Source organism: Maribacter algicola (genome assembly GCF_003933245.1).
In the GTDB taxonomy this organism is placed as follows: Bacteria; Bacteroidota; Bacteroidia; order Flavobacteriales; family Flavobacteriaceae; genus Maribacter; species Maribacter algicola.
Map to the genome: position 1 here is coordinate 288,358 of NZ_QUSX01000001.1, position 57,403 is coordinate 345,760.

Annotated in this window: 63 protein-coding genes (2 of these 63 running past the window's edge); 14 read left to right on the plus strand and 49 right to left on the minus strand. The window is 41.1% G+C overall.

Features of this window, described 5'->3' with window-relative positions; translation table 11 throughout:
- Window positions 1–117: the end of a TonB-dependent receptor gene (locus tag DZC72_RS01195; protein WP_125221108.1), read on the plus strand. The gene continues 2,412 nt to the left of window position 1, outside the view; 117 of the gene's 2,529 nt are visible here — the last part of the coding sequence; its start codon lies beyond the left edge, outside the window; the stop codon is at window positions 115–117.
- A gap of 2 nt (window positions 118–119) precedes the next feature.
- Here DZC72_RS01195 and argS read toward each other — a convergent pair whose 3' ends face one another.
- Window positions 120–1,901: an arginine--tRNA ligase gene (gene argS, locus DZC72_RS01200; protein ID WP_125221109.1), complete on the minus strand. Its 1,782-nt coding sequence runs from the start codon at window positions 1,899–1,901 to the stop codon at window positions 120–122.
- Window positions 1,902–2,034: 133 nt separating this feature from the next.
- On the opposite strand from argS, the gene DZC72_RS01205 reads away from it, so the two are divergent.
- The 3 genes from DZC72_RS01205 to DZC72_RS01215 are packed head-to-tail and all read left to right on the plus strand — an operon-like array spanning window position 2,035 to window position 5,312.
- The gene (locus tag DZC72_RS01205) at window positions 2,035–2,460 is read left to right on the plus strand and encodes a hypothetical protein (RefSeq protein WP_125221110.1); all 426 of its coding nucleotides are present in this window, start codon (window positions 2,035–2,037) and stop codon (window positions 2,458–2,460) included.
- Between the two features lie 47 nt (window positions 2,461–2,507).
- Window positions 2,508–3,935, plus strand: coding sequence for an SDR family oxidoreductase (locus DZC72_RS01210; protein ID WP_125221111.1), 1,428 nt, complete (start codon window positions 2,508–2,510; stop codon window positions 3,933–3,935).
- Between the two features lie 3 nt (window positions 3,936–3,938).
- Window positions 3,939–5,312 carry an aldehyde dehydrogenase gene (locus DZC72_RS01215; protein ID WP_125221112.1) on the plus strand — a complete coding sequence of 458 codons (1,374 nt, stop codon included), beginning with the start codon at window positions 3,939–3,941 and terminating at the stop codon, window positions 5,310–5,312.
- Window positions 5,313–5,405: 93 nt separating this feature from the next.
- Here the strand turns inward: DZC72_RS01215 and DZC72_RS01220 are convergent, their stop codons facing one another.
- From DZC72_RS01220 to rpsL, 39 genes are all read right to left on the minus strand, one after another.
- Entirely contained in the window at window positions 5,406–5,597 is a 192-nt protein-coding gene (locus DZC72_RS01220; RefSeq protein WP_125221113.1) for a hypothetical protein, read from the minus strand.
- A gap of 122 nt (window positions 5,598–5,719) precedes the next feature.
- A complete protein-coding gene (gene ctlX / locus DZC72_RS01225; RefSeq protein WP_165869245.1) occupies window positions 5,720–6,652 on the minus strand; it encodes a citrulline utilization hydrolase CtlX in 933 nt (310 codons plus the stop codon).
- Window positions 6,653–6,655: 3 nt separating this feature from the next.
- On the minus strand, window positions 6,656–7,567 hold the full coding sequence (locus DZC72_RS01230) for a dimethylarginine dimethylaminohydrolase family protein (protein WP_125221114.1): 912 nt from the start codon (window positions 7,565–7,567) through the stop codon (window positions 6,656–6,658).
- 89 nt (window positions 7,568–7,656) lie between these two features.
- On the minus strand, window positions 7,657–8,943 hold the full coding sequence (locus DZC72_RS01235) for a citrate synthase (RefSeq protein ID WP_125221115.1): 1,287 nt from the start codon (window positions 8,941–8,943) through the stop codon (window positions 7,657–7,659).
- Between the two features lie 116 nt (window positions 8,944–9,059).
- Window positions 9,060–10,595, minus strand: a complete 1,536-nt coding sequence (locus DZC72_RS01240; protein ID WP_125221116.1) for a glycogen synthase — start codon at window positions 10,593–10,595, stop codon at window positions 9,060–9,062.
- Window positions 10,596–10,700: 105 nt separating this feature from the next.
- Window positions 10,701–11,993: a phosphopyruvate hydratase gene (gene eno, locus DZC72_RS01245; protein ID WP_125221117.1), complete on the minus strand. Its 1,293-nt coding sequence runs from the start codon at window positions 11,991–11,993 to the stop codon at window positions 10,701–10,703.
- Window positions 11,994–12,100: 107 nt separating this feature from the next.
- On the minus strand, window positions 12,101–13,228 hold the full coding sequence (carA, locus tag DZC72_RS01250) for a glutamine-hydrolyzing carbamoyl-phosphate synthase small subunit (RefSeq protein WP_125221118.1): 1,128 nt from the start codon (window positions 13,226–13,228) through the stop codon (window positions 12,101–12,103).
- 96 nt (window positions 13,229–13,324) lie between these two features.
- Window positions 13,325–13,912 (minus strand): 50S ribosomal protein L17, encoded by a 588-nt coding sequence (rplQ, locus tag DZC72_RS01255; protein WP_125221119.1) that lies wholly within the window; start codon window positions 13,910–13,912, stop codon window positions 13,325–13,327.
- 74 nt (window positions 13,913–13,986) lie between these two features.
- Window positions 13,987–14,979, minus strand: coding sequence for a DNA-directed RNA polymerase subunit alpha (locus tag DZC72_RS01260; protein ID WP_125221120.1), 993 nt, complete (start codon window positions 14,977–14,979; stop codon window positions 13,987–13,989).
- Between the two features lie 19 nt (window positions 14,980–14,998).
- Entirely contained in the window at window positions 14,999–15,604 is a 606-nt protein-coding gene (rpsD, locus tag DZC72_RS01265) for a 30S ribosomal protein S4 (protein ID WP_099546251.1), read from the minus strand.
- A 93-nt stretch (window positions 15,605–15,697) separates the two neighbouring features.
- The gene (rpsK, locus tag DZC72_RS01270; protein ID WP_099546252.1) at window positions 15,698–16,090 is read right to left on the minus strand and encodes a 30S ribosomal protein S11; all 393 of its coding nucleotides are present in this window, start codon (window positions 16,088–16,090) and stop codon (window positions 15,698–15,700) included.
- 111 nt (window positions 16,091–16,201) lie between these two features.
- Entirely contained in the window at window positions 16,202–16,576 is a 375-nt protein-coding gene (gene rpsM, locus DZC72_RS01275; protein WP_125221121.1) for a 30S ribosomal protein S13, read from the minus strand.
- 2 nt (window positions 16,577–16,578) lie between these two features.
- On the minus strand, window positions 16,579–16,695 hold the full coding sequence (ykgO, locus tag DZC72_RS01280) for a type B 50S ribosomal protein L36 (RefSeq protein WP_013305171.1): 117 nt from the start codon (window positions 16,693–16,695) through the stop codon (window positions 16,579–16,581).
- Window positions 16,696–16,788: 93 nt separating this feature from the next.
- Window positions 16,789–17,004, minus strand: coding sequence for a translation initiation factor IF-1 (gene infA, locus DZC72_RS01285; RefSeq protein WP_013751343.1), 216 nt, complete (start codon window positions 17,002–17,004; stop codon window positions 16,789–16,791).
- A 3-nt stretch (window positions 17,005–17,007) separates the two neighbouring features.
- A complete protein-coding gene (gene secY, locus DZC72_RS01290) occupies window positions 17,008–18,351 on the minus strand; it encodes a preprotein translocase subunit SecY (protein WP_125221122.1) in 1,344 nt (447 codons plus the stop codon).
- Window positions 18,352–18,365: 14 nt separating this feature from the next.
- Complete coding sequence (gene rplO, locus DZC72_RS01295) at window positions 18,366–18,818, minus strand: 50S ribosomal protein L15 (RefSeq protein WP_125221123.1); 453 nt, start codon at window positions 18,816–18,818, stop codon at window positions 18,366–18,368.
- An 11-nt stretch (window positions 18,819–18,829) separates the two neighbouring features.
- Window positions 18,830–19,009 (minus strand): 50S ribosomal protein L30, encoded by a 180-nt coding sequence (gene rpmD, locus DZC72_RS01300; RefSeq protein WP_099546256.1) that lies wholly within the window; start codon window positions 19,007–19,009, stop codon window positions 18,830–18,832.
- Window positions 19,010–19,020: 11 nt separating this feature from the next.
- Entirely contained in the window at window positions 19,021–19,545 is a 525-nt protein-coding gene (gene rpsE, locus DZC72_RS01305) for a 30S ribosomal protein S5 (protein WP_099546257.1), read from the minus strand.
- Between the two features lie 9 nt (window positions 19,546–19,554).
- Window positions 19,555–19,911, minus strand: coding sequence for a 50S ribosomal protein L18 (gene rplR, locus DZC72_RS01310; protein WP_125221124.1), 357 nt, complete (start codon window positions 19,909–19,911; stop codon window positions 19,555–19,557).
- A gap of 10 nt (window positions 19,912–19,921) precedes the next feature.
- Window positions 19,922–20,464: a 50S ribosomal protein L6 gene (gene rplF / locus DZC72_RS01315; protein ID WP_094995998.1), complete on the minus strand. Its 543-nt coding sequence runs from the start codon at window positions 20,462–20,464 to the stop codon at window positions 19,922–19,924.
- A 20-nt stretch (window positions 20,465–20,484) separates the two neighbouring features.
- A complete protein-coding gene (rpsH, locus tag DZC72_RS01320; RefSeq protein ID WP_099546260.1) occupies window positions 20,485–20,883 on the minus strand; it encodes a 30S ribosomal protein S8 in 399 nt (132 codons plus the stop codon).
- A 68-nt stretch (window positions 20,884–20,951) separates the two neighbouring features.
- A complete protein-coding gene (rpsN, locus tag DZC72_RS01325; protein WP_099546261.1) occupies window positions 20,952–21,221 on the minus strand; it encodes a 30S ribosomal protein S14 in 270 nt (89 codons plus the stop codon).
- A gap of 1 nt (window position 21,222) precedes the next feature.
- Entirely contained in the window at window positions 21,223–21,774 is a 552-nt protein-coding gene (rplE, locus tag DZC72_RS01330) for a 50S ribosomal protein L5 (protein WP_099546262.1), read from the minus strand.
- A 2-nt stretch (window positions 21,775–21,776) separates the two neighbouring features.
- Window positions 21,777–22,091, minus strand: coding sequence for a 50S ribosomal protein L24 (gene rplX / locus DZC72_RS01335; protein ID WP_099546263.1), 315 nt, complete (start codon window positions 22,089–22,091; stop codon window positions 21,777–21,779).
- Between the two features lie 12 nt (window positions 22,092–22,103).
- Window positions 22,104–22,472, minus strand: coding sequence for a 50S ribosomal protein L14 (gene rplN, locus DZC72_RS01340; protein WP_027064819.1), 369 nt, complete (start codon window positions 22,470–22,472; stop codon window positions 22,104–22,106).
- Window positions 22,473–22,475: 3 nt separating this feature from the next.
- Window positions 22,476–22,733, minus strand: coding sequence for a 30S ribosomal protein S17 (gene rpsQ / locus DZC72_RS01345; protein WP_094996003.1), 258 nt, complete (start codon window positions 22,731–22,733; stop codon window positions 22,476–22,478).
- Between the two features lie 13 nt (window positions 22,734–22,746).
- A complete protein-coding gene (gene rpmC / locus DZC72_RS01350; RefSeq protein WP_099546264.1) occupies window positions 22,747–22,938 on the minus strand; it encodes a 50S ribosomal protein L29 in 192 nt (63 codons plus the stop codon).
- Window positions 22,939–22,950: 12 nt separating this feature from the next.
- Window positions 22,951–23,376 carry a 50S ribosomal protein L16 gene (gene rplP / locus DZC72_RS01355; protein WP_099546265.1) on the minus strand — a complete coding sequence of 142 codons (426 nt, stop codon included), beginning with the start codon at window positions 23,374–23,376 and terminating at the stop codon, window positions 22,951–22,953.
- A 21-nt stretch (window positions 23,377–23,397) separates the two neighbouring features.
- Window positions 23,398–24,117, minus strand: coding sequence for a 30S ribosomal protein S3 (gene rpsC, locus DZC72_RS01360; RefSeq protein ID WP_125221125.1), 720 nt, complete (start codon window positions 24,115–24,117; stop codon window positions 23,398–23,400).
- Between the two features lies 1 nt (window position 24,118).
- Window positions 24,119–24,526: a 50S ribosomal protein L22 gene (gene rplV / locus DZC72_RS01365; protein WP_125221126.1), complete on the minus strand. Its 408-nt coding sequence runs from the start codon at window positions 24,524–24,526 to the stop codon at window positions 24,119–24,121.
- Window positions 24,527–24,529: 3 nt separating this feature from the next.
- Window positions 24,530–24,808 carry a 30S ribosomal protein S19 gene (rpsS, locus tag DZC72_RS01370; protein WP_099546268.1) on the minus strand — a complete coding sequence of 93 codons (279 nt, stop codon included), beginning with the start codon at window positions 24,806–24,808 and terminating at the stop codon, window positions 24,530–24,532.
- Between the two features lie 13 nt (window positions 24,809–24,821).
- Window positions 24,822–25,646, minus strand: a complete 825-nt coding sequence (gene rplB, locus DZC72_RS01375) for a 50S ribosomal protein L2 (RefSeq protein WP_099546269.1) — start codon at window positions 25,644–25,646, stop codon at window positions 24,822–24,824.
- A 9-nt stretch (window positions 25,647–25,655) separates the two neighbouring features.
- Window positions 25,656–25,946, minus strand: a complete 291-nt coding sequence (gene rplW, locus DZC72_RS01380; protein WP_099546270.1) for a 50S ribosomal protein L23 — start codon at window positions 25,944–25,946, stop codon at window positions 25,656–25,658.
- A 4-nt stretch (window positions 25,947–25,950) separates the two neighbouring features.
- Window positions 25,951–26,583, minus strand: coding sequence for a 50S ribosomal protein L4 (gene rplD / locus DZC72_RS01385; RefSeq protein WP_125221127.1), 633 nt, complete (start codon window positions 26,581–26,583; stop codon window positions 25,951–25,953).
- Complete coding sequence (gene rplC / locus DZC72_RS01390; protein ID WP_099546272.1) at window positions 26,583–27,206, minus strand: 50S ribosomal protein L3; 624 nt, start codon at window positions 27,204–27,206, stop codon at window positions 26,583–26,585. Before rplC ends, rplD begins: the two co-directional genes overlap by 1 nt.
- A gap of 225 nt (window positions 27,207–27,431) precedes the next feature.
- Window positions 27,432–27,737 (minus strand): 30S ribosomal protein S10, encoded by a 306-nt coding sequence (gene rpsJ, locus DZC72_RS01395; RefSeq protein WP_007094989.1) that lies wholly within the window; start codon window positions 27,735–27,737, stop codon window positions 27,432–27,434.
- Window positions 27,738–27,746: 9 nt separating this feature from the next.
- On the minus strand, window positions 27,747–29,876 hold the full coding sequence (gene fusA / locus DZC72_RS01400; protein WP_125221128.1) for an elongation factor G: 2,130 nt from the start codon (window positions 29,874–29,876) through the stop codon (window positions 27,747–27,749).
- 5 nt (window positions 29,877–29,881) lie between these two features.
- The gene (gene rpsG, locus DZC72_RS01405) at window positions 29,882–30,358 is read right to left on the minus strand and encodes a 30S ribosomal protein S7 (protein ID WP_125221129.1); all 477 of its coding nucleotides are present in this window, start codon (window positions 30,356–30,358) and stop codon (window positions 29,882–29,884) included.
- Window positions 30,359–30,381: 23 nt separating this feature from the next.
- Window positions 30,382–30,756: a 30S ribosomal protein S12 gene (gene rpsL, locus DZC72_RS01410; RefSeq protein ID WP_027078345.1), complete on the minus strand. Its 375-nt coding sequence runs from the start codon at window positions 30,754–30,756 to the stop codon at window positions 30,382–30,384.
- Window positions 30,757–31,154: 398 nt separating this feature from the next.
- On the opposite strand from rpsL, the gene DZC72_RS01415 reads away from it, so the two are divergent.
- The 6 genes from DZC72_RS01415 to rlmB all read left to right on the plus strand — a co-directional run bounded on the left by DZC72_RS01415 (window position 31,155) and on the right by rlmB (window position 40,689).
- Window positions 31,155–34,406: a SusC/RagA family TonB-linked outer membrane protein gene (locus DZC72_RS01415; RefSeq protein ID WP_125221130.1), complete on the plus strand. Its 3,252-nt coding sequence runs from the start codon at window positions 31,155–31,157 to the stop codon at window positions 34,404–34,406.
- 17 nt (window positions 34,407–34,423) lie between these two features.
- Window positions 34,424–36,097 (plus strand): SusD/RagB family nutrient-binding outer membrane lipoprotein, encoded by a 1,674-nt coding sequence (locus DZC72_RS01420; RefSeq protein ID WP_125221131.1) that lies wholly within the window; start codon window positions 34,424–34,426, stop codon window positions 36,095–36,097.
- Window positions 36,098–36,115: 18 nt separating this feature from the next.
- Window positions 36,116–37,000, plus strand: coding sequence for a hypothetical protein (locus DZC72_RS01425; protein WP_125221132.1), 885 nt, complete (start codon window positions 36,116–36,118; stop codon window positions 36,998–37,000).
- A 250-nt stretch (window positions 37,001–37,250) separates the two neighbouring features.
- Window positions 37,251–37,997, plus strand: a complete 747-nt coding sequence (locus DZC72_RS01430; protein WP_125221133.1) for a hypothetical protein — start codon at window positions 37,251–37,253, stop codon at window positions 37,995–37,997.
- Between the two features lie 304 nt (window positions 37,998–38,301).
- Window positions 38,302–39,726, plus strand: a complete 1,425-nt coding sequence (locus tag DZC72_RS01435; protein WP_125221134.1) for a PQQ-dependent sugar dehydrogenase — start codon at window positions 38,302–38,304, stop codon at window positions 39,724–39,726.
- Window positions 39,727–39,948: 222 nt separating this feature from the next.
- The gene (gene rlmB, locus DZC72_RS01440) at window positions 39,949–40,689 is read left to right on the plus strand and encodes a 23S rRNA (guanosine(2251)-2'-O)-methyltransferase RlmB (protein ID WP_125221135.1); all 741 of its coding nucleotides are present in this window, start codon (window positions 39,949–39,951) and stop codon (window positions 40,687–40,689) included.
- Here rlmB and DZC72_RS01445 read toward each other — a convergent pair.
- A complete protein-coding gene (locus DZC72_RS01445; RefSeq protein ID WP_125221136.1) occupies window positions 40,686–41,444 on the minus strand; it encodes a rhomboid family intramembrane serine protease in 759 nt (252 codons plus the stop codon). The two genes, rlmB and DZC72_RS01445, sit on opposite strands and share 4 nt — an antisense overlap.
- A 175-nt stretch (window positions 41,445–41,619) precedes the next feature.
- On the opposite strand from DZC72_RS01445, the gene DZC72_RS01450 reads away from it, so the two are divergent.
- Window positions 41,620–42,897: a replication-associated recombination protein A gene (locus DZC72_RS01450; protein WP_125221137.1), complete on the plus strand. Its 1,278-nt coding sequence runs from the start codon at window positions 41,620–41,622 to the stop codon at window positions 42,895–42,897.
- Here DZC72_RS01450 and DZC72_RS01455 read toward each other — a convergent pair.
- The 8 genes from DZC72_RS01455 to DZC72_RS01490 form a co-directional block, all read right to left on the minus strand.
- A complete protein-coding gene (locus DZC72_RS01455; protein ID WP_125221138.1) occupies window positions 42,894–43,784 on the minus strand; it encodes a hypothetical protein in 891 nt (296 codons plus the stop codon). The two genes, DZC72_RS01450 and DZC72_RS01455, sit on opposite strands and share 4 nt — an antisense overlap.
- A 60-nt stretch (window positions 43,785–43,844) precedes the next feature.
- Window positions 43,845–45,278: a DUF5723 family protein gene (locus DZC72_RS01460; protein ID WP_125221139.1), complete on the minus strand. Its 1,434-nt coding sequence runs from the start codon at window positions 45,276–45,278 to the stop codon at window positions 43,845–43,847.
- Window positions 45,275–45,820, minus strand: a complete 546-nt coding sequence (locus DZC72_RS01465) for a hypothetical protein (RefSeq protein WP_125221140.1) — start codon at window positions 45,818–45,820, stop codon at window positions 45,275–45,277. Before DZC72_RS01465 ends, DZC72_RS01460 begins: the two co-directional genes overlap by 4 nt.
- 55 nt (window positions 45,821–45,875) lie before the next feature.
- Window positions 45,876–46,565: a YjjG family noncanonical pyrimidine nucleotidase gene (locus tag DZC72_RS01470; protein WP_125221141.1), complete on the minus strand. Its 690-nt coding sequence runs from the start codon at window positions 46,563–46,565 to the stop codon at window positions 45,876–45,878.
- Complete coding sequence (locus DZC72_RS01475; RefSeq protein ID WP_243641618.1) at window positions 46,558–47,805, minus strand: polysaccharide deacetylase family protein; 1,248 nt, start codon at window positions 47,803–47,805, stop codon at window positions 46,558–46,560. Before DZC72_RS01475 ends, DZC72_RS01470 begins: the two co-directional genes overlap by 8 nt.
- A gap of 48 nt (window positions 47,806–47,853) precedes the next feature.
- Entirely contained in the window at window positions 47,854–48,552 is a 699-nt protein-coding gene (radC, locus tag DZC72_RS01480; RefSeq protein WP_125222558.1) for a RadC family protein, read from the minus strand.
- 70 nt (window positions 48,553–48,622) lie between these two features.
- Window positions 48,623–48,811, minus strand: a complete 189-nt coding sequence (locus DZC72_RS01485; RefSeq protein ID WP_125221143.1) for a hypothetical protein — start codon at window positions 48,809–48,811, stop codon at window positions 48,623–48,625.
- A 69-nt stretch (window positions 48,812–48,880) separates the two neighbouring features.
- Complete coding sequence (locus tag DZC72_RS01490; RefSeq protein WP_125221144.1) at window positions 48,881–50,239, minus strand: UDP-N-acetylmuramate--L-alanine ligase; 1,359 nt, start codon at window positions 50,237–50,239, stop codon at window positions 48,881–48,883.
- Window positions 50,240–50,338: 99 nt separating this feature from the next.
- Between DZC72_RS01490 and DZC72_RS01495 the strand changes: the two genes are divergently transcribed.
- The 3 genes from DZC72_RS01495 to DZC72_RS01505 all read left to right on the plus strand — a co-directional run.
- Window positions 50,339–50,656 carry a cupin domain-containing protein gene (locus DZC72_RS01495; protein ID WP_125221145.1) on the plus strand — a complete coding sequence of 106 codons (318 nt, stop codon included), beginning with the start codon at window positions 50,339–50,341 and terminating at the stop codon, window positions 50,654–50,656.
- A 156-nt stretch (window positions 50,657–50,812) separates the two neighbouring features.
- Window positions 50,813–51,598 carry an SDR family oxidoreductase gene (locus DZC72_RS01500; protein WP_125221146.1) on the plus strand — a complete coding sequence of 262 codons (786 nt, stop codon included), beginning with the start codon at window positions 50,813–50,815 and terminating at the stop codon, window positions 51,596–51,598.
- A 115-nt stretch (window positions 51,599–51,713) separates the two neighbouring features.
- Window positions 51,714–57,403: the 5' portion of an alpha-2-macroglobulin family protein gene (locus DZC72_RS01505; protein ID WP_125221147.1), read on the plus strand. Its footprint extends 376 nt past the window's final position; only the first 5,690 of its 6,066 coding nucleotides appear in the window; it begins with the start codon at window positions 51,714–51,716; its stop codon lies beyond the right edge, outside the window.

A 57,403-nucleotide genomic window follows, 5' to 3' on the forward strand; every position in this document is an offset into this window, starting at 1 on the left:
AACAGAAAGAACCTATTGAACACCTATTATAGACTAAACGAGAGCAATGAAATCGAAACGGTTCAACGGGTATCTCTTGGTGTAACGCCCAATGCAAGTTTTCGAATCAGGTTTTGATGTTACATTCTTGCCGGAACTTCGATTCCCAGCAAACTGAAAGCCACTTTGATGGTATCCCCAACTTTTTTTGACAATTGTACCCTGAAGATTTTTTTTTGCTCATCGGCTTCGCCAAGTATGGATACCTGTTGATAAAAAGAATTGAATTCCTTGACCAAATCGTACGTATAATTTGCAATCAACGCCGGACTATAATTTTCCGCAGCCTGTTGAATGGTTTCGGGAAACAGCTGTATTTGCTTCAGAAGTTCCTTTTCTTTTATATGGAGCTCTGAAATTTGTGTGGTCGCCTCAATATTTACATGGGTCTCTTCCGCCTTTCTTAAAATAGACTGGATGCGGGCGTAGGTATATTGAATAAAGGGACCAGTATTCCCTTGAAAATCGACAGACTCCTCGGGGTCAAACAAAATTCGCTTCTTTGGATCTACCTTTAGTATGTAGTACTTTAGAGCCCCAAGTCCTATCATTTTGTAGAGTTCAGCGCGTTCCTCTTCTGAATAGCCTTCTAGCTTGCCCAGTTCCTTTGAGATCGCCTCAGCTGTTTTGGTCATATCTTCCATAAGGTCATCGGCATCCACAACCGTTCCTTCCCTACTCTTCATTTTTCCACTGGGCAGATCCACCATGCCATAACTTAAATGATATAGTTTTTCGGCCCATGAAAACCCGAGCTTTTTCAGAATCAAAAACAACACCTTGAAATGATAGTCCTGTTCATTTCCAACGGTATAGACCATACCGTTTATATCCGGGTAATCCTTGACCCTTTGTATGGCCGTGCCTATATCCTGGGTCATATACACGGCAGTACCATCGGAACGCAGTACGATTTTTTCGTCAAGGCCCTCATCGGTCAAATCTATCCAAACACTGCCATCCTCCTTTTTATTGAAAACTCCCTTTTCCAGACCTTCAGCCACCACGTCCTTACCCAACAAATAGGTATCACTTTCGTAATAATAGGTGTCAAAATCCACTCCAAGGTTCCTGTAAGTTATTTCAAACCCGTCATACACCCATCCGTTCATCTTCTTCCAAAGGGCTACGACCTCCTCATCACCGGCCTCCCACTTTTGGAGCATTTTTTGAGCTTCCAATAAGATAGGCGCCTCCTTTTCGGCCACATTTTTATCTACTCCTTTATCAATCAGTTGTTCAATTTCCGCTTTATAAGCCTTATCAAAAGCTACATAATAATTACCTACCAATTTGTCCCCTTTTAGACTGGTACTTTTAGGTGTTTCGCCCTGTCCAAATCGCTGCCATGCCAGCATGCTCTTACAGATGTGGATGCCCCGGTCATTGATAATTTGGGTCTTATAGACTTTCTTACCGGAAGCTTTTAGAATTTCGGCTACGGAATAGCCCAAGAGATTGTTTCGAATATGACCCAAATGCAAGGGCTTGTTGGTATTGGGGGAAGAATATTCGACCATTACGGCCTCGTTTGAAGATGGAACAAGTCCAAAATTAGCATCTTCTTTTACACTATCGAAAAACTCTAGATAATATGTATCCGAAATAATGATATTCAAGAATCCCTTCACCACGTTAAAACCGGCAACTTCCACTACTTCCTTTTCCAGATAGGAGCCTATCACTTCCCCTATTTGGACCGGATTTCCCTTAACCTGTCTGAGCATAGGAAAAACGACAATGGTAATATCCCCTTCAAAATCCTTTCGAGTGGGCTGAAATTCCACTGATTCCAATGCTACACCATAGTGGGACGAGATTGCCTCCTTGACCTTCGCCTCTAAAACTACTTGAATATTCATCTGCTAGGATTTAAGGCTGCAAAACTAAGCATTTTTTGTCCTTTTAAGTCGAATCTATAGTCATTACCCCTTCTTTTCTGTAACTTTAATTATCCCATTTATAGTCCAAACAGGACTCCTAAAATATGATAGCATGATATTGAACGTATCCTATAACAATAAGTCCATTTCCCAAAAAATCGACAATGAGGTAGGCAAACCCTTTACCCTTAAGGAGCGCTGGAACTTGGGAGGTATAGGATCACCCAAACTCATTATTACAGAGGCAAGTATTGAGATACGAAATTTGCTCATATTGGATAACAATATGGACACCTGTAATATTGAAATTAGGCCAAAGGGCATTATTGTGAGGTTCAGGTCCCTATTGGAAACCTTTGCCCTAATTGTGCCTTATTATAAACTTACGCTTTACAAAGGCGAGTCCTCCGTGTATTCGCTTTATAGGGACCAATATTTTATTAAAGTGGAATCGGATACCAAAGCCGTTCAAAAGTTTTTCAAAAAACTATTGGCGTTTAAAGCCGATAACACTCCAACCTCCTTGGAAGATCTATAAGGATTCCCGATTTCAAATGTCAATAGTAAAATAAATTTTCTACAGCTATGAAAATATTACTTACAGGTGCCAACGGATATATAGGCATGCGATTACTGCCGCAATTGATTTCGGACGGCCATCATGTAGTATGCGCGGTACGTGATTCTGATAGGTTCTCCATTGATGAGGAAACAAAGGCCCAAGTTGAAATTGTAGAAGTTGACTTTTTAGAGGAAGTCAAGCCGGATGTACTGCCGAAAGATATAGAAATCGCTTACTTTCTGATTCATTCCATGAGTTCATCTACCAAGAATTTTGATGAAAAGGAAGCTGCTACCGCAAAAAATTTCAATTTATATTTGGCTTCCACCAACATTCGACAAGTAATTTACCTCAGTGGTATCGTAAACGATAAAAAATTATCCAAGCATCTGAGTTCCCGCAAAAATGTTGAGGATATCCTATCAAAAGGAGAATTTTCACTTACCGTACTTAGGGCCGGAATAATCGTGGGCTCCGGTAGCTCTTCGTTTGAAATCATTAGGGACCTTTGTGAAAAACTACCCGTCATGATTACCCCAAAATGGGTTTTGACAAAAACGCATCCCATTGCAATCAGGGACGTCATTTCCTTTCTAATCGGTGTTCTTGGGAATGAAAAGACCTTTGATGACTCTTTTGATATAGCTGGCCCCGACGTGCTCACCTATAAAGAAATGTTGCACCAGTATGCAGAGGTTAGGGGATTTAAAAATTGGATATTTACAGTACCCGTAATGACCCCAAAACTATCATCCTATTGGCTCTATTTTGTCACCTCCACATCCTATAAATTAGCATTAAACCTTGTGGACAGTATGAAAATTGAAGTTATCGCCAGAGACGACAAACTAGCTAAACTACTTAAAATCAATACACATTCTTACAAGGAAGCCATTGAAATGGCCTTTAAAAAAATAGAACAAAACTTAGTTGTAAGCAGTTGGAAGGACAGTATGGTCAGTGGGCGCTTTAACAAAAGTTTGGAAAAATATATACAAGTTCCCAAATACGGGGTGCTGCAGGACCAACAGACAATTAAAATAGAAGACCCAAAAAAAGTGATGGAAAATATCTGGAAAATTGGAGGGGAACAAGGCTGGTACTACGGTAACATTTTATGGAAATTACGGGGTTTTCTGGATAAGCTTATTGGTGGGGTGGGACTAAGAAGGGGAAGAACCCATCCTGATAAAATTTATCCGGGGGACTCCCTGGATTTTTGGCGGGTACTCTTGGCGGATAAAAAGAAAAAAAGACTGTTGCTCTTTGCCGAAATGCGATTGCCTGGTGAGGCATGGCTGGAATTTAAAATCGACAGGGACAATGTATTGCATCAGACCGCCACTTTTCGCCCACGTGGCCTAAAAGGGCGCTTGTATTGGTACAGTCTCGTTCCCTTTCATTATTTTATTTTTGGTGGTATGATTCGAAACATTGCAAAAACAAAATGACCTATGATTGCATCCATGGTGAAAAAACAACGGGAATTTTTTGGTTCGGGGGTTACAAAGGACCTGAAGTTTAGAAAATCCTACCTTAAAAAGCTACGAGCGGCCGTAATTACTTATGAAGACCGAATTTGTGATGCCCTTTATGCCGATTTTAAAAAACCGAAGTTCGAATCCCTTGCCACGGAAACCCAGTTCGTACTCTATGAATTGGACGAGGCCCTGAAAAATCTAGACTATTGGAGCAAACCAAAACGGGTGAATTCCACATGGGTCAATTTTCCTTCTTCGGATTGGCTCTACCCGCAACCCTACGGAAATACGCTTATCATTGCACCTTGGAACTATCCCTTCCTACTGACCATCTCACCCCTTATAGGAGCCTTGGCAGCTGGCAATACGGCCGTATTAAAACCCTCTGAATTTACGTCCAGCACGGCCAAAATCATCAGTGAAATTATTACGGAAGTATTTCCCGAAGACTATGTAGCCGTCGTGGAGGGCGGTATCGAAACTTCCCAAGAATTATTATCCCTGAAATGGGACTATATTTTCTTTACGGGAAGCACGAAAGTGGGCAAAATAATCTATCAAAAGGCCGCGGAACACCTAACGCCCGTCACCTTGGAACTTGGAGGCAAAAACCCCTGCATAGTGGATGAATCGGCCACCATTGCCGTTAGTGCCAAACGCATCGTTTGGGGTAAATTCCTAAACTGCGGTCAGACCTGTATTGCCCCGGATTACATACTGGTCCACAAAAAGGTGAAAAAGGAATTGGTAAAGGAACTGGGCAAGAGCATTTCAGAGCTATACGGCCCTTCCGTAGAAGACTCTCCCGATTTGGCCCGAATCGCCCATACATCGCATTATGAGGATCTAAAGGAAATGTTGACCGGACAACGCATATTGCTGGGTGGGGATTTTAATGACCAGACCCAATATATGGCCCCAACGTTGGTGGACGAACCCAAACTGGAAAGCAAAATTATGGAAGGTGAAATATTTGGGCCCTTGCTTCCCATAATTTCCTATGAAACGGAAGAGGACATAGATAGTTATATTTCAAACTATGAAAAGCCCCTGGCGCTCTACGTCTTTAGCAAAAAGAAAAAATTCAGGGAGAAAATGATACATACCTACAGTTTTGGCGGAGGGGTCATGAACGATACCTTGCTCCATATTACAAATAGCACACTACCGTTTGGAGGCGTAGGTGCTTCCGGTATTGGCCGCTATCATGGAAAATATTCCTTCGATACTTTTTCACACCAAAAGGCCATCATCAAAAAAAGTTTTTGGCCGGAAATTCCACTTCGATATCCACCATATATATTACCGGAAAAACTGGCGAAGAAACTCAATTTCCTTTTTAAATAACAAAATAAAATGGGGGTTCCATCACAATTATCGCTGCTAATGACCAAACCTGTATTTAGTCAAAAGGACATCCTACTTTTGTATCCATAATTTTTACCCTTTTGTCTTTACGTTCATTTTTCCTTGATGAAAAATGAACCAAAAAATCAAGTAGGGCCAAGGAAATTGCTGCGCACCGCCCACTTTAGTGACTACATGCGTTGTGCCCTGCACCGCACTTTCGTCCCTCCGAGGGCTATTTCTGCGTCCCGACCTATCCATCAAGGCACCACCCAGACACCTCAATGAATCAAGTTTTTAGGAAAAATACCTCTTTTAAAATCTTTTTTTCGGGTATAGAACCTAAATACTAAAATTAGTTTCTCCTAAATAAATCAACAAAAAGCTAAAATAGGTATCTGCAACTATTACTTTTTAGGCAAAAACACTTCCGCCATCATACATCGGGCACTACCGCCACCGCACGCTTCAATGGTATCCAAAGGACTGTGGACTATTTTGCACCTTTTTTCAATTAGAGCGACCTGTGAATCCTCCAAACTGTTAAACGCTGCGGAACTCATTACCAGAAGTCTTTTTTCATCCTTCCCTAAAACCTCCAGCATGTTACCTGCAAAATTATGCATCTGTTGCTCGCTAATAGCAATGATTTCCTTACCATCGTTTCTTAGATTATCCATCACAAGTTTGCGCTCCTTTTTATCATCAATGCTGTCCAAACAAATAATGGCAAAATCCTCTCCTAGGGCCATCATCACGTTGGTATGGTATATAGGCAATCTTTTTCCATCGACCGATTGGTTGGCGGTGAAAATAACCGGCATACAATCGAAATCCTCACAGAATTCAATGAACAAATCTTCATTGGCCCTTTCTGATAAGGCACAATAAGCCTTTTGGTTTACACGGTCCAAAATGATGCTGCCCGTACCCTCCAAAAAGACACCCTCTTCTTCCGCATCTGTATAATCCATGATATTTTTTATCAGAAAACCGTATTCCTCCATTATTTCCAAAATATCCTCTCTCCGTTCGTTCCTTCTGTTTTCGGCAAACATAGGATATACGCCAACCGTACCGTTGGCATGAAAGGAAATCCAGTTATTGGGAAAAATACTATCTGGAGTATCTGGTTCAGTGGTGTCATCCACAACAATTACATTGACACCTTCCGCACTTAATTTTTCCACAAATCCATCGAACTCATGTTGGGCCTTGGCATTAATGGTCTTGTTCTTCTCATCCAAGTCCTCCATAAAATAATTGTTCACGGCCGTTTGTTCGTTCATTCGAAAATTCACAGGCCGAATCATCAAAATGGTATTGGTAATTTGCATCATAAATTATTCCCTGATTAATGGTAAAGTACTACATCTTAAAAGTCCTTCTTGTTTGGAAATCTCGGCATATGGAACTTCTTCCACCGTAAAACCATGCTCCCTAAGCCAATTGTTGAGCCTTGTAAAGTTCTTTTCCGAAACCACGACATCGGGTGCAATTGAAAAGACATTGCTGAACATGTGATACATTTCATCGGCGGTAATTTCAAAAACATTTTCCTTTCCAAAAAAATCCACCAACCATTGATACTCCTCTTCAACAAGGAACCCATTTTTGTGAAGAATGGCCATTCCCTTGCCTAAAGGTTGAAAACAACAGTCCAGATGCAAGGCATTTTCACGGGCATTTTTGGATTTTCTCAATTCAAAGGACTTTACCTTTTTCCCAGGAAATTGATTACGTAAATACTCGACCGCATGCACATTGGTTCTTGCGGTAATATGTTCTGCGTAATCCGCCCCAGTATAAGTGCCCACAAAAATATAATCGTTCCAAGGCATAACATCACCTCCTTCCACATGCACTTTTTCCGGTGGATGCAAAATATTTTCCTCTTCAATCTTATCAAGTACGTGAAGTATGGCCTCAACCTCCTTTTCCCTATCCGGTAATATATTTGAAATAATAAGCTTATCCTCGATTACGAAGGCGATATCCCTTGAAAATATTTGGTTACAGTCTTCTAGGACCTCTGGCCTAAAGACGGCTACATCGTATTTTTTTAACACCTCTGAAAATGCCTCCATCTCCCTTATCATATCTTCCTCTTTGGGATAAGTACCTGCTAAAATATGTTCTAGCGATTTTGGGTCATAAGCATCCTCAGGTTTGGGAATTGGCCCACAACTTTCTGCAGTTCCCAAAACTACGGCCTTCAACCTTGAAATTTCATCATTAACACTTAGCCTAAGCATATTATCAATTTTGACCGCTAAGGTAAGACTAAAAAACGCCCTCTTAAAACTTTAAGAGGGCGTTCTACATTATGAATTCAGTTATTGGCTTAACGTGATTTTAAATCTACAAATGGTCTAAGGTTTTCACCTATATACACTTGGCGCGGTCTTCCTATAGGTTCACCTCGTAATCTCATTTCTCTCCATTGGGCAATCCATCCAGGAAGCCTGCCTAAGGCAAACATTACCGTGAACATTTCCGTGGGAATGCCCAATGCGCGGTAGATAATACCTGAGTAGAAATCCACATTGGGATATAATTTTCTATCCACAAAGTATGGGTCTTCCAAGGCTTCCTTTTCAAGCCCTTTGGCGATATCCAAAATTGGATCTTGTATTCCCAAATCCCCCAATACTTCGTCTGCCGCCTTCTTTATAATCTTGGCGCGTGGGTCAAAGTTTTTATAGACCCTGTGACCGAAGCCCATTAACCTAAAAGGATCTTCCTTATCCTTGGCCTTGGCCATATATTTCTTGGTATCACCGCCATCCGCCTCTATGGCCTCCAACATTTCCAATACGGCCTGATTGGCCCCGCCGTGCAACGGTCCCCAAAGTGCAGAAATTCCAGCGGACAGGGAAGCGAACAACCCTGCATGGGAAGAACCTACGATTCGCACGGTAGAAGTAGAACAGTTTTGCTCGTGGTCTGCATGTAAAATCAATAGTTTATCCAAGGCATCTATAACGACTTTGTTCTTTTTGTATTCCTGATTTGGTCTTTTGAACATCATTTTATGAATGTTCTCCACATAACCCAAGGTATCATCGCCATAATCTAGCGGCAATCCCTTCTTCTTGCGTAGCGTCCATGCAACCAAAACGGGGAACTTGGCCAAAATCCTAACTATGGAGCGATACATGTCCTTTTCAGAACTTACGTCCACCGTTGAAGGATTAAAGGCAATCAAGGCACTTGTCAATGAAGATAACACACCCATAGGATGCGCAGATTTTGGAAATCCGTCCAAAATCTTTTTCATCTCCTCATCTACATGGGATTCATCCGTAATATCCTTATGGAATTTGGCCAACTCTTCTTCATTTGGAAGTTCACCAAATATTAGCAAATAAGCCACTTCCAGAAAGTCGGCCTTTTCCGCAAGCTCCTCAATAGAATATCCTCGATACCTTAAAATACCCTTTTCACCATCTAAAAAAGTGATGGCACTTTCACAGGACCCCGTGTTCTTATATCCTGGATCTATGGTAATAATCCCTCCCGTAGAAGACCTTAAGGTCTTAATATCAATGGCGAGTTCATTTTCCGTTCCTTCAACAACGGGAAACTCGTATTTATTACCATTATATTCTAAAGTAGCTTTATCTGACATTTTAATATTTTACGTGTTAATCGATTAGAGGTAAAGTTAAGAAAACAGGGGTATTTTAACAATTTCGCCCAGAGCTTTGGGCTAAAATTAACAATTAGTTCGGCGTACGGAAAAACCTATAACAAATAAAGATCTTTGTAATATGCATCAACGGAATCTTCCCAAGTAAAACGCATTTTTTTTGCATTCGCCTTAATACGTTTCCAAGTGGGTTTGTCATTTTCCCAAACATTCAATGCCTCGTCAAAAACCTTGACCATATTTCTGATTTGTTGGTCATAGGTCTTTCCCTGAAAGGCAAAACCCGTCTTCATATGGGTCACAGTATCCTTCAAACCTCCGGTGTGGTGCACCAAACAAGGATTACCGTTTCTCATGGCCAACATTTGACTTATTCCGCAGGGCTCGAACAAACTTGGCATAAAGTAGAGATCTGTTTCCAAGTACATGGAATCGATCAGATCTTCCGACTGTCCGTTGGTAAAAATAAAATTCTTGTGCTTGTAGCTCATTTTACGGAACAAATCCTCATAATCCGGATTCCCGGTTCCCAATAGCATAAAAATACCCTCAACTTGATCCAACCTTTTTAATATTTCCTCAAAAGCCTCTGGCGAACGTTTTAGGAAATAAAATTTCTGTTCCGTCAACCTGGCTACGCTGGAAACAATAAACTTGGGTCTGTTTCCTACGTATTGCATAATCTTTTCGCCGGTATGGGCCAAAAAATCAGCCTTGTATTTTTTGGATTCGTCCTGTAACCAACGAAACAAGGCCTTTACGGTATTCCTGTAAAGATTTCCCTTTTCCGCGGTTCTAATGTTATTGTAATTGGATGCATTCAAGATACCAAACAGTCTTCCTTCATTATTCGCTTTTTGCAAATCTTTTTCCAAGCCTTCCCCGCCAATAAACTCGGGCGGTCTACTGGGCAGCATAACATCTTCCTTATATGATGGGGATACCGTATGCACTGCATCCGCCAAACGAATCCCTACGGCCATTAAGTTAATACAGTCCGGGTAACGTGGATCCATCAATGTCTTATGATCTAATTGGATTTCTGGAAACCAATGGTTTACAGAGGCATAATTGTTATAAAACGGTCTGATACCCTGTATCGCCAGGTTATGTATGCTATAAACATATCGGATTTTTTTTAGGTCGCGATAGGCGGGGTGATATGCCTTTAGAAATAATACGGCACTGGAATGCCAATCGTGCATGTGTACAATATCCAAAGTACCGAACGCCCCAATTTTTATAGCTTCGGCGACCGCTGTAGAAAAAATCATGAATTTTACGAAGTCATTGAAGAATGGCTCCGTTGGATCATCATGATAAATATGGGCAATACCACCCTCTTTTATTTCGGGATGGTGAATGACATAATGGGTAATATTCTTTATGATTTTCTTGGGTAGCACCTCATAAATCTCTGCCTCATATGTAGTCCCCCTTAAGATAAATTCCAACGGCGCCTTAAAGATTCCGTTCTGATGCAACCTCCCATACGATGGCACTACCACGTGGGCCCGATCACCGCGATTGGCAATTTCCCTGGGAACATCCCTCACTACATCACCCATTCCTCCTGCCTTACAATCAGGAATTGCGTCGTTTTCCGCGGATACAAAAAGAAAATTATTCATACAATACACATAGGGGATTGATAACTTAGAAAAGGTAATTAAAGTTTTAGACTGTTCCAAAAAAAAAGGCTCTCTAAAAAGAAAGCCTTTTACCTGGTAACATCTTTATTTTATCTTAAATGCCTTTTTCTGAGGATAGTAGGCCATACTTCCCAATTCCTCCTCAATTCGTAATAATTGGTTATACTTGGCCATACGGTCCGATCTGGAGGCGGAACCTGTTTTGATTTGACCACAATTCAAGGCTACGGCCAAATCGGCAATGGTATTATCTTCCGTTTCACCAGATCTATGGGACATTACTGAAGTATACCCGGCATTCTTCGCCATGTTCACGGCCGCAATAGTTTCCGTTAGAGTACCTATTTGGTTTACTTTAATCAAAATAGAATTGGCAATACCCTTTTCTATTCCCGTGGACAATCGTTCTACATTGGTCACAAATAGATCATCACCTACCAATTGCACCTTATCCCCTATTTTTTCCGTTAGGGCTTTCCATCCATCCCAATCGTTTTCGTCCATGCCATCCTCAATGGAAATAATAGGATATTTCTCGGTCAAATCCGCCAAATATTGTGCCTGTTCCTCAGAGGTCCTTACCACACCTTTACTTCCTTCAAACTTGGTATAGTCATAGGCTCCGTTCACGTAGAATTCCGCAGAGGCACAATCCAAGGCAATCATAACCTCATCCCCTAATTTATAACCGGCTTTCTCAACCGCCTTTGCAATGGTATCCAAAGCATCCTCGGTTCCCCCGGCAAGATTGGGTGCAAATCCACCCTCATCACCCACTGCGGTACTCAATCCCCTATCATGTAAAACCTTTTTAAGATTATGGAAGATTTCCGTACCCATCTGCATAGCATGGGAGAAACTTTTAGCCTTTACGGGCATGATCATAAACTCCTGAAAAGCAATTGGGGCATCTGAATGGGACCCTCCATTAATTATGTTCATCATGGGAACAGGTAAGGTATTGGCACTTACGCCACCTACATATCTGAATAGGGACAAGCCCAATTCATTGGCAGCGGCCTTTGCCGCAGCTAGGGATACCCCTAAAATAGCGTTGGCCCCTAATTTGGATTTGTTGGGAGTACCGTCCAAATCAATCATGGTCTGATCCAAAAGGTTTTGCTCGAAAACGGACATTCCCAATATTTCCTCTGCGATGACCGTATTAACGTTTTCAACGGCCTTCATAACTCCTTTGCCCATAAAGGTCTTTCCTCCATCACGAAGTTCAACCGCTTCATGCTCTCCCGTGGAAGCCCCAGAAGGGACTGCGGCCCTCCCTATGACTCCATTTTCCGTAATTACATCTACCTCAACCGTTGGGTTTCCTCTTGAATCTAAAATTTGTCTTGCGTGAACGCTTAATATGATACTCATTTGATATTTTCTTTAATAACTTGTTTGAAAATTGATGGATAAAGATACGAACGTTAGCACCACATTGCTAAAATGATCCTTTCTATTCCACATAATATAACGATTTTTTAAACTTCTGTGGATTGTTTTGATGTTTTCTCAATCAACTTGAAAAAATCATCAAAAAGATAGTCCGCATCATGGGGTCCAGGGCTGGCTTCCGGGTGATATTGTACGGAAAAGACGTCCTTGTTTTTCATACGGATTCCGGCCACGGTTTGATCATTTAAATGCACATGGGTAATTTCTAAATCCTGATTGGCCTCCGTTTCCTCCCGGTTGATCGCAAATCCATGGTTTTGCGAGGTAATTTCCCCCTTCCCGGTTAGTAAATTCAAGATGGGATGGTTGATACCCCTATGACCATTATGCATCTTATATGTAGAAACTCCATTGGCCAATGCGATGACCTGGTGGCCCAAACAGATCCCAAACAGAGGTTTGTCCGTTTTTATGATCTCCTTGGCAACTTGAATCGCTTCGCTTAAAGGTTCCGGGTCACCAGGACCGTTTGAAATAAAATAGGCATCCGGATTCCAATTAGACATTTTAGAAAAAGTGGTGTTGTACGGAAATACTTTAATGTATGCGCCTCGTTTTTCTAAATTCCGAAGTATATTTCTCTTTATTCCAATATCCAAAGCCGCGATTTTGATTGGCGCAGAAGCATCTCCAAAAAAATATGGTTCTTTGGTAGAAACTTTTGAGGCCAGTTCCAAGCCTTCCATACTAGGGACTTTTTCCAGTTGCTTTTTTAACTCGGGAATATTATCCACTTCAGTAGAAATCACAGCGTTCATCGCACCATTGTCGCGGATATAACTGACCAACGCCCTTGTATCCACATCTGAGATCGCAAATAGGTTGTTCTTATCCAAAAATTCCTTTAGGCTTGCATCGGCCAAGGGACGGGAATATTCATAGCTAAAGTTTCTACATATCAATCCGGCAATTTTTATTGTTTCGGATTCCACCTCATCGGAGTTTGTTCCGTAATTTCCAATATGGGCATTGGTTGTCACCATTAGTTGCCCAAAATAAGAGGGGTCTGTAAAAATTTCCTGATATCCTGTCATACCGGTATTGAAACAGACTTCCCCGAAAGCGGTTCCATCTTTGTCTCCTACGGATTTTCCATAAAAAATGGTCCCGTCGGCTAATAAAATTAAAGCTTTCTTTTTGGCTTGATACTTCATGCTATTCCTTTACTTTTTATCCGTTCACAAAAAAACATAAAAAAAGGATAGGCTGTAAGGCCTATCCTTTTATAATTATCAATTTTTATTGACATTTTACTCTTTTGAATCATCCTCCTTTTTAACCTCGGCTTCAGGTTGTGATTCATTCTCCGGTTTTGCCTCAACTTCTGGAGCGGCTTCTTCGGCAACTGGTTGCGTAACTTCAGTTTCATCAGCTTTTACAGCTTCAGAACCAGAACTTTTACCACCTCTTCTACTTCTTCTAGTTGACTTTTTCTTAGGTTTACCAGCGTTGTAAAGTTCATTGAAATCTACCAACTCGATCATGGCCATATCCGCGTTATCCCCCAATCTGTTTCCTAGTTTGATAATCCTTGTGTAACCACCGGGTCTATCCGCTACTTTTTCGGATACTACACTGAAAAGTTCGTTTACGGCATATTTATCGCGAAGGTTTTTGAATACGATACGCCTATTGTGGGTACCCTTTTCAGCAGTTTGATTGTTTTCAGCCTTGGACTTTGTGATCAAGGGCTCCACAAACTGCTTCAAGGCCTTCGCCTTGGCTACGGTTGTATTAATTCGCTTATGCTCGATCAAAGAACAAGCCATATTTGCCAACATAGCCTTTCTATGGGCAGATTTTCTTCCTAAATGGTTAACTTTTTTTCCGTGTCTCATGTTATTACAGTATCATCTTGCTACCAAATCCCAATCCCTATCGTTTTGAGGGAGGGAGAGCAAAATATGATTAATTAATCCTTATCTAATTTATATTTTGATAAATCCATTCCAAAGCTTAGACCTTTGTTGATTACCAACTCCTCTAGCTCCGTCAAGGATTTTTTTCCGAAGTTTCTGAACTTCATCAAATCATTCTTGTTGAAGGAAACCAAATCCCCCAAAGTATCTACCTCCGCAGCCTTTAAACAGTTCAAGGCACGTACCGATAGATCCATATCTACCAATTTAGTCTTCAACAATTGTCTCATATGCAGCGATTCCTCATCATAGGTCTCTGTTTGAGCGATTTCATCCGCTTCAAGCGTAATACGCTCATCGGAGAATAACATGAAATGATGTATCAAGACCTTGGCTGCTTCGGTCAAAGCGTCCTTAGGATGAATGGAACCATCAGATACGATTTCGAAAACCAATTTTTCATAGTCGGTCTTTTGTTCCACACGATAGTTCTCAATGCTATATTTTACATTCTTGATCGGTGTAAATATAGAATCCACAGCTATCGTTCCTATTGGTGCCCCTGATTTCTTATTTTCCTCTGCCGGAACATATCCCCTACCTTTATCTATGGTAATTTCCATATTGATGCTGATCTTGGGATCCATATTGCAAATTACTAAGTCTGGATTCAGCACTTGATAACCTGAAATGAATTTTTGGAAATCCCCAGCCGTCAACTGTTCTTTTCCACTTACTGAAATTGATACAACTTCAGCTTCCGAATCTTCTATTTGCTTCTTGAAACGGACTTGTTTCAAGTTCAGGATAATTTCGGTTACATCCTCTACAACACCCGAAATAACGGAGAACTCGTGTTCTACTTTATCAATCCTCACGGATGTAATGGCATGGCCTTCCAAGGAAGAAAGCAACACCCTTCTAAGTGCATTCCCAACAGTTAATCCATAACCAGGCTCCAAAGGACGAAATTCGAATTTTCCTTCGAAGTCTGAGGAATCGATCATTATTACTTTATCGGGTTTCTGAAAATTAAATAATGCCATAATTGGATCAGTGTTGTTTTTATTTAGAATAAAGCTCGACGATTAATTGTTCTTTGATGTTTTCAGGAATCTGAAGTCTTTCAGGAACGGAAACAAATGTTCCCTCCTTCTTCTCACTGTTCCAAGTTATCCATTCGTAAACACTACTGTTTGCCGAAAGGGAATCTTGAATGCTCTGTAAAGACTTGGATTTTTCCCTAACACCCACAACGTCACCTGCTTTTAATGTATAGGAAGGGATATTTACAATATCTCCATTAACCGTAATATGTCTGTGGGAAACCAGTTGTCTTGCGCCACTTCTAGATGGGGAAATTCCCATTCTAAACACCACGTTGTCCAAGCGGCTTTCGCACAATTGCAAAAGGATCTCGCCCGTAACCCCCTCTTTCCTCTTAGCGGTGGCGAAAAGGTTTCTAAATTGCTTTTCAAGTATACCGTAGGTATATTTTGCTTTTTGTTTTTCCATCAACTGAACGGAGTACTCAGACTGTTTTCCTCTACGTCTGTTACTTCCATGTTGTCCTGGAGGGTAATTTTTCTTTTCAAAGGACTTGTCGTCCCCGAATATCGCCTCACCAAATTTACGGGCGATTTTTGATTTAGGTCCTGTGTATCTTGCCATTTTCTAAAATTATGAAGGTGGGATTATGAATTAAGGCTTATCCTTCGATAATCGTAATTACACCTTCGGTGAAATTTATTTATAGTTTTTCGATTAAACCCTTCTTCTTTTTGGAGGCCTACATCCATTGTGTGGCATTGGCGTAACGTCGATAATTTCAGTTACTTCGATTCCTGAATTGTGTATGGAACGTATAGCGGATTCCCTTCCATTTCCAGGACCCTTAACATATACCTTCACTTTACGCAAACCTGCTTCATGTGCAACTTTTGAACAATCTTCAGCCGCAACCTGAGCCGCATATGGGGTATTCTTCTTGGAACCCCTAAATCCCAATTTACCTGCTGATGACCAAGAAATAACATCACCTTTCTTATTCGTCAAAGAAATGATAATATTATTGAATGAAGCATTTATGTGTGCCTCTCCCACGGAATCAACAATAACTTTACGCTTTTTAACTACTTTCGTATTTGCCTTTGCCATATTAAATTTTAGTTTCTAGTTGTTAGTTTTTAGTTATTGGAATCCTAGACTTTTACATTTCAAACAGATTCTTCTAACGTCTAAATACTAATGACTACTATTCTATTTTTATTATTTAGTAGCTTTCTTCTTGTTAGCAACTGTTTTTCTCTTACCTTTTCTTGTCCTAGAGTTATTCTTGGTACGTTGTCCTCTTAATGGCAAGCCAGACCTATGACGTATACCTCTGTAACATCCAATATCCATTAATCGCTTAATATTCAACTGAATTTCTGAACGTAACTCACCTTCAATTGTATAGAAAGAAACGGCTTCCCTAATACGACCTATTTCATCATCGTTCCAGTCAGAAACCTTTGTATCCTCACTAACTTGGGCCTTCTCCAAAATTTCCTTGGCCCTGCTTCTTCCTATTCCGTAAATATAGGTCAAGGCGATTACGCCCCTCTTTTGTTTTGGTATATCTATACCCGCGATTCTTGCCATAACTACCCTTGTCTTTGTTTAAATCTAGGATTCTTTTTGTTGATTACGTACAATCTGCCTTTTCTGCGAACGATTTTGCAGTCGGCGCTTCTCTTTTTTACTGATGCTCTTACTTTCATGTGTTAATCTTTATTCTCTCTATTGTCACATGTAACCTCCTTTAACCAAGCCTAAAATGGAGCTAAGCAAATAGTAGGTTTCATCTTACTATCTTAGTATCTATAAGTAATTCTTGCTTTACTAAGGTCGTACGGACTCATTTCCAATTTAACCTTGTCTCCAGGCAACAACTTTATATAATGCATGCGCATCTTACCTGAAATATGCGCCGTAACTACATGTCCATTTTCCAATTCCACCCTGAACATTGCATTAGACAATGCTTCAATAATGGATCCATCTTGTTCTATCGCTGCTTGTTTAGCCATAAACTATGCTACTTTTCTATTTTTTCCGGTTTTCATCAATCCGTCATAATGCCTATTCAAAAGATACGAATTCACCTGTTGTACAGTATCAATTGCCACACCTACCATAATCAATAAAGAGGTACCACCGTAAAAAAGTGCCCATCCAGCCTGTACATCCAATAATTTCACCACAATTGCCGGTAAAACGGCCAGCAAAGCTAAAAATATAGATCCAGGTAACGTAATTAAAGACATTATTTTATCCAAATAATCGCCAGTTTCCTTTCCAGGTCTAATTCCTGGAATAAAACCGCCACTACGTTTCAAATCATCTGCCATCTTATTCGTAGGTACGGTAATAGCTGTATAGAAATAGGTAAATATGATAATAAGGAAGGCGAACAATAAATTATAGGCCCATCCAAAAATATCGGCAAATTGAACTTGCATCCACTGACCAAACGACGTATCGTCAAAAGATTGACCTATCAAACCAGGAACGAACATAATAGCCTGAGCGAAAATAATGGGCATTACTCCTGAGGCATTAAGCTTCAAGGGAATATATTGCCTAGCTCCCATGACATTTTTTTCATATCCGCCTGAAGCCGTTCTTCTGGCATACTGCACCGGTATTTGTCGCGTTGCCATAACCAACAGAACACTGGCCAAAATTACAAGGAACCATACGATTACCTCAATTAGTATGAACATTAATCCTCCATTATTGTTGGTAGTCCTTGAAACGAATTCCTGGACAAATGACTGTGGCATGGTTGCTATAATGCCTATCATAATCAATAATGAGATACCATTACCAATACCTTTATCCGTAATCTTTTCTCCCAACCACATAGCGAATACACAGCCCGATACCAATATGATTACCGCTGGTATCATAAAGTCCAGTCCCTTTCCAAGTACAAAAGCAGTATCAGGAACACCAAATGCCCCTAAACCGTAAAGGTAAGCAGGAGCTTGAACAATACAAATACCAATGGTCAACCAGCGCGTAATTTGATTGATTGTCTTCCTTCCACTTTCTCCCTCCTTTTGCAATTTTTGCAGGTAAGGTATTGCAATACCCATTAATTGGACAACGATTGAGGCCGATATATATGGCATGATGCCCAATGCGAATATGGAAGCATTGGCGAAAGCCCCTCCCGTAAATGCATTTAAAAGCCCAAAAATACCTTGGTCCGTACCATCAGCCAATCCACCCAACTGTGTGGAATCTATACCAGGAAGAACAATTTGACAACCAAATCTATAAACCAATAGAAGGCCTAGAGTAATAATAATTCTATTCCTAAGCTCTTCTATCTTCCAAATATTGGATATTGTATCGATAAATTTCTTCATGTTCCCGCTTATACTTATAAACTTATTGCTTCACCACCTGCAGCTTCAATAGCAGCTTTTGCCGAAGCAGTAAATTTATGTACAGATACTTTAAGGGCAGTTTTTATTTCGCCACCTCCTAAAATCTTAACCAAATCGTTTTTACCCACCGCACCTATCTCCACCAGGGTATCAAAGGAAACTGTATCCTTAATTACTTTGGCATCTACAAGCTCCTGCAATTTATTAAGGTTAATTCCTTTATATTCCTTTCTGTTAATATTGGTAAAACCAAACTTGGGAACTCGTCTCTGCAATGGCATTTGTCCTCCTTCAAATCCGATTTTCTTTGAGTAACCAGATCTAGATTTTGCACCCTTATGCCCTCTTGCAGCAGTGCCTCCCTTTCCAGAGCCTTGTCCTCTACCTAAACGTTTACCATCCCTATTTACGGAACCTTCTGCAGGTTTTAGATTACTTAAGTTCATTATATAGATATTTAAGCTTCTTCAGTTGAAACTAAATGTTTAACTTTATTTATCATTCCAAGAATATTAGGTGTTGCATCATGCTCAACAACCTGTCCTATTCTTTTTAGTCCAAGAGCCGCCAAAGTCCTTTTCTGGTTCTGAGGTTTTTTAATACCGCTCTTCACTTGTTTTACTTTAATCTTTGCCATAATAAACTCTCTTAACCTTTAAATACCTTCTCCAAGGAAATACCTCGTTGTTCTGAAATTGTCTTGGCGTCCCTTAATTGCAATAAAGCGTCAAATGTTGCCTTTACCACATTATGAGGGTTTGAAGACCCTTGAGATTTAGATAATACATCATGTACACCAACGGCTTCCAATACGGCTCTTACAGCGCCACCGGCAATTACTCCGGTACCATGCGAAGCTGGCTGTATATAAACACGTGCTCCACCATATTTACCCTTTTGTTCATGTGGTAAGGTACCTTTGTTCAGTGGAATGCGAATCAAGTTCTTTTTTCCGTCTTCGATTGCCTTTGCGATTGCCGTTGCAACTTCTTTAGATTTTCCAAGACCGTGACCTACAACACCATTCTCATCACCAACAACTACTATAGCAGAAAAACCAAATGCCCTACCACCTTTCGTAACTTTGGTAACACGCTGAACGCCTACCAATCTATCTTTTAAATCTAAACCTCCTGGTTTGACTGTTTCTACGTTTTTGTACTTTTGGAACATACCTTTTATTTAGAATTTTAAACCTGCTTCCCTTGCACCATCGGCCAAGGACTTTACCCTACCATGGTAGAGATTTCCACCCCTATCAAATGCAACCTTTTCTATGCCGGCAGCCTTTGACTTTTCTGCTATAGCCTTTCCTACCAAAGCGGCAATTTCGGTCTTGTTTCCCTTTTTGGATGCTATATCCTTATCCCTTGAGGAAGCAGCCGCCAAAGTAACTCCTTTTTCATCGTCTATCAATTGTGCATAGATTTCACTGTTACTTCTAAAAACAGACAATCTTGGCCTTTCGGCGGTTCCATTGGAAACCTTACGGATTCTCCTTCGAATTCTATACTTTCTTTGTGTTTTTGATAATCCCATAATACTTTTATTAAGCCGATTTACCTGCTTTTCTTCTTAATTGTTCACCAACAAATTTGACCCCTTTTCCTTTGTAAGGTTCAGGCTTACGGAAGGATCTAATCTTTGCCGCTATGTGCCCAACCAACTGCTTGTCGTGAGAAGTTAATTTAACTATAGGGTTCTTTCCTTTTTCCGAAATTGTTTCGACCTTAACCTCCGGGGCTAGATCAAAAACGATATTATGCGAAAAACCTAAGGCCAAATCCAGTTTTTGACCTTGATTACTGGCACGGTAACCTACACCTACCAATTCCAACTCCTTGGTCCACCCTTGGGAAACCCCTTTGACCATATTCAATATCAAAGCTCGGTAAAGACCGTGTTTTGCTTTATGCTCCTTAGAATCAGATGGTCTTGTTACCCAAGCCTGCCCGTCTTCTATTTTAACTTCGACACCAGAGAAATCTTGGGTCAATTCTCCCAACTTACCTTTTACGGTAATTTCGTTGTCCTTGACCTCTATCGTTACTCCTTCTGGAATCGCTATCGGATTATTTCCTATTCTAGACATCTTCTAACTCTTTAATTCTATTAATATACGTAGCATAAAACCTCACCACCAACATTCTCGGCCTTGGCTTGCTTACTTGTCATGACACCATGCGACGTTGAGACAATTGCAATACCCAATCCATTAAGGACCCTTGGCAAATTATCGTTGGAGGAGTATTTTCTTAAACCAGGCTTACTGATACGTTGTATCTTTTTTATTACAGGTTCCTTCGTCACCTTATCATATTTCAAGGCAATTTTAATGGTACCTTGAACTTTGTCCTCCTCAAACTTGTAACTTAAAATATACCCTTGATCGAATAATATTTTAGTAATTTCCTTTTTTAGATTGGACGCTGGGATTTCAACAACCCTGTGCCCTGCCCTACTTGCGTTCCTAACTCTCGTTAAATAATCTGCTATAGTATCTGTTACCATTTATATATAATTCGGTGACGGTTTTTAGCTTCATGCTAAACCTGAAACCAGTTATTAATCCTATTATTCTACCAGCTGGCCTTTTTAACACCGGGTATCAAACCTTGGTTTGCCATTTCCCTGAACATTACCCGAGAGATTCCAAAAGTCCTCATATAACCTTTTGGTCTTCCAGTTAACTTGCATCTATTGTGCATACGTACTGGAGAGGCATTTTTTGGCAATTTCTGTAATGCTTCATAATCGCCAGCTTCCTTTAGAGCTTTGCGTTTTTCAGCATATTTAGCTACAGTCTTCGCCCTTTTTCTCTCGCGGGCCTTCATTGATTCTTTAGCCATTCTAGTTCTTTTTAAAAGGTAATCCTAATTCTGTTAATAATGATTTTGCTTCCTTGTCCGTTTCGGCAGAGGTAACAAATGTCACATCCATCCCGTTAATTCTATTGATTTTATCAATATTGATCTCCGGGAAGATAATCTGTTCCGTAATTCCTAGGTTATAATTACCGCGTCCATCAAAACCGGTAGCTTTGATACCTTGAAAATCTCGAACCCTAGGAAGCGCGGAAGTAACCAACCTATCCAAAAATTCGTACATACGATCTCCACGTAATGTAACCTTGGCACCAATTGGCATTCCTTTTCTTAGTTTAAAAGCAGCAACGTCCTTCTTAGAAATTGTTGCAACCGCCTTTTGACCTGTAATCATAGTCATCTCATCAACAGCATGGTCAATGAGCTTTTTATCGGCAACAGCGGCACCAACACCCCTACTTACCACAATTTTTTCCAATTTTGGAACTTGCATTACGTTTTTGTAACCAAATTCTTCGGTCAAGGCCGCTATAACACGGTCCTTATATTCTTTCTTTAATCTTGCAACGTAAGCCATAACTAAATTACTTCATTTGATTTCTTGGAAACCCTAACTTTTTTTCCATCTCTAACCTCGAAACCCACTCTTGTGGTCTCACCGGATTTTGAGTCGATCAATGATAGGTTGGAAATGTGAATTAAAGCTTCCTTTTTCACGATTCCACCCTGAGGGTTTTGAGCACTAGGCTTCTCATGTTTGGAAACAACATTGACACCCTCTACAATCGCTTTATTTTTTTCAAGATTTACGGACATTACTTTTCCTTCGGAACCTTTATGGTCTCCAGAAACAACCCTTACCGTATCTCCTGTTTTTATCTTTAACTTCTTCATCTTATCAACTAATTATAGTACCTCAGGGGCCAATGAAACAATTTTCATGAACTGCTTATCCCTAAGCTCTCTTGCTACAGGACCAAAAACACGTGTACCGCGCATTTCTCCAGCAGGGTTCAATAACACACATGCGTTGTCATCGAAACGGATATAAGAACCATCAGGTCTTCTAACCTCCTTTTTGGTCCTTACTACCACAGCAGTGGAGACAGCACCCTTCTTGATACCTCCATTTGGAGTAGCTTCCTTTACAGTAACTACTATCTTGTCACCTATAGAAGCATATCTCCTCTTTGTACCACCAAGAACACGGATAGTCAAAACTTCCTTGGCTCCGGTATTATCTGCAACCTTTAATCTAGATTCTTGCTGTAACATAACTTATTTGGCTCTTTCTAAGATTTCTACTAACCTCCAACACTTGGTCTTGCTCATAGGACGTGTCTCCATAATCTTTACGGTATCACCGATATTACAATCGTTCTTTTCGTCGTGGGCAACATATTTTTTTGTTTTCAAAACGAACTTACCGTACATAGGGTGTTTTACTCTCTTAACCTCAGAAACAACAATGGACTTTTCCATTTTGTCACTGGTTACAACCCCAATTCTTTCCTTTCTTAAGTTTCTTTTTTCCATAAAGCAGAACCAATTATTGGTTTTCCCTTTTAGTTAATTCAGTAGCCAATCTTGCAACCGTTCTTCTCACCTTTCTGATCTGAAGAGGGTTTTCCAATGGAGTCACAAAATGAGCCATTTTTAAATCTGCATGCTGCTTCTTATACTCTGCAAGTTTTTCCGTAAGTCCATCAACAGACAATTCCTTAATTTCCTGATTTTTCATAATTTCCTACGATTAATTGTCAACTGTATAATCTCTTGCAACAATAAATTTTGTTCTAACCGGAAGCTTTTGTGCCGCTAGTCTAAGTGCTTCCTTTGCAATATCCATGGACACCCCGGCAATTTCAAACATTACCCTTCCAGGTTTTACAACGGCCACAAAGTATTCTGGAGCACCTTTACCTTTACCCATACGTACCTCCAATGGCTTTTTGGTAATAGGCTTGTCCGGAAATATTTTTATCCACAATTGACCTTCCCTTTTCATGTACCTAGTAGCAGCGATACGAGCAGCTTCAATTTGACGGGAAGTCAAAAAAGAAGAATCCATAGATTTTATTCCGAACATACCATTAGAAAGTTGATGCCCTCTACCGGCAATTCCTTTCATCCGGCCTGTCTGCATTTTTCGGAACTTCGTTCTTTTTGGTTGTAACATTTTTCTCTACTTCTTTAATTATTACTTTCTTCGACGTGGCTTTCTTGCACCATCTTGCTTTCCAGGTTTGGAGGCCTGCCCTTTTTGCATCCCAATTAACGGGGAAAGCTCTCGTTTTCCGTAAACCTCACCCTTCATAATCCAAACCTTGATTCCTAATTTTCCATAGGTGGTCTGAGCTTCTTGCAATGCATAGTCGATATCCGCCCTAAATGTGGACAAAGGAATTCTTCCTTCTTTGTAAGATTCAGATCGTGCCATTTCAGCGCCGTTCAATCTTCCTGAAATCTGAACTTTTATTCCTTCGGCGTTCATTCTCATCGCAGCAGCAATGGCCATCTTGATAGCTCTTCTAAAAGAAATCCTACTCTCAATCTGTCTTGCAATACTTGCAGCTACAAGATTTGCGTCCAATTCCGGTCTTTTGATCTCGTAAATATTGATCTGAACCTCTTTATTGGTAATCTTCTTAAGCTCCTCTTTCAATTTGTCAACCTCTTGACCCCCCTTACCAATGATAATACCTGGTCTGGCAGTGGTTACGGTAACCGTAATCAGTTTTAAGGTTCTCTCAATAATAACCCTTGAAACACTTGCCTTGGAAAGCCTAGCATGGATATATTTTCTAATCTTATCGTCTTCTGCAAGCTTATCACCATAATCCTTTCCTCCATACCAGTTAGACTCCCATCCTCTGATAATTCCTAGACGATTCCCTATTGGATTTGTTTTTTGTCCCATTCTAGCTCTCTATATTATTGTTAGATCCCAAAACCAAGGTTACATGGTTTGAACGTTTTCTTATCCTATGCGCTCTACCCTGTGGCGCAGGACGCAATCTCTTAAGCATTGTACCGCTATCCACACGAATCTCCGAAACAATCAAATCAGCATCTTCCAAACTAGCATCCTCATTCTTCGCCTGCCAATTTGCCAAGGCCGAAAGCAACAATTTCTCTAGTTTTCTAGAAGCTTCTTTAGGATTAAATCTTAATATAGCTAGCGCCTTTTCAACCTTTTCACCACGTACCAAATCGGCCACAAGCCTCATTTTCCTAGGTGAAGTAGGACAATTGTTCAATTTAGCGAAAGCTACTTTCTGCTTTTCTGCCTTAATTCTTTCGGCCATTTGTTTTTTACGAACTCCCATAGCTTACTTCTTTCCTTTATTCTTTGCACCTGCATGACCCCTAAAAGATCTTGTAGGTGAAAATTCCCCTAATTTATGCCCAACCATGTTCTCCGTTACGAAAACAGGTACAAATTGTTTCCCATTATGAACAGCAATAGTTAGTCCAACAAAATCAGGTGTAATCATTGATGCCCTTGACCATGTCTTAATAACCGATTTCTTACCAGAAGAAACACTGTCCTGAATTTTCTTTTCTAAACTGTAATGAACGTAAGGTCCTTTTTTTAGTGAACGTGCCATTTCTTTCTACTTTTTATTTCTTTCTACGTTCTATTATATACTTATTGGTACTCTTGGTCTTGGAACGAGTCCTATACCCTTTGGCAGGAATACCTTTTCTAGATCTTGGATGACCACCGGAAGCCCTACCTTCACCACCACCCATTGGATGATCCACAGGGTTCATGGCTACTGGCCTAGTCCTTGGTCTTCTGCCCAGCCATCTGCTTCTACCCGCTTTACCGGACACCAATAATTGGTGGTCAGAATTAGAAACTGCACCTATAGTCGCCATACAAGAAGACAAAACCAACCTTGTTTCACCAGAAGGCATCTTAACGGTTACAAATTTTCCATCTTTTGCCATTAATTGTGCAAAAGTACCAGCACTTCTTGCCATAACCGCACCCTGACCAGGACGCAATTCGATACAAGAAATAATAGTACCCAATGGAATCTCGCTTAGAGGCAACGCATTTCCAATCTCAGGTGCAGAACCTGCACCGGCAGAAACTTGTTGGTCCACCTTTAACCCATTTTGGGCAACAACGTATCTTTTTTCCCCATCAACATACTCCAAAAGTGCTATAAAAGCAGTTCTGTTTGGATCGTACTCGATAGACTTTACCGTAGCGGCAACATCCTGCTTATCTCTCTTAAAATCGATAACACGGTACCTTCTTTTATGCCCACCACCTTTTTGGCGTATGGTCATCTTTCCTTGACTGTTTCTACCTCCGGACTTTTTTAACGGAGCAAGTAAGCTCTTCTCCGGCTTATCAGCAGTAATGGCGTCAAACCCGTTTACTACTCTAAAACGCTGTCCAGGAGTGATTGGTTTTAATTTTCTAACTGACATTTCTTGTCTTTATAGATTACTGTAAAAATCAATTATATCACCTTCCACAACATCAACAATCGCCTTCTTAGTTGCGTTTGTCTTCCCATGCTGTACACCAGTTTTTGTAAATCTGGTCTTTCTTGTTGGCCCATAATTCATCGTTCTAACTTTCTTGACCGAAACACCATAAGTAGCCTCAACAGCATCTTTAATCTGAATCTTGTTGGCCTTCGGATCAACTAGGAAACCATAACGGTTGTTCAACTCGCCCTCCGCAGTCATTTTTTCCGTTATAATTGGTTTTATCAACACACTCATGATACTACTTATTAGTTAAATTTGATTCGATTCCTTCCAGAGAGCCTTCCAACAATACCACATTTGATGCATTAAGTATTTTGTAAGTGCTTAATTCTGAATTAGTTATAACATCAGAACCCTTGAAATTACGAGAAGACAAATATACGCCTTTATTTGAACCGCCCAACACTATTAAAGACTTTTTGTTTTCCAATCCCAATGACTTTAAAACATTTACAAAATCCTTGGTCTTTGGTGTGTCAAAATCGAAGTCTTCAACTACCATTATCGAATTTTCCTTGGACTTGATGCTCAATGCAGATTTTCTTGCCAAACGCTTTAGGTTCTTATTCAGTTTTTGGGTATAATCCTTAGGCCTTGGCCCAAATATCCTACCTCCACCTCTAAAGACCGGCGACTTTATGCTACCAGCCCTAGCGGTACCTGTACCTTTTTGCTTTTTAATTTTTCTCGTACTACCGGCTATTTCTCCGCGCTCCTTTGCCTTGTGCGTACCTTGTCTTTGATGGGCCAAATATTGTTTAACATCCAGATAAACCGCATGTTCATTAGGCTCTATTGCGAATACGCTATCAGAAAGCTCAGCCTTTCTTCCCGTATCTTTTCCATTTATATCTAATACTGCTACCTTCATTACTGCCATCTTTGAATAGTTACATACCCATTTTTATGACCAGGAACACATCCTTTTAGAACTAAAAGGTTTTTCTCCGGAACTACCTTCAAAACCCTAAGGTTTTGCACGGTAACTTTTTCACCACCCATTCTTCCAGCCATTTTCATTCCTTTAAAAACCCTAGCCGGATAAGAAGCGGCACCAATAGATCCTGGAGCCCTAAGCCTGTTATGTTGACCATGGGTCGATTGACCAACACCGCCAAAACCGTGTCTTTTAACAACACCCTGGAAACCTTTCCCTTTGGATGTACCTATGACATCCACAAATTCTCCCTCTACAAACAGGTCAACACCTAGGGTGTCTCCCAATTTATACTCTCCTTCAAAACCTTGGAACTCAACGACTTTTTTCTTGGGAGAAGCACCTGCCTTTTTAAAATGACCGGATTCGGCCTTATTAGCACGCTTTTCTGCCTTGTCATCGAAACCAAGTTGAAGGGCATTATACCCGTCTACCTCTTCGGTTCTGACTTGGGTAACTACACATGGTCCAGCCTCGATAACGGTACATGGAATGTTCTTTCCATTCTCGTCAAAAATGCTGGTCATGCCTACTTTTTTTCCTATTAACCCAGACATACTTAAATTATTAATTACTATTTATTAAAAACTTTTCAAAAAAATAGGGTCAAAAATAATTCAACCCTGAAATTATTTTATCTCCGTTTTTCCCTCGCCCGCAGCTTAGGACATGTATATACCGCACTTTTTACGGTATCTTTTAGACGTTAGGACAGACACTTCGACTACGCTCAGTGTTTGTTTGGCTAGCGATTCTCCTTAAATAAAGAGAATCGAGTCTCACTAAACCTTGATCTCCACCTCAACACCACTAGGAAGTTCCAACTTCATTAGGGCATCAATGGTTTTTGATGAAGAGCTATAGATATCCAACAACCTCTTATAAGAACTAAGTTGAAATTGCTCTCTCGACTTTTTATTTACGTGTGGAGAACGCAATACAGTAAATATCTTTTTATGTGTTGGCAAAGGAATTGGTCCCGTTACAACAGCACCGGTAGTCTTTACCGTTTTTACGATTTTCTCGGCAGATTTGTCCACCAAATTGTGGTCGTAAGACTTAAGCTTTATTCTAATTTTCTGACTCATTACCTATAATTATGCTGTTATACCTTTTGCCGCCTTGATAACCTCCTCGGAAATATTGGAAGGTGTTTCGGCGTAGTGTGAAAACTCCATGGTGGAAGTTGCCCTACCTGAAGAAAGTGTTCTTAAAGATGTTACATAACCGAACATTTCGGACAAAGGTACCGTTGCCTTAACGACCTTAGCACCAGCACGGTCTGACATGTTGCTCACCTGACCTCTTCTTCTGTTCAAGTCACCAACGATATCACCCATGTTTTCTTCTGGGGTAATTACTTCCAATTTCATGATTGGCTCCAACAATACGGCCCTTGCAGCTTTGGCAGCGGCTTTATAACCCATCTTAGCAGCCAATTCAAAGGATAGGGAATCAGAATCTACGGGGTGGAATGAACCATCCTTCAAAGTAACCTTCATACTATCCATTTCAAAACCGGCCAATGGACCATTTTTCATAGCCTCCCTGAATCCTTTTTCCACAGCAGGTATATATTCCTTGGGAACATTACCACCTTTAACCTCGTTTACAAATTCCAGACCTGATTTTTCTTCATCAGTAACCGGCTCCATAGTAAAGACAATATCGGCAAACTTACCACGTCCACCAGATTGCTTCTTGTAAACTTCCCTATGGTCCGCAGCCTTTGTAATGGCCTCCTTGTATTCAACCTGAGGTTGACCTTGGTTAACTTCTACCTTAAATTCCCTTCTCAAACGGTCCACGATAATATCCAAGTGAAGCTCACCCATACCGGAAATAATCGTTTGACCAGAAGCCTCATCCGTTTTCACCTGGAATGTTGGATCCTCTTCGGCCAATTTTGCCAAAGCCATACCCAATTTATCCACATCCGCCTTAGTCTTTGGCTCAACGGCAATACCGATTACGGGATCAGGGAAATTCATACTTTCCAAAACAATAGGATGCTTTTCATCAGACATGGTATCCCCTGTCTTGATATCCTTGAATCCAACCGCTGCACCAATATCTCCAGCTTCGATAAAATCGATAGCATTTTGTTTATTGGAATGCATTTGATAAATACGAGAGATACGTTCCTTTTTTCCAGATCTATTGTTCAATATATAAGAACCCGCTTCCAATCGACCCGAATACGTCCTAAAAAACGCCAATCTTCCAACAAATGGATCCGTAGCAATTTTAAAAGCCAAGGCAGCAAAAGGTTCTTTAGCATCCGGTTTACGTGTAATAACCTCTCCAGTATCTGGATTAGTTCCTTCTATGGCATCCTTATCCAAAGGAGACGGTAAATACCTACAAACAGCATCCAACAAGAATTGAACACCTTTATTTTTAAAGGAAGAACCACAAATCATAGGTATAATGGCCCTATCCATAACGGCAGCCCTCAAAGCGGCGTGGACTTCATCTTCGGTAATGGATTCCTCATCCTCAAAGAATTTCTCCATCAACGCTTCGTCATATTCCGCAACGGCTTCTATCAAGGCAGCTCTGTACTCCTTAACCTCCGCCTTCATTTCTTCAGGAATATCGATTACATCAAATGTAGAACCAAAATTATCCTCATGCCATACAATAGCCCTATTCTTGGCCAAGTCAACAATTCCTTTAAAGTCTGCTTCCTCACCAATAGGCAAAACAATAGGCACGGCATTTGAACCCAACATTTCCTTCACCTGGTTACAAACAGCCAAGAAATTAGAACCCTGACGGTCCATTTTGTTCACGAAACCGATTCGCGGAACCTTATAGTTATCGGCCAATCTCCAGTTAGTTTCAGACTGAGGCTCAACACCATCAACCGCACTGAACAAAAAGACCAGTCCATCAAGCACACGTAAAGACCTGTTCACCTCCACGGTGAAGTCAACGTGGCCTGGGGTATCAATAATGTTAAAGTGATAACTTTTTGCATCCTCAGTTGGCTCTCCATTTACTCTAGGAAAAACCCACTCACAAGTGGTAGCAGCTGAAGTAATGGTAATTCCACGCTCCTGCTCCTGCTCCATCCAGTCCATTGTGGCAGCACCATCATGAACCTCACCTATTTTATGACTAACCCCAGTATAAAAAAGTATACGCTCGGTAGTCGTTGTTTTACCGGCGTCAATATGCGCGGCAATCCCAATATTTCTTGTTAATCTTAAATCTCTTGCCATTTTAATTAGAATCTAAAGTGGGAAAATGCTTTGTTCGCTTCTGCCATCTTGTGGGTATCGACTCTCTTTTTCACAGCAGCACCCTCTTCCTTAGCCGCAGCCAAAATCTCGGCAGCCAATTTTTGCGACATTCCTTTCTCGTTACGCTTTCTAGCATAACTGATCAACCACTTCATTGCGGTAGAAATTTTTCTGTCCGGCCTAATTTGCATGGGTATTTGAAACGTTGCACCCCCAACCCTTCTACTCCTTACTTCTACATGGGGCATTACATTGCTCAATGCATCCTTCCATAACTCGAGCGCAGTTTTCTCGTCATCTGTTTTTTTGGCCTCGACAATATCGATGGCATCATAAAAAACACTAAACGCTACTGACTTTTTACCGTCCCACATCATCATATTAACAAATCTTGTTACCAATTGGTCATTGAAACGTGGATCTGGTAAAAGTGGTCTTTTCTTTGCCTGTCTTTTTCTCATTACTTCTTTTTAAAAAGTGTTAACTACTTCTTGGGACGTTTTGCACCATATTTAGACCTACGTTGTGTTCTACCGGCCACACCTGCTGTGTCCAATGCCCCACGAACGATATGATATCTAACACCTGGTAAGTCCTTTACTCTCCCGCCTCTTACCAATACTATCGAGTGCTCTTGCAAATTGTGACCCTCACCAGGAATATAGGCATTAACCTCTTTCCCGTTAGTCAACCTAACCCTGGCAACTTTTCTCATTGCAGAATTTGGTTTTTTAGGAGTAGTCGTATATACCCTAGTACATACACCCCTTCTCTGAGGACACGAATCCAAAGCAGCCGATTTACTCTTCTTGGTAATTGTGGCCCTTCCTGTTCGTACTAATTGTGAAATTGTTGGCATACTATATAAATATGTATAAAATTTACCCTTTGTTTAAGGGTCGGCAAATGTAGTGATATTTCACTATAAAACAAACCCAACCTTAAATATTTTGGAAACTTTTTTATGAACCCTTTTCTTCTGCGTTCCCAAATAAAAAAAAGTTCATACAAGTGCTCCAAAACGTCATAATTTTTGAATATTCCTGAAAAAACTTTCTTTTTCCCTCTTTTAGAAATTGTAATTAATTACAGAATTCTCAATATTTGAGCTGTTATATTACATTATAGAAAATCCAATTAGTGTTTAATCTATAACTCCTAAGAATACTTAGGCTTCTTAAAGTTTTATTAAAATTCCCTTGGATTATTAACGCCATTTTGTGATTTTTGCTGCTAGCTAATTCAAATAATTAAAAAATGAGAACAAAACTAAATGGATTGTTGACGCTCTTGTTGGCGTTAATTGTGCATATTACTTATGCACAAGAAAAAACAGTTTCCGGTACGGTTACTGATCAGGATGGTTTACCCCTCCCTGGGGTTAACATCGTGGTTGAAGGTACCACTACGGGTACCCAAACTGATTTTGATGGAAATTATAGTATCACTGCTGCGGCGGGCGAAACTCTTGCCTTCACCTATATAGGTATGAGGGAGATTAAGCAAACCGTTGGTGCGAGTAATACCATTAATGTATCAATGCAGGAAGATGCCCAGGCCCTGGAAGAGGTCGTTGTAACAGGGCAGGGAATCAAAAGGGAGAAAAAAGCTTTGGGTTATGCCGTAACCTCCGTAGGCTCGGAATCTATTGAAAATAGAACCGAGGGTGACGTCGCCCGTATTCTTGCGGGTAAAGCTGCTGGGGTTAATATCACCGCTGCAGGTGGTATGTCCGGTTCCGCTACGAACGTTACCATTCGTGGTCTAAGTTCATTTAGCGGAAGTAACCAAGCACTGTTTATCGTTGACGGTGTACCTTTTAGTAATGACACCAACGTGGGTACTAGTTCCGATGCCAATGACCCATCAAATCCTGCGTTCCTTAGTGGAAACACCGGTTCTTCAAGGTTTTTGGACATAGACCCAAACAACATTGCCAATGTAGAGGTATTGAAAGGTCTTGCCGCTACCACTTTATACGGTACACTTGGTAAGAACGGGGTTATATTGATTACCACTAAAGCTGGTGCGGGAACCGGCGGATCCAAGAAAAACGAAATTACCGTAAACCAATCTTATTTCGTTAATGAGTTCGCTTCCTTGCCGGATTATCAAAACCAATATGGTAATGGATTTGACCAACAGTTTGGTTGGTTCTTCAGTAACTGGGGTCCTAGCTTCGATGAAGGCGGAGTAGCCGGATGGGGAAGACAGGCCCTAATAGATGAGAACGGAACTTTGGAACATCCTTATTCGACTACTGCTGTAGCAGCAACTAGAGAAGCATTTCCAGAATTACAAGGTGCGCGATATGCATGGAGACCTTATCAGTCAGTTAAAAATTTCTTTAAACCTGGATATGCAACCAACACATCTGTAAATTTCCAAGGTGCATCAGAGGATGGAAATACAACATACAACGCCAACCTTGGATATTTGAACGATATAGGATTTACTCCTGGGAACTCTACCAACAGAATGAACTTCTCCGTTGGTGGTAGGTCAAAACTATCCAATAAATTTACTATTGCGGCAACTATGAACTATGCACGCACGGATTACAAATCTCCTCCAATTGCCGCGAGTTTGGGTAATGGTGGTGTAAGTGGCGTATCGGTTTATGGACATGTAATGTTCACCCCTATCAGTGTTGACTTGATGGGCTTGCCTTTCGAAAACCCGATTACAGGTGGTAGTGTTTACTACCGTAACGGTAACGATATCGTTAACCCAAGATGGTTGGCCAAAAACGTAACCAACAGACAGTTGACGAACAGGGTGTTTTGGAACGCTTCATTGACTTATGACATCAATGACAATTTGGCCGCTACATGGCGTACAGGTTTAGATTTCTACAATGAACGCAATGAAAATGCTTCCAACAAAGGAGGTGTGGACCAGCAAAGTGATATTTTTGGATTCTTGGATACCTATGACAACAACAATACTATCTGGGACCACTTTGCCTCATTAAGTGGTAATTATGACCTTAGCGAAAAAATAGGAATGACATTCAATATTGGTGCCAACGCCCGTTCTGATTTCTTTGACAGACAAGGGGTTGCCAGTATCGGACAAATTGTTTACGGTATCAAGCGTCACTATAACTACTTGAACCAGCAACCGATCCAAAGAAGCCAAAAAAGAAATATCGTAGGTGTTTTTGGAGATGTAAGCTTTGACTATGACAACTTCCTATTCCTAAACGTAAGTAGTAGAACTGACTGGGTAAGTAACTTAATTACCGAAAATAGAAGTTTGACCTATCCAGGAGCAAGTTTATCCTTTATTCCAACTGCGGCCTTCACTGGTCTACGTTCTGAAAAAGGAATCAACTATATGAAGTTAAGAGCCGGTTACGGTACATCTGCTAACTTCCCAACTGGATACCCTACCTTGAGTATTGCAGAACAGAATACCTTGGTGTACGGTGAGGATGGTGGTGTTACTACCAACCAGATTGCAAACTTTAAGGCAAATCCAAATTTAAAGCCAGAACTTTTGAAGGAGTTTGAGCTAGGTCTGGAAGCTAGATTGTTCCAGAACAGGGTTTCTTTAGACTTTACCTATTATAACAGGACTACGGATGACCTAATCGTTCGTGAGCCACTTTCCCCTTCAACTGGTTTTACATTTACACAAAGTAACATTGGTCAAATAAGTAACAAAGGATATGAAGCTGATTTGGGTGTGGATATCTTTAGAAACCCAGAAGGTTTTAGCTGGAAATCCAACGTGAATTTCTTCTCCAATAAAGAGACTGTTGAGGAGCAAGAGCAGGACATTATCATCTATGCTGGTTCCACTGATTTGGACATAGGGGGTAACGCCGCTATAAAAGGAGAATCTCTAGGTAGCATTGTTGGAAATGCCGTTGCGCGTGATGCCAATGGGAATCTATTGATAGACGAAGCTGGTAACTACATTACTACGCAGGTGGATGCTGACGGAAACGTTCCAATTATTGGGGATGCAGTTCCAGATTATGTAATGAACTTCATCAACACTCTAAGTTATAAAAACTGGAGATTGGGCTTCCAAGTAAGCCATACCGCAGGTGGTGACATGGTCGCCAATACAGTTGCCTTGCTTCAGGGTCGTGGATTGATAAAAGAGACCGTGAATAGAGAGAATACTTATATTTTACCTGGTATCAGACAAGCTACGGGACAACCTAACGATCTACAGATCAATAACTCGCAATACTACTTTAGTAACGTATTGTTCGGTCCTACCGAATTACAAGTGTATGATGCTTCCGTTGTAAGATTACAAGAAGTTTCATTAACCTATAATTTACCAGGCAAATTCTTGGATAGAACACCATTCAGCAAGCTTGGTTTTACCGTACAAGGTTTTAACCTATGGTACGATGCATATAATATGCCTGACGGAGCCAATTTCGACCCTAATGTAGCTGGTGCCGGTATAGGTAATGCAAGGGGCTTTGATTTCTTGAACGGGCCAAGTAGTCGTAGGTATGGATTGACAGTTACTGCATCCTTTTAATCATAAAATTTGCTAAAATGAAAAAAATATTTAGAACAGTTTTAACAGTTGCTTTTACAGGGCTTGTATTCAATGCCTGTGAAACCACCGATTTGGACCTGCGAGTCAGTCCAAATGACCTGGCCATCAGTCAGGCGGACCCCAATTTGATATTGAATTCAATTCAATTGGCAGGGGTATCGAACATGGACCGCTTTAACGATTTAAGTGCACAGTTAACGCGAATCCAATATATGACCGGACGTATCTACTTCAACAACTTCCAAGGAGGTGTTATGAACAGTGTTTGGGCCCGTACCTACAGTAGTGAATTTAACTTGGCGGGATCAGCAGTTGATGTAGGTCTTTTCACCAATGTGGACGCTTTGCAACAAATCAATGATGCAAGTGACATCAACTATGATTTTCATGTGGCAGTTGGGCAGACAATAAAAGCGTACTCCTTATTGTTACTTACGGACTTCATTGGACAAGCTGCATTCACTCAAGCTGGAAATCCTGATGAATTCCCTGCGCCAGTATTGGATGACGGTCCAGTGGTATATGATGGAGCTTTAGCTCTTTTGGATGAAGCAGAAGCGTTATTCGCTACTAACCCACCAACTCAAGGGGCTGACGATTTCTTTTATGGAGGTGACAGTACGAAGTGGATTAAATTGATTAATTCCATCCGTTTGAGGACTTATTTTTTAACAGGAAACACTTCTGCCTTCAATGCAGTTGTCGCAGATGATAACTTTATCTCTGACACGGAGGATGACTTCCAATTCCAGTACGGATCCAGGGTTTTACAGCCAGATACCAGACATCCTGAATACGCTGATGACTATAGTCCTACTGGTGCTGGAGGGTACTTAAGCAATTGGTTGATGGAAAAAATGTTGGTAAATGACGATCCACGTATCCGTTACTATTTTTACCGCCAGGTAGATGCCACTCCTGGAGCGGATGCCGATCCGGACGAGCAATTCTTGAGCTGTAGTCTTTTCTCAGTACCCCAACATTTTATAGACGGTGGATTTACCACTTTCTGTAGTGTTCCTAATGGCTATTGGGGCCGTAACCATGGTAACGATGAAGGTACTCCTCCAGATGGATTCTTTAAGACCGCTTACGGTGTTTATCCTGCTGCCGGACGTTTTGACGATAACAGTTTTGAGCCCATCGGTCTTGGACAAGGTGGTGGCGGAGCCGGTATCAGACCTATTATTTTAGCGTCTTACGTGGACTTTTGGCGAGGAGCCATGGCTACTAGCCCAACTGAAAAAGCTGATTTCCTAAGAAGTGCCATGGAAAAATCCATAGCTAAGGTTCAGACTTTTGGTGCAGTTGATGGAAATGCCGATAAATCATTTGAACCAACTGAAACTGAGGTTTCAGATTACATCGATGGTATAGTTGCATCGTTTACGGCAGCTTCTGGAGATGATCAAGAGGATATTTTTGCCGAACAGTACTGGATTGCCCAGTGGGGAGGTGCACAAGAGGCATGGAACTATTACAGAAAGACTGGGTATCCTACAACCTTGTCCCCAAGTTGGGAACCAGATCCGGGACCATTCCCAAGATCTTTCTTTTATCCACAGGATGAGGTAATTACCAATCCAAACTTGCAACAGCGTTCAGACTTGACCACACAGGTATTTTGGGATACCAATCCTGCGAGCCCAGCGTTTCCACAAGCCAATTAATTTTAAAACTTTTAGACAATGAGAATTAAAAATATAAGTTATACAGTTTTGGCAGCCTTGGCCCTTATTTTTCAAGGCTGTACCGAGGACGAGACCGTCATCACGGAAGTATTGGCGGATACTACCAGAGGGGCTGCGCTTCGAACATTGGATTCCTCTTTCCCAGATGTGGCGGAAGGATCTACTGAAAGTACGTTTACAGGTACCTTTGAAATACAGTCCGATGAATCCGCTGCAATTACTAGCGTAAATGTGTACGGAGAGTTTATTGACAACACTGGGGATTCCCCTGGCGATGCCTCCGGATTGATTGGCACTGTTTCCACATTTAATGATACCGAATTTGGTCTACAGGGTTTCTCATACACAACTGGCGTCACTGAAATTCTTGGAGCTGCAGGGGTAGCATTGGATGCCGTAGAACCAGGAGATCAATACAGAGTTCGATTTGAGCTGGTTGCTGCCGATGGCAGGACTTTCTCCTTTGGGCAGAATACAGGTACGTTGACCGGTGGCTACTTTAGGTCACCTTTCCAATTTACATCCAATGTAATCTGTGCTCCTCTTGTACCTACATCCGGTACGTGGACAGTAGTTGCAGTTGACTCTTATGGCGATGGTTGGAACGGTGGTAATTTAAGTATTACTATAGACGATAACGATCCTATTACGTTGGCTAATACTGATGGAGGTGGGCCATACCCCGCTGAAGTGTCTCAAGATTTGACATTTGAGGTTCCAGCAGGTGCGCAATCTATTCAGATTGTTTATAATGGAGGTTCATTTGATGAGGAGGTTACCTTCCAGGTAATTTCGGCAAATGGAAATACTATTTTGGATTTAGGTCCAGAACCCGCTACTTCAACAGGACTCATAGATTATTGTTTGGATTTGGAATTATAATTCAAATTCCACCTAAAAATAGAAGCGGTTCCAAATTTGGAACCGCTTTTTTTTTACAAAGTGAAAGATCAGCGTCTTTGATTTAAAACGCAATGGAAATACCTTTAAAATTACCCTCTAAAATTGAAATTTTGTACATATTAACCTCGAATTAAGCTCAGTTTGATAATATGGCTCTTTTTAACTTCCAAAGCTAATACCGTCACAAAAAAGTTTAGTACCTTTAAAAAAGAGTAAAAATAAACTGAACATGAAAAAAATATTTCTTCTAGCAACAATTGCACTTTCAACTACCATTGTAACGGCTCAATACTCAGGACAAGCACTAAGCAATGCCTCTTCCGGAGGTTCCATGGACGGTAGTGCAGCTGTCATAAATACCTTATTAGGAGACATATCCAGTAGGGATGCCAAACGAACTAAAAACTACGACGAATTTCAAGGATCGCCTTACGTCTCAAATAACTTTAAACAAACAAGAATCTCGTATAATGATGAGGATATGGGAACGATGTTCTACAGATATAACGCTCTAAACGAAGAGATCGAGATAAAAAACACCTTGTTGGAGGAAGAAGGTATAAAAGGACTTTCAAGGGATAAAAATATCTCCATACTAGTAGACAACAAAAAACTATCGTTCAAAACATTTGTAACCTCAAAAAACAATACACTTAACGGATATCTTTTACAACTAATTGATGGTAAAACTTATGATTTGTACAAAAGAACACGTGTTAAGTTTACGGAAGGTAAACCAGCACCAAATTCCTTTGTAAAAGCAGTCCCTGCAAGGTTTTCACAATTCACGGAATATTATTTCCAAAAGGAAGGTGTAAACAGAATTGATGAGATACCCCTTTCTAACAATAAACTGCTCAAACTCCTATCAGGTAACGATAAGGAATCTTTAAAAAACTACCTAAAAGAAAATAAGATAAAGATTAAAGAAGAGGAAGATTTGATTAAAGCCTTTAACTTTTTAAACACCCTATAGAGATTTAAAACAAGAATAGGTATTCCGTTTGGGCTAATAGTTTTTAAAATTGCCTTGGTGAAATTAGAAACTTAAAGAGTCCTAATAATACAGACTTATAAATAATTCTAAAATTTTAAATTGTAAATTCAGTACAATTGTTTAATAGTTATAACATCAATAACTATAATTATAAATATTTCTAGCTCTTTAACTGATATTTTATTCTATAAGTTAATACGGCGACTTTGGTATAGTTTTGTTTTTCTATAAAAATAAATAACTTAGTAACGATATTGGTTAATGCAATATCAATACCATCTAAATGAGAATTACCCTTACGATTCTATTATCGCTATTTTTGTTTTTTGCCTGTAAGGAAAAGACTAAGATAGTACCAAAAAAGGAAGACACTAAAAGGCCTGTACTCTGGAAAAAGTCAAACCCTGAAGAAGATGATAAAAATGGTGGTTTAATTTTACCTGATTCGTTTTCTGCGATTTCCGTAGTTGACAGCATTGGACCATCTAGGCATTTGGCTGTAAACGATAATGGTGATATATATGTAAAACTTAGGGAAAAAGAAGGTACACTTGGCAACATTGCGCTCAGGGACACTACAGGGGATGGAAGAGCTGACATTATCAAAAAATTTGGTGGATTTCCCAATGATGGTGAGTTTGCCACTGAAATGCGTATTCATAATGGACATTTATATTTCAGCACAGAACAGATAATCTATCGGCAAAAACTTACACCTGGGAAATTAATACCGGAAACAAATCCAGAAGTTATCCTAACAGATCGGTTTCCCCTTCGATGGCATAATTCAAAATCATTGGCATTTGACAAGGAAGGTTACATGTATGTAACGTTTTCAGCACCCACCAATGCCTGTGAAGATGCCAATTCCCAAGGCAAAATAAAAGGTCATATGCCCTGCCCTATGTTGGAATACCTAGGTAGTATCTGGCGATTTGATAAGAACAAACTTAATCAAATTCAAACGGATGGTGAACTTTATGCCACCGGAATACGAAGTATTGTAGCTTTTTCTTGGAATGATGAAACTAATGAACTTTTCGCAGTCCAGCACGGACGAGACTATCTGCACAACCATGCACCAGATGATTATACAGAGTGGGATCAGGCAGTACTTCCCGCAGAAGAATTCATGAAAATTGAAAAAGGGAATAATTTCGGCTGGCCCTATAGTTACTATGACCATTTTCAAGGTAAGAAGTTGCTAGCCCCGGAATATGGTGGGGATGGAAAACTTGAGGCCAAAGAATACACAAAACCTTTGATGGGACTACCAGCGCATTGGGCCCCAAATGACCTATTGTTTTACACAGGAAATCAATTTCCAGATAGATATAAGAACGGTGCCTTTGTAGCTTTTCATGGATCTATGAACAGAACTCCTTATCCACAAGCAGGTTATATTGTTGCCTTTATTCCTTTTGATAATGGTAAACCATTTGGTAACTGGGAGGTTTTTGCCGATGGATTTGCCAAAACGGACACGATTGCTACCATGCCCGATGCAAAATATAGACCTATGGGACTTGCACAGGATAAATACGGAGCCCTTTATATTTCAGAATCTAAAGAGGGCAGAATTTGGAAAATTGAGTTTAAAGGGGACAAAGCTTCATTTGGGGCTCAACAGTTGAAAAAAATGGAATTACTGAAGGGCAAAACTTATATTAAAACTCCAGACAAGGTAAAAGATAAGTTAAAATCATAGGATACTTATCAAACAATCTTAAAATAGGGATGTTAGGAACTCATCGCAAATGGCAACAACAGAAGTACTCAAATGAAATTTTCAAATGGCAAACCTTCCTAATGAATAATTACGCTTTTTAATTGACTCAATAAATTGTGAATCATATAAATAATACGTTTCCCAGCATTATAGTACTAATAGAATGTAAAAGCATCATCGTATTATAAGTATCTTTACCCCATGCAAGAAACAACCCAAATCTATGGCATAAGGGCCATTATTGAAGCTGTAAACTCAAAAGAGGAGATAGATAAGGTATTCCTCCAAAAAGGGTTGAAAGGGGATTTAATAAGGGAATTGGAAAGCCTCTTGAGAAGGAACGAAATAAATACGGTCTATGTTCCCATTGAAAAACTAAACCGACTCACCAAGAACAACCATCAAGGTGCGGTTGCGAATATTTCCCCTATTAAGTTTTATTCGTTGGAAGAATTGATAGAACGTACCAATGAAAAAAGTACCCCTCCCCTATTCTTGCTTTTGGACCAACTTTCAGATGTTCGAAATTTTGGTGCGATTATTAGAACGGCGGAATGTACCGGAGTAGACGGAATCATCATTCAAAAAAAAGGTGCCGCACCGGTTACTGCAGATACCATCAAAACATCTGCAGGTGCGGCTTTTAAAGTGCCTATTGCCAAAGTGGACCACATTAAGGACGCCATATTCTTTTTGCAAGCTTCAGGGATTAAAGTTGTATCGGCAACTGAAAAAACCAATGATTCAGTTTACGATATTTCCTTTAAGGTACCTATAGCCATCGTTATGGGAGCAGAAGATCAAGGTATATCCCCTTCCCTTCTAAAAGCTTCGGATCATTGTGCTAAACTACCCTTATTAGGGGAAATAGGATCGCTGAACGTTTCCGTTGCCTGTGGTGTTTTCCTATATGAGGCATTAAGGCAAAGAACTAGAAACTAAGTATCCTCCTTATCTTTCGTTTTGGAAGATGGTTTATAGACATATCGTATCTCAATTACTTTATTATCTTCCAACTCCCCCTCTGAGGGCTGGGGGGCTTCTATAAAATTACCATCTGCATCAAAATGCTTTAAAAAAGGATCATCGGCTTCGTTATAATCCTCCCGTTCCCAATCATACTTTTTAGGCTTTGGGACTTTAGCGTCGAAAACAAACGCGAAAATCAATCCCGTCAAAAAGCCTCCCAAATGTCCCTCCCAAGAAATTCCTTCCTTGACCGGAAAAATATACCATAACAAGCTCCCGTAGATAAAAACAACGATTAGTGAAAGTGCGACCAGCCGAAAATATTTGGTGAAAATTCCCTTGAAAAATATAAAACTAGCCAAGACATAAATAAGTCCGCTGGCACCTATGTGAAAGGAAGGTCTACCAATACTCCACGTAATAAAACCTGATAAGACTATACCCAATAGAACAACTCGCAAGGCTATACTTTTGTAGAAATAGAAGATAGCGGCCAATAATATCGCCAAAGGAATGGTGTTATTATACAAATGCTCCAAAGAACCATGTATGAAAGGACTAAAAACGATTCCCTTTAATCCAGCCAAACTTCTGGGATAAATACCAAATTCGTTAAAATTGGTGGTATTCAACAATTCCATCCAATAAACGGACCAAACAGCCAATACTCCTAAAAGCGGCGCTAAAAGGACAGCATTGGAAAATTTAAAATGTTCTGAATCGGACATGGAAACAATTTAACAATTAATCGGCCAAAAATGGGAATCGGTAAAAATGTCATTCCAATTTGTTACAAGTATTGTTAATCATCTTTGCCAGACCTAACAGGTTTTTAAAACCCGTCAGGTCTACCCAATCATATGGAGTTAAGAAACTTCCTCAACTTTAGCCTATTTTTACATCATGAACGAGCCATTAGCGGAGCGGGTACGCCCACAAAACCTGGAAGAATATATCAGCCAGAACCATCTGGTTGGTGAAAACGGTTCATTGACCCACCAGATAAAAAAAGGTGTTATTCCATCCTTGATTTTATGGGGTCCGCCGGGTACGGGAAAAACGACATTGGCCAACATAATTGCCAAAGAAAGTCAGAGACCGTTCTATGTACTGAGTGCCATCAATAGTGGTGTCAAGGACATCAGGGAAGTAATTGATAAGGCAAAACAAGCCGGAGGCTTGTTCACTGCCAAAAACCCAATATTGTTCATAGACGAAATCCATCGGTTTAGCAAATCGCAACAAGATTCACTGTTAGCCGCCGTTGAAAAAGGTTGGGTAACGTTGATAGGTGCCACGACCGAAAATCCCAGTTTTGAAGTCATTCCCGCCCTATTATCCAGATGTCAGGTCTACATCCTGAACCCCTTTGGGAAAGAAGACCTGGAACTTCTTCTAGAAAGGGCGATGAAAAACGACCCGGTCCTTCAAAAGAAGAAAATCACCCTAAAGGAAACTGAGGCACTACTTCGACTCTCCGGTGGGGACGGCCGAAAATTATTGAACGTATTTGAGCTGGTCATCAATTCGGAACCATCGGAAGAAATCATTATTACGGACGACTTGGTCCTGTCCAAGGCCCAAAAAAATACCGTTTTGTACGACAAAACGGGTGAGCAGCATTATGACATTGTATCGGCATTCATTAAATCGATACGAGGCAGCGACCCAAACGGCGCGGTCTACTGGCTGGCGCGAATGATAGAAGGTGGTGAGGACGTAAAATTCATTGCCAGAAGAATGCTGATTTCCGCGTCAGAGGATATAGGACTAGCCAATCCCACCGCATTGGTCATTGCAAATACGACCTTCCAGGCCGTAACGACTATTGGTTATCCAGAAGCCCGAATTATTCTAAGCCAATGTGCGGTCTATTTGGCCACCTCGCCAAAAAGCAACGCCAGTTACATGGCTATTGGCAAAGCGCAACAAACGGTACGCCAAACAGGAAACCTTTCCGTACCCCTGCATTTGAGGAATGCCCCTACCAAACTAATGAAGGATTTGGGTTATGGAGCCGATTATAAGTACGCCCATGATTACGAAAACAATTTTGTAAACGAAGAGTTCCTGCCAGATGAATTATCTGGGACATCGTTTTACCAACCGGGTAAAAATCAACGGGAAAACGCACTAAGCGATTTTTTAAAAAAACGCTGGAAGGATAAGTACGACTTTTAGAACTTAATGTTCAAAGGTTCTTGAATCAATTTTTCGCCCTCATAATATTCAAAAATCCATTGGCCCTCCTTTTGATAGACCATTCCGCTTTTATCTTCGGATTGGGCCATAAACATATTTTCATTGGAACTTTTGAACAATTTCATTCGAACCTTTGGGGTATTGTCCACCAGTTGATAGCCATTAGCAATTTCTTGGGCGTACCAAATTTCCCCGTTTACTGAAATTTGAGATTCATTCTTCGAGCCGATGTTGGACGCAACAGGCTCAAAATTTTTATAGGATTGATTCTCCATAGTAGCTTCCTGCATCACCATTGGATTCTGGTTCTTGGGAGCCTTTTGTTGCACCTTATCTGTATTAATACCCTTTGGTTCCATTCTTTCACTAATTTCCTTGTTCTTTAGGGTTCTAACATCATTCTTAAAATTTAACGTTACTGTCTCCTTGGGAGCCTGATCACCAGTGTACTGGTATTCAACCCCTTTAAAACTTTGCATGGCCTCCCTAATGGCCTCATTGTAGGCCGACCTGTATTCCTTAATCTTGCTCTTACCCTGCTGGGTTTCAAAAATGTCCGCCCCATTACAATCTTTAAGCACCAAGGTTGTTTTAGTGGTAAACATGGAGGAATCATCTAAAAGGTATACCCATAGGCCCAGACACCTATCGGAAGCGAGGTCCTTAGGTAGTGTATCTTCATAGACCGTATTGAATCCTCTTTCAGAAAGCAGGTATTTGACCAGAGTACTTGTTTGATACTGATTCGCTTCCCTAAAAGCATCAAAACGTTTTGGAACGACAATATACTTGTAATCGTTCAAGTTTGCCTGAGCTGAAATTAGATTTCCACATGAAATAGCTAGGATTAGTATAAAGGTTCTCAAAATCATAAATTTTTTAGTTTATCAAAGTAAGTGAAAAAAGCATGCCAAAAAGCTACCTACTTACTTTCGGCCCCAAGATATAATATTTAAACCTAACTGAAAAGATGCATAATTACTAGCCGCAATGTTCCCATAGGATAACAGGTTATCGGCCATGGCGTAGAGATTGATCGGGCCGGCTTGCAGATTGATTCCAAAACCAAGGTTGGTATAGCTGAATTTATCCGCAGTATAGGTTGCCTTTAGCGCCAAAACATTTCCAAACCTACGCATGTAAAACCCGGTAATGGCCGCTTGCGGCCCTCTTGGTCTATTGATTAAAAATAGGTGCCCACCAACGGAATTCCTAAAGGCCATTCGAGGCTCGTTGCTTCCGGATACCTGAATGGTACAATCACAGTCTTCAGACGACCCCGTGGGCTTTCCAAAATCATAGCGCAAAGAAGCGTTAACTTTGGTGGGCCTAAAGGTCAAATAGGCCGAATTACTTTCTTCAAAAGGTACAAGTTCCTCGATTTCATCCACCAGATCTTGCCAATAATCCCGATTCAAATTCGATAGCTCGCGCAATACATTGATCTGGATTCCTTCCGAACTCGCAGTACCGCTAAGCGAATAATTATAGGTATCCCCGCTATGGTATATAAATCCCAAATCCAAAACACTGGCCGTGAATACCGTTTGGTCATTTAGCCGATATGAAAATCCCAGATCCATACCCAGACCCAAATCCCCTCCAAAAAGGGCCCGTTTCATTATTGTATTCCCTGTTGTACCATTATCCGATGCCTCGTCCAATTGTCCAAAACCGGATGTACTCCAACTTAAATCCGCACTCAGCGTTGTATTTAGAATATTATTCTGGCCTTCCGTATTGACTAAATAGCCACTGTTTCTGGTGGAATTGTAATCCACAATACCCGAATACAGTTTCCCCCTGGCACCAATTGTCAGGTTCTTGTTCACCTTTTTATTAACGCCCAAATGATAGACGGCCACCAAGGAACCCCTTGTTTTTAGGTCCCCCAGGTCGAACCTTCTATTCAATTGATCGGCATTGCCATCAAAGACCAACCGGGCATAATCCCTGGGCCAATAGGTAATATTATCCAACTCCAAATAGGCTCCACCGGAATAAAATAGATTGGGATTGCCACTTCTAAAACCAATGTTGACCAATTCCAATTGCACGTTGCCGCTAAATTCATCCCTACGACCCATACCGTATACCATTCTATCCCGCACCTTATCATTAATATCCAGGCCATCCTCGGCAAAAATATCATTGACGGAAACCCCATTGGAACCCGCATAGGCTGAAACACCAGATATCATAGGAATTCCTGAATACCACTTAAAATCGCTCTCCACTCCTGGGTTCACCATCAAGGATTGGGGAATTTCATTAAAATCGTAAAGAATCTGCTTGTTCTGGCCCTCCAGAAAATTGCATAGCAAGACCGTAAAAACGAATATGGATAGTATTCGCCTCATTTTACCCTGACCGTAAATTTTGCACTGGAACGAAGTTCTATGGCAGGATCCGGCAAACTGGAGGTACTGGTATTGTCACCTAGATTTCGGGCACTTAGCCTTATTTGGGAAGTATTTCTAAGAATATCTAGGTTCTTGTCGGTTCCACCATAGGATACAATCCGTGTCAAAAGGGCTGCGGGAGCGGGATCCATTTGGAAGAACTCGGAATCCAGGACATCCCCATTTTCATTCAAAAACTCTATAGTAATCTCGATGTCCTTACTGGTGGTGTTTTCCAATTCATAAGTTATGGAACCTTCCAACACCCTTTCGGCAAAAATATCCTCTTCAAAGGCGTCAAAATTAAAATCCTGGGAGAAGAAACTTATACCTGTCACCCTATTTATTATCGATTCTTGGGTCTTTACATAGAAAATACTGGTCTCGAAAGTTGGGGTAATGGTCAGGTCGTCATATTGACCAAAGTCCTGTTTATCGGAACAAGATAACAGGAGCGCAATGCCTAAAAATAGTAGAACAACATTTCTTTTTACTGACATCCTCTGGAAATAATTACCGGGCAGTTAAATCCCGTCCTATCTAAAGGATATAACTCTATAAATAGGTTTTTATTTCCCTAAGTTGGGTGATAATGGGGGCATGGTCATGAACTGGGTCGCCATGGGCATTGAAGTGTAAGGTATGCAGACCAACGGATTTGGCTCCAAGAATATCCGCTTCCAAACTATCCCCTATCATCAAGGATTTCTGCGGATTGACTTTCGCCCTTTCCAGTGCCAGCTCAAAAATGATAGGGTTGGGCTTCTTCACCCCCGCCATTTCAGAATCCACAATGTGCTCAAAAAAATGGTGAATACCGGAATTTTTCAACTTTTTTTCCTGAATTTCCTGAAATCCGTTCGTAATGATATGGAGCCGATATCTAGGTCTTAGGTACTTAAGGACCTCCATAGTATCTGGAAACAAGTGGGTATAGGAGGATAAATGATTGATGTATTCCCTGGACAAACTGTGGATGACCTCATCTTCAATGCTTAGCCCTAATTGGTCGAACACCGTTTTTAAACGTTGATATCTTAGATTCTCCTTGGTTATTTTCTCCTCCCGATACAATTTCCAAAAAGCCAGATTTGTAGGAACATATACATCCAAAAAATCCTTAAGCGAAATATCGATGGCCTGTTCCGCCAATATCTTTTCAAAAGTCAGCGAAGAGTTTCTCTCAAAGTCCCACAGGGTATGGTCCAAATCAAAAAATACGTCGGTCACCAGATTCTTAAACATGGTACTTACTTATTAATTGATGGTATACTTCCTTCCAATCGAAGGTATGGTCTGATCCCAACAATTCGTTCGAAAAAATTGAAATGAACGTACCCTTCACCAGTTTTATTTCATTGTAAATGGCGTCCATTCGTCGTTCCAATTCCCTTTTCTTCCCAATTTCCCTAAGGGCATAATCATGCAGCACAAAAGGAAAAACCTTTATTGGTTGCTGCACTTCCAGTGGAATATCATAAAATTGGAAGGGCGTACAGGTACCTGCCCTAAACCCAATTTGATGGCTATACCCCATGGTGAAATCATCCGTGAATTCCGCTGCGATGAGATTTCTATAGGTTTCAGGAACGTCCACTCGATTGTAACGCATCCTGGAATAGTTTACAGGTCTATTGACCACATCCTCCAGGTTTTGCTTTTCGTCTTTCAATAGCTCAATATTGTTGAAAGAGCTATAGGAGGCGGCCAAAGCCACTGTGGAATAATCTCCTATGTACTTTATCAAGGACCTAAAATTATTGCTGTTGGTGGATACGTTTTTATCGTATTTGGAATAGTTGGCAAACTGAAAAAAGAAGATACTATTGATTTTCAGCTTTTTGTGCCACTCTATTAAGGTGGCGAAATTGTCATACGGATCTTTTTTAATGTTCAGTCCCACCGCAATTCTTTCTATCAGCCTTTTTATCCTGAAAGTTCCCAGATCCAGTAAAAAACCGGCAGCCCCCCGTATGACTCCCCTATTCGCATAACAATGGGAAGTGGTCACATCGATAAGCGATAAATATTTGTATTTTCTTGGGCCCTGTACCAAACTAGGGAACCTTTCCTTTAAAATCACAAAAAGTTTCATAGCCCAGATATCTACCACAGGACGTTCCAAAAACTTGTGCTCATAGGCCAAACTACCTTTGGACGGAAAACGTCCATGTGCATCCTTTACATGAGGCAAATATTCCTCATACCTACTGATCAGATAAAAGGAAGCGGCAAAAATATCAAAGGGCAAATTACTACGTTCCCCGGCGAAAAAAAAACACGGAACATTGTCCCAGCTCATTACGTTGATCTCCACATCGTTGATACCTTGTTCGAACAACAGCTCGTGACTACGCACAAAGAACTCGTTCTGTAGGGGCTGTTTGGTGTAGGTTATCTTTTCGTTCTTGTGTTTTATGAAATCCTCGACTTTGGTGGTAAAACCTATTTCTATACCCAATATTTTGGTAAATACCTGCTTCATGGTATAGGTTAAGCGAGGCGTAATTTTATGGGTATAGATCAATAACATTTACAACAACTGATTATCGGCAAAACTAAAATATTCCTTTTGTGTGATGATAAGGTGGTCCAGAACACGAATGTCCAAGGACTCCGAAGCATTTTTGATCTTATGGGTGATTTCTTTATCGGCCTGACTGGGTTTTAACGTCCCCGAAGGATGGTTGTGCGCCAAAATCAGGGCCACGGCCCCCAATTCCAAAGACTGTTTCATGAGCAAACGCACATCCACCAAAGTTCCTGTTATACCTCCTTTACTCAACTGGGCCTTATGCATAATCTTATTGGAATTGTTCAAGTATAAAATCCAAAATTCCTCGTGTTGCAGTTCACCCATGATGGGCTGTAGGACTTCAAAGGCGTCCTGGCTACTGCCTATTTTCTCGATTTTTAGGAAATCCTCCCCCCTACGCCGCCGGCCCATTTCCAAAGCTGCGGCAATACTTATCGCCTTGGCCTCACCAATGCCCTTGAACTTCATTAATTGTTGAATGGAAAGTTTCCCAAGTTCGTTCAGGTTGTTGTCCACGGAAGCCAATATACGTTTGGAAAGTTCCACGGCGCTTTCCTCCCTGTTTCCCGACCCTATCAAAATGGCGATAAGTTCCGCATCGGAAAGGGCGGAACGGCCTTTATGAAGTAGTTTCTCCCTAGGCTTGTCGTCATCGGACCAATTTTTTATTGAAAAAGAAATAGGTTTTTCTCCCATATCCCAAATATACAGAACTAAATATTTCAACATTCGGTTATTGGCAATAGGGTTCAATCAATTTACCCATCTAATTCTCTTCCTCCGTTTGGTCCTGTTGTTTTTCTATTTTAAATCGGGTGTCATGGATAGTTCTATCCTCTTGATTAATAACATTCGATACGCCCAACATAAAAGCAACCAAAAAAGTATAAAGCAATTTAAACAGTATTTGTTTGTATTGGACAACCCTTACCAACCAAGTTGATTTCTTCCGCATGAAAAAGAGAAAATCAATAGTTATGCCCAATAAGACCATACTGCCAAAAGGTCATTAACCAATTGCATTTCAATGCTCTACAATTTGCTTTACTTCGTTCAAATCCAATCCACCATAATTACCGGAACTCATCAATAGAAGTGTCGTATTGGAATAATCCATATGTTGGATGAACGAATGAAAAGATTCCGCATCTCTAAAAACCTTAAGATCGTTTTGAGCAAAAGCCTCCATAATCTGTTCCGGGGTAACTTCCTTCAATTTTTTAATGGCCACGGATTCCGGCAAAAAGAAAATAACGGCCTCGTCCGCTGCATCTAAGGCTCCCTTGTATTGTTTCAAAAACTCCGGGTTAAAGCTACTATACGTATGCAGTTCCAAACAGGCAATCAATTTTCTGTCCGGGAATTGTTCCTTCACGGCCGTGGTAGTAGCCATGACCTTACTGGGCGCATGGGCAAAATCCTTAAAGGCTATGCAATTCTTGCCCTCCGCTATTTTTTCCAATCTTTTGGAAGCCCCTTTAAAAGATGCTATCGCTTCATAAAAGTCTTCCTCGTCCACGCCCATATTCTGACAGATCCATTTGGCTCCCGCCAAATTGCCCAGGTTGTGCTTGCCAAATACCGCAATGGGCATAGGCCCTTCAGGCGTTGACAACAGAGTTTCCCCATTCATTACTTCATAATCGGGCGTGCTATACGGGAGTTTTCTTATTTGGTTTTCCGAAGCTTCCACAACTTCCTTTACGACCGAGTCCTCTTCATTGAATGTGATACTGCCACCTTCAACGATGCTATCCACAAAAATGCGAAACTGTTCAACATAATTTTCAAAAGTTGGAAACACATTGATGTGATCCCAGGCGATTCCGCTCAATAGAGCAATATTCGGTCGATATAAATGGAATTTTGGCCTCCTATCTATGGGCGAGGATAAATATTCGTCCCCTTCCAAAACGATAAAATCGTTCTCCTCTGTCAAATGCACCATTCTGTCAAAACCTTCCAATTGGGCTCCTACCATATAGTCTACAGAAATCTGATGATAGTTGAGCACATGCAAGATCATGGACGTAATGGTCGTTTTGCCGTGGCTACCGCCTATAACAACCCTGGTTTTGTTTTTGGAATGTTCGTATAGAAATTCGGGATAGGAATAAATCGTCAAACCAAGCTCTTGAGCCCTTAGCAATTCTGGATTGTCGGCTTTCGCATGCATTCCAAGTACCACAGCGTCCAAGTCCCTTTGGACTTTTTCCGGAAACCACCCAAATTGTTCCGGTAAAAGCCCCTTGGCTTCCAATCTGGATTTTGACGGTTCAAAAATAACATCGTCACTCCCGGTTATGTGATATCCCTTGTGGGCAAGGGCCAAGGCCAGGTTGTGCATGGCACTGCCCCCAATGGCAATAAAATGTATTCGCATATTCCTTAATTATAGGGTAAAGATACAGATTGAGGTTAGCTGAACAAACCATTTTAGGCCCTGTGATATTCTTTTTATCTTAGGAGGAAAATCAAAAAAATGGACTTAAGCCTTGAAACCATCTCATCTAAAGAAATTATGCCCGGATATCACGGAAAAATGGTGCATGCAGAAACCATGAGCATCGCCTATTGGACGGTCAATGAAAACGCCGAAGTCCCGGAACATTCGCACATGCATGAACAGGTCATGCACGTGCTAGAGGGCACCTTTGAGTTTACCTTGGATGGAATTACCAAGGTTTATAAACCTGGCGACATCGTAATCATAGCTCCACATAAAAAACATAGCGGAAAGGCATTAACACCCTGCAAGCTCATGGATGTATTTTGTCCGGTAAGGGAGGAGTATCGATAAGCCCCCTTGCCCCCAAAGGGGGGAACTAAATTCAAGTTCAAATTCAAATATCAAGTTCAAAAATGATATAATTTACTGATATAGAATGTAGGACTTGATGTTCAAATTGATTTTCCTTATCACTATAGACTTTTAACTTATAACTATTAACTAAGAATGAACATATCTATCATAGGAAAAAAGGCCTTGGTTGGCGGAAGTAGCAGAGGAATTGGGAAGGCTATCGCCATACAATTGGCGGTAAGCGGCGCCAGCGTGACCCTGATGTCCCGAAGCGAGGAAAAATTAAAAAATATAGTCGCCAAATTACCCACCGACCATGGCCAGGTACATCAATATTTGACAGTGGACTTCTCCGATTTTCAATCGTTCCAAAAAATAATCACGGAGTATTTTAGCGAAAATTCCGTGGATATCCTCGTAAACAATACCCAAGGACCTCCTGCGGGTGGTGCCTTGGAAAAGAAGGTGCCGGATTACCAGGAAGCCTTTGACCTGCTCTTTAAAACCGTCGTTCTCACCACGGAATTGGCCCTGAAAGGGATGATGGAAAAAAATTGGGGAAGGATCATCAATGTGGCGTCCGTTTCGGTGAAGGAACCGTTGTCCTATTTGGCATTGTCCAACTCTATTCGCGCCGCGGTGGTCACTTGGGCCAAGTCCCTGGCCACGGATGTGGGCAAATACCAAATTATCGTTAACAATGTACTTACGGGGTACTTTGATACGGACCGTATCGCCCAGCTCAATGCGAAAAAAGCGGAACAAATGGGCGTTCCAGAAAGTCAGGTGCGCAGAGAAATGGAACAGAAAGTTCCCCTACAGCGTATTGGCGACCCAAAGGAATACGGCTATTTGGCTACATTTCTAGCGTCGGACAAAGCCGCATTCATTACCGGAACGAACATCCCTATTGATGGCGGACTCCTAAAATCACTATAGTAATATCTGTTAAAGAGGACAAATCGATCACAGACTAACCCAAAAGGCCTGTTCGCTCATTTTTCATTGATAGCTCAATCAGTTTGGCACACTTTTGTTGTGTAAATTTAGCATGATGAAAAAAATTTCTATAATCCTAAGTATACTTCTGTTCTCACAACTAATGAACGGTCAAGAAGCCAATATGTCCTATAATGAACTCTGGAACCAGGTACTGAAACTTGAAAAGGATCAACTTACCCGTAGTGCCTATGATTTGGTTCAAAAAATCTATCAAAAAGCGGAGGGTGATGGAAGCGAAGTCCAACGAATAAAGGCTCTGTTGTTCACTTCAAAGTACCTATTGATTCTGGAGGAAGATGCGCAACTTTCCATTATAAACAAGTTTAAAACCGAAATTGCAAAGACGGCTTTTCCCACAAAGAACATTCTGGAAAGCTACCTGGCCAATCTCTATTGGCAGTATTTCCAGCAAAACCGCTATCAATTCTACAATAGAACGGCCACCGAAACCAAGGTCGATACGGTCGATTTTAGGACGTGGGACCTTAGCACTCTGTTCAAGGAAATCGATATGCACTTTCAAAACGCTTTGTCGGATTCAAAAGCGCTCCAAAAAACCTACCTTAAGGAATATACCGAATTGTTGGAGACCGAAGAAGGTTCTGAAGTATATAGACCGACATTGTACGACCTTCTGGCACATGACGCGCTGAATTTCTATACTTCTAATGAAAACAGCATCACCAGACCTGCCGATACATTTGAAATCGATGCTCCAGACTACCTGTGTGATGCCTATTCTTTCACACAACTGGATATCCCCACTCAGGATGACACTTCCTTGCAGTCAAAGGCCCTTCAACTATATCAGGAACTGGTTTCCTTTCACTTTTCGGATGCCAAGTTAGAGTCCCTGACCTTGGTCGATATTGATCGATTAAATTTTATCCATGCCAATGCGGTTTTCTCCAATAAGGATGACGTTCTGGAGAAAGTACTCATAGAAAGTGCCGAAAATATTCGGCATCATGAGACATCGGGACTTTACACCTACGAATTGGCCAAATTGTACAAAAACCAAGGCGATAGGTTTACCCCAGATGAACCCCAACACCGATGGAAATTAAAAGAGGCCATCGGCCTTTGTGATCAGGTCATAAGCCGATATCCAGGTACAAGGGGCGCACAACAATGCGAATATCTCGAATCACAGATCCGAACCCCGTCCCTGCAGCTGCAAACGGAGAAATACATTCCCATAGAAAAGCCCGCGAAGCTTTTGGTGAATTACAAAAATAAAGCGTCACTGGATTTGCGAGCCTACCCAATTTCGGACAAACAGTGGGAAGACCTGAACAACCTGTATCCGGAATCCGAAAAACTGGAATTCATTAAAAAGCTAAAACCATCCAAGGAATGGTCCGTCAACTTGATAGATGAGGGCGATTATCAACTTCACAGCATCGAAATTCCCATGCCGGAACTTCCAAATGGCCAGTATTTGATTTTAGCCCTTTCTAAAGAGAATGACCTTGACAGTTTTGCCTACAGCGAGGTTCAGGTTACCAATTTGGCACTGCTACAAACAACGAGTGAAAACCAACATCTTTTTCAGGTGGTGGACCGAAACAACGGTGCCGCCAAACCCGGAGCCAAAGTGACCCTATACCACCGCGGTAACCTGATTTTGTCCAATAGCAAAAGTTATACTGCCGATAAAAACGGATTTGTTCGTATCCCGTTAGGTGGAAAAAGTTTGTCCGTTGAGCAAATAAAAGTGGTTTACAAGGACGACCGGGCGAATTTCGGCAATACCTACATCCGTCAAAAAAATAGGCAAAACAACAGGCCAGAGGTGGTTCTTAACAGCTTTTTGTTCAAGGACCGAAGCATTTATAGACCGGGCCAACCGCTCTATTTCAAAGGGGTGCTGATCAAACTAAACGAAAATAAATCTACCCTGGTAACCGAGCAAAAGGTAACAGTTGAACTATACGACGCCAATGGCCAGAAGGCATTGGAACTGGAAGCCAAAACCAATGATTTCGGTTCGTTTCAAGGTAGTTTTACCATACCAAATACGGGGCTTACCGGACAGTATTACCTATCGGTTACCGGACCCACCGGCCTTGTTCGGGAATACAGTTACTTTTCGGTCGAAGAATACAAAAGACCCAAATTTGAGGTCGGTTTCGAACCCGTCACCGAGGTATTCAAAGTAAACGACTCCGCCACCGTAAAGGGCAATGCCAAATCCTTTGCCGGTAGCAACATCACAGATGCCAAGGTTAGTTATCGGGTAACGCGAAGCGTCAATTACCCCATTTGGTTTTCGTGGCGAAGGGGACCCGGCTATTGGAGAGAAAGTCAGGAAATAGCCCATGGGGAGCTACAAACGGATAACGCAGGAAATTTCAGTATCGATTTTAAGTCCCTACCAGATCTCAAGGCATCCAAAGAAAATCTTCCCGTATTTTCTTATGTAATCACTGCCGATGTAACCGATGTCAACGGCGAAACGAGAACGGCTAGCACCACGGTCAACGTAGGCTATCACGCCATGACGGCCATTATTCTTTTGAACGAGCCCCTTAACAAGGCAAACACAGAAAATACGATCACCGTTACTACCCAAAACCTCAACGGACAAAAAGTATCCGCCAAAGGAATACTGAAAATGTACAAATTGCAAGCTCCCGAACATGTACTCAGGCCTAGACCTTGGGAAGCGCCGGATTATCAGTATTGGAATAAATCCGATTTTAAGAAACTTTTCCCCCATGAAGCCTATAGGCAGGAACATTCGGTCGAATCTTGGGAGAAAGGCACGTTGGTCTTTGAAACCGAATTTGATACCGGAAAAAGTGAATCCATCGGACTACCAAATCTTAAAAAATGGGAAACCGGAAGTTACCTCATTGAAGTGGAAAGTACCGATGTCTTTGGTCAGGAAGTCACCGCCAAAACGACTACAAAACTGATAGATCCCAAGGAAAAATCCCTACCTGACAATCAACTATTCCATGTAGAAACCGATAAGCAGAGCTATCAAACCGGCGACGCGGCAGAAATCACCTTTTTTAGCAATGCAAGGGATTTGAACATCACCTATTGGGTGGAAAAGGACGGTGAGCGCATCAAGACCGATATCCTAACCGTGAAAAAAAATTGTGAATCTATCAGTGTTCCCGTAACTAAAGAGGATTTGGGAGGTTTCGCCGTTGGTTACAGTTTTACGGCCTACAATTCCTTCCATTCGGGAACCGTTCAGGTATCTGTGCCCTACCCGGACGACGAGCTAGAAATTGAGATTGGAACCTTTCGGGATAAAATGGAACCTGGAACAGATGAAACCTGGAGCTTTAAAATAAAAGGCCCCAAGGGCGAAAAGGTTACGGCGGAATTGTTGGCCAGCATGTACGACGCCTCCTTGGATCAGTTCGTGTCCCATGATTGGTACTTTAATCCGTTGTATAGACCCACATACTACTCACGGTCATATGTAAATGCCTATTTAAGCTTTGGCACCGAAAATTTTAGGGATTATTTCAATACAAATAGGTTATATAAGATATATCCCGGCCTACAATTCGACCAACTGGAGTGGTTTGGATTGAATTTTTGGAATAATAATATAAGAATTAGAGGTTATGCCTCGGGGGTAATGAGGAAAAGTAAAATGGAAGCTCCCATGGCGATGAGCGATGCTTTGGATGCCGATACGAGTTTTGAAGGAGAGGCTCTAGAAGAAAGTGTAGCATTTTCCCAAAACAACCCTGAAACCTCAAAACCCAGGGAGGTAAACAACGCTGACACTGATTTTAGCGAGGTAATAATCCGCAAAAACCTTCAAGAAATGGCCTTTTTCTTTCCGCAATTGACCACGGATACCGAGGGGAATGTTTCCTTCAATTTTACCACACCCGAAGCCTTGACGCGCTGGAACCTTCAATTATTGGCGTATACAAAGGATTTGAAATCGGCGACCAAAACCCTATCCACCGTCACCCAAAAGGACTTGATGGTACTCCCTAATCCCCCACGATTTCTACGAGAGGGCGATACCGTTACCATAAGTACTAAAATTGCCAACCTGTCCGAGAATACGTTGGAAGGGATGGGGCAATTGGAACTCACCGATGTCCTCACGGGAAAATCCATAGATGCGGCACTTGGAAATATGGAAAACCAAAAGCCCTTTAGTGTGGGGGCCAAGGGAAACACGCAGATTTCCTGGACCTTGACCATACCCAAAGGCATTCAAGGGGTACAATACAAAATCGTTGCAAAGTCGGGTACTTATAGTGATGGCGAGCAAGGTGCCTTACCTGTGCTTACCAATCGCATGTTGGTTACGGAAACCCTACCCATGTGGGTGCGAAGTAATGAGGACAAGACCTTTGTTTTGGATAAGCTGAAAAATGTTTCCTCGAAAACCCTTGACCACCAGAAATTGACCTTGGAAATAACTTCCAACCCGGCTTGGTATGCCGTACAAGCGCTGCCCTACCTCATGGAATATCCGTATGACTGCAATGAACAGACCTTTTCTAAATACTATGCGAATACCTTGGCGAGCCATATCGCGAATTCCAATCCACGAATCAAGGAAGTGTTCGACCAATGGGCCAACTCCGATGCCCTTTTGAGCAACTTGGAGAAAAATCAGGAACTCAAGTCGCTTTTGATCCAGGAAACACCGTGGTTGCGGGATGCGCAGTCGGAAACCGAGCAGAAGAAACGTATCGGACTTTTGTTCAACCTGAACAAAATGAAAAACGAACAGGAAATGGCCTTACGAAAATTGGAAGAAGCCCAATTGCCTTCGGGTGGATGGCCTTGGTTTAATGGTGGTAGGGAAAATAGGTTCATTACCCAACATATCGCCATTGGTTTTGGGCATTTGGAGAAACTCACCGGTTCAAGCCCAAACTCAAATTCAAATGCAAGCTCCATGTTGGAATCCGCTATTTCCTATTTGGATGACGAATTTGTTACCGAATACGAGCGTATGAAAAAGTATTCCAAAGATCTTTCTAAGGACCATTTAAGTCCAAACCAACTAAATTTCCTATACATGCGTAGCTTTTTTAAGGACATAAAAACCTCCAAAAAAGTATCGGAAATCATGGAATACTATTTAGGCCAAGCTCGGAAATATTGGGCCGATAGAAATTTATACTCCAAAGGTTTGATCGCGTTGACATTGTATCGGGCCGGAGATGAAGCATCGGCCCAGAAAATCCTTCGTGCCTTGGAGGAAAACAGTGTACGATCCAAGGAATTGGGCATGTACTGGAAGGAAAACACGCCCTCTTGGTATTGGCATCAGGCACCCATCGAAACCCATTCCTTATTAATTGAAGCTTTTTCGGAAATCGGGAACGATACCAAGACCATTGACGAGCTAAAAGTCTGGCTATTGAAAAATAAACAGACCAATCAATGGGAGACAACAAAGGCCACGAGCAATGCGGTCTATGCACTTTTATTACAAGGGAGCGATTGGCTGTCCGTCACTGATGCCGTTGATGTAAAAGTAGGCTCCATAGAAATTGACCCAAAAAAGCTTGAGAGCGTTCAGGTAGAAGCTGGCACTGGTTATTTCAAAACATCCTGGAACCCCCATGAAATAACCCCTGAAATGGCAACGATCCGTATTCAGAAGAAAGGCGAAGGAATTGCTTGGGGTGCGATGTATTGGCAGTATTTTGAGGATTTGGACCGAATCACCCCGGCAGGAAAGGAGGCCGGCAAGGCCTTGGAAGTAAGGAAAAAACTCTTCCTTAAAAAGAATACGAA

What these genes read in the sequence shown, in the direction of transcription:
- argS (WP_125221109.1), bottom strand. Translation starts at nt 1,901, where the DNA reads ATGAATATTCAAGTAGTTTTAGAGGCGAAGGTCAAGGAGGCAATCTCG.
- DZC72_RS01205 (WP_125221110.1), top strand. Translation starts at nt 2,035, where the DNA reads ATGATATTGAACGTATCCTATAACAATAAGTCCATTTCCCAAAAAATC.
- DZC72_RS01210 (WP_125221111.1), top strand. Translation starts at nt 2,508, where the DNA reads ATGAAAATATTACTTACAGGTGCCAACGGATATATAGGCATGCGATTA.
- DZC72_RS01215 (WP_125221112.1), top strand. Translation starts at nt 3,939, where the DNA reads ATGATTGCATCCATGGTGAAAAAACAACGGGAATTTTTTGGTTCGGGG.
- ctlX (WP_165869245.1), bottom strand. Translation starts at nt 6,652, where the DNA reads ATGATGCAAATTACCAATACCATTTTGATGATTCGGCCTGTGAATTTT.
- DZC72_RS01230 (WP_125221114.1), bottom strand. Translation starts at nt 7,567, where the DNA reads ATGCTTAGGCTAAGTGTTAATGATGAAATTTCAAGGTTGAAGGCCGTA.
- DZC72_RS01235 (WP_125221115.1), bottom strand. Translation starts at nt 8,943, where the DNA reads ATGTCAGATAAAGCTACTTTAGAATATAATGGTAATAAATACGAGTTT.
- DZC72_RS01240 (WP_125221116.1), bottom strand. Translation starts at nt 10,595, where the DNA reads ATGAATAATTTTCTTTTTGTATCCGCGGAAAACGACGCAATTCCTGAT.
- eno (WP_125221117.1), bottom strand. Translation starts at nt 11,993, where the DNA reads ATGAGTATCATATTAAGCGTTCACGCAAGACAAATTTTAGATTCAAGA.
- carA (WP_125221118.1), bottom strand. Translation starts at nt 13,228, where the DNA reads ATGAAGTATCAAGCCAAAAAGAAAGCTTTAATTTTATTAGCCGACGGG.
- rplQ (WP_125221119.1), bottom strand. Translation starts at nt 13,912, where the DNA reads ATGAGACACGGAAAAAAAGTTAACCATTTAGGAAGAAAATCTGCCCAT.
- DZC72_RS01260 (WP_125221120.1), bottom strand. Translation starts at nt 14,979, where the DNA reads ATGGCATTATTTAATTTTCAGAAACCCGATAAAGTAATAATGATCGAT.
- rpsD (WP_099546251.1), bottom strand. Translation starts at nt 15,604, where the DNA reads ATGGCAAGATACACAGGACCTAAATCAAAAATCGCCCGTAAATTTGGT.
- rpsK (WP_099546252.1), bottom strand. Translation starts at nt 16,090, where the DNA reads ATGGCAAAGGCAAATACGAAAGTAGTTAAAAAGCGTAAAGTTATTGTT.
- rpsM (WP_125221121.1), bottom strand. Translation starts at nt 16,576, where the DNA reads ATGGCAAGAATCGCGGGTATAGATATACCAAAACAAAAGAGGGGCGTA.
- ykgO (WP_013305171.1), bottom strand. Translation starts at nt 16,695, where the DNA reads ATGAAAGTAAGAGCATCAGTAAAAAAGAGAAGCGCCGACTGCAAAATC.
- infA (WP_013751343.1), bottom strand. Translation starts at nt 17,004, where the DNA reads ATGGCTAAACAAGCAGCGATAGAACAAGATGGATCCATTATTGAAGCA.
- secY (WP_125221122.1), bottom strand. Translation starts at nt 18,351, where the DNA reads ATGAAGAAATTTATCGATACAATATCCAATATTTGGAAGATAGAAGAG.
- rplO (WP_125221123.1), bottom strand. Translation starts at nt 18,818, where the DNA reads ATGAACTTAAGTAATCTAAAACCTGCAGAAGGTTCCGTAAATAGGGAT.
- rpmD (WP_099546256.1), bottom strand. Translation starts at nt 19,009, where the DNA reads ATGGCAAAGATTAAAGTAAAACAAGTGAAGAGCGGTATTAAAAAACCT.
- rpsE (WP_099546257.1), bottom strand. Translation starts at nt 19,545, where the DNA reads ATGTTCCAAAAGTACAAAAACGTAGAAACAGTCAAACCAGGAGGTTTA.
- rplR (WP_125221124.1), bottom strand. Translation starts at nt 19,911, where the DNA reads ATGGGATTATCAAAAACACAAAGAAAGTATAGAATTCGAAGGAGAATC.
- rplF (WP_094995998.1), bottom strand. Translation starts at nt 20,464, where the DNA reads ATGTCTAGAATAGGAAATAATCCGATAGCGATTCCAGAAGGAGTAACG.
- rpsH (WP_099546260.1), bottom strand. Translation starts at nt 20,883, where the DNA reads ATGGTAACAGATACTATAGCAGATTATTTAACGAGAGTTAGGAACGCA.
- rpsN (WP_099546261.1), bottom strand. Translation starts at nt 21,221, where the DNA reads ATGGCTAAAGAATCAATGAAGGCCCGCGAGAGAAAAAGGGCGAAGACT.
- rplE (WP_099546262.1), bottom strand. Translation starts at nt 21,774, where the DNA reads ATGGCTTACGTTGCAAGATTAAAGAAAGAATATAAGGACCGTGTTATA.
- rplX (WP_099546263.1), bottom strand. Translation starts at nt 22,091, where the DNA reads ATGAAGAAGTTAAAGATAAAAACAGGAGATACGGTAAGGGTTGTTTCT.
- rplN (WP_027064819.1), bottom strand. Translation starts at nt 22,472, where the DNA reads ATGTTACAGCAAGAATCTAGATTAAAGGTTGCAGATAATACCGGAGCC.
- rpsQ (WP_094996003.1), bottom strand. Translation starts at nt 22,733, where the DNA reads ATGGAAAAAAGAAACTTAAGAAAGGAAAGAATTGGGGTTGTAACCAGT.
- rpmC (WP_099546264.1), bottom strand. Translation starts at nt 22,938, where the DNA reads ATGAAAAATCAGGAAATTAAGGAATTGTCTGTTGATGGACTTACGGAA.
- rplP (WP_099546265.1), bottom strand. Translation starts at nt 23,376, where the DNA reads ATGTTACAACCAAAAAGAACGAAGTTCCGAAAAATGCAGACAGGCCGG.
- rpsC (WP_125221125.1), bottom strand. Translation starts at nt 24,117, where the DNA reads ATGGGACAAAAAACAAATCCAATAGGGAATCGTCTAGGAATTATCAGA.
- rplV (WP_125221126.1), bottom strand. Translation starts at nt 24,526, where the DNA reads ATGGGAGTTCGTAAAAAACAAATGGCCGAAAGAATTAAGGCAGAAAAG.
- rpsS (WP_099546268.1), bottom strand. Translation starts at nt 24,808, where the DNA reads ATGGCACGTTCACTAAAAAAAGGACCTTACGTTCATTACAGTTTAGAA.
- rplB (WP_099546269.1), bottom strand. Translation starts at nt 25,646, where the DNA reads ATGTCAGTTAGAAAATTAAAACCAATCACTCCTGGACAGCGTTTTAGA.
- rplW (WP_099546270.1), bottom strand. Translation starts at nt 25,946, where the DNA reads ATGAGTGTGTTGATAAAACCAATTATAACGGAAAAAATGACTGCGGAG.
- rplD (WP_125221127.1), bottom strand. Translation starts at nt 26,583, where the DNA reads ATGAAGGTAGCAGTATTAGATATAAATGGAAAAGATACGGGAAGAAAG.
- rplC (WP_099546272.1), bottom strand. Translation starts at nt 27,206, where the DNA reads ATGTCTGGGTTAATAGGAAAAAAAGTAGGCATGACCAGCATTTTTGAC.
- rpsJ (WP_007094989.1), bottom strand. Translation starts at nt 27,737, where the DNA reads ATGAGTCAGAAAATTAGAATAAAGCTTAAGTCTTACGACCACAATTTG.
- fusA (WP_125221128.1), bottom strand. Translation starts at nt 29,876, where the DNA reads ATGGCAAGAGATTTAAGATTAACAAGAAATATTGGGATTGCCGCGCAT.
- rpsG (WP_125221129.1), bottom strand. Translation starts at nt 30,358, where the DNA reads ATGAGAAAAAGACAGGCAAAGAAAAGACCACTTTTACCAGATCCACGT.
- rpsL (WP_027078345.1), bottom strand. Translation starts at nt 30,756, where the DNA reads ATGCCAACAATTTCACAATTAGTACGAACAGGAAGGGCCACAATTACC.
- DZC72_RS01415 (WP_125221130.1), top strand. Translation starts at nt 31,155, where the DNA reads ATGAGAACAAAACTAAATGGATTGTTGACGCTCTTGTTGGCGTTAATT.
- DZC72_RS01420 (WP_125221131.1), top strand. Translation starts at nt 34,424, where the DNA reads ATGAAAAAAATATTTAGAACAGTTTTAACAGTTGCTTTTACAGGGCTT.
- DZC72_RS01425 (WP_125221132.1), top strand. Translation starts at nt 36,116, where the DNA reads ATGAGAATTAAAAATATAAGTTATACAGTTTTGGCAGCCTTGGCCCTT.
- DZC72_RS01430 (WP_125221133.1), top strand. Translation starts at nt 37,251, where the DNA reads ATGAAAAAAATATTTCTTCTAGCAACAATTGCACTTTCAACTACCATT.
- DZC72_RS01435 (WP_125221134.1), top strand. Translation starts at nt 38,302, where the DNA reads ATGAGAATTACCCTTACGATTCTATTATCGCTATTTTTGTTTTTTGCC.
- rlmB (WP_125221135.1), top strand. Translation starts at nt 39,949, where the DNA reads ATGCAAGAAACAACCCAAATCTATGGCATAAGGGCCATTATTGAAGCT.
- DZC72_RS01445 (WP_125221136.1), bottom strand. Translation starts at nt 41,444, where the DNA reads ATGTCCGATTCAGAACATTTTAAATTTTCCAATGCTGTCCTTTTAGCG.
- DZC72_RS01450 (WP_125221137.1), top strand. Translation starts at nt 41,620, where the DNA reads ATGAACGAGCCATTAGCGGAGCGGGTACGCCCACAAAACCTGGAAGAA.
- DZC72_RS01460 (WP_125221139.1), bottom strand. Translation starts at nt 45,278, where the DNA reads ATGAGGCGAATACTATCCATATTCGTTTTTACGGTCTTGCTATGCAAT.
- DZC72_RS01465 (WP_125221140.1), bottom strand. Translation starts at nt 45,820, where the DNA reads ATGTCAGTAAAAAGAAATGTTGTTCTACTATTTTTAGGCATTGCGCTC.
- DZC72_RS01470 (WP_125221141.1), bottom strand. Translation starts at nt 46,565, where the DNA reads ATGTTTAAGAATCTGGTGACCGACGTATTTTTTGATTTGGACCATACC.
- DZC72_RS01475 (WP_243641618.1), bottom strand. Translation starts at nt 47,805, where the DNA reads ATGAAGCAGGTATTTACCAAAATATTGGGTATAGAAATAGGTTTTACC.
- radC (WP_125222558.1), bottom strand. Translation starts at nt 48,552, where the DNA reads ATGGGAGAAAAACCTATTTCTTTTTCAATAAAAAATTGGTCCGATGAC.
- DZC72_RS01485 (WP_125221143.1), bottom strand. Translation starts at nt 48,811, where the DNA reads ATGCGGAAGAAATCAACTTGGTTGGTAAGGGTTGTCCAATACAAACAA.
- DZC72_RS01490 (WP_125221144.1), bottom strand. Translation starts at nt 50,239, where the DNA reads ATGCGAATACATTTTATTGCCATTGGGGGCAGTGCCATGCACAACCTG.
- DZC72_RS01495 (WP_125221145.1), top strand. Translation starts at nt 50,339, where the DNA reads ATGGACTTAAGCCTTGAAACCATCTCATCTAAAGAAATTATGCCCGGA.
- DZC72_RS01500 (WP_125221146.1), top strand. Translation starts at nt 50,813, where the DNA reads ATGAACATATCTATCATAGGAAAAAAGGCCTTGGTTGGCGGAAGTAGC.